Here is a 57,671-nt window from a genome sequence, read left to right on the forward strand (position 1 = left end):
CCACCAGCATTCATCCCCCACCAGTACCACCACCCGCCAACGCCCCATCGGCAACCCGCACCACCACCTAAAGCGCCTACACCAGGACACACAACAACCTCATCATTTTCTCTTGGCACAACCACATTCTCTTCTCCCAAAAGAGTGTTTTTCACATTCGAAAAAACTTCCCGATTAAGACAGCAAAAAACAAATGGGCCAAAATAAAAAATACAAGATCATATTTTTCTGTTGACAGTGTATGGAAAATAGTATTTAATGACAAATGCGGGGGATCTTTTTTTGCGTCTATATTTTCATCATTCTGTCTCTAGTGTGTAAATTCTCTAAAGATGAGAAACATAGTTTTTTAAAACAATGGGAACAGATGCGTGAAAAAGGTGATATCGTTTTTATTTGATTTCCTTTTTTGTACAAAAGAGTATGAAGAAACAAATCAGAATTAAAAAAACAAGTCATTGTCACATCAGCTTAACGCGTTTGTAAAATATGGTACATGTCTGAAATGTCAGACCATCAACAGAAATAACGACAAGCGCTCCATTGATCTACCCTACTCCCATAATAAAGCATAAACTTCAGAATATTCAGGGCAAAAACTGTCCAATGCGCTCTTGCAAGCACGCACAGAAGTAAACAATGGACCACCACGGATCACCTTTGAGAAAAACGCGCCCAAATTGGTAGAGATGAGGAATTTTGATCCTTTAAGACAGCAAGAAACACACTTGAAGAAAAGATGATATTTTCATTGACAGTGCATAAGAAGAGAACCCCTTAAACAGAGAAAATTTTCAGGAAAGCTTAGGAGGCGTGATTTTTCTTAAAAAGGAACCACTTTTGTCATAAAATTTGTATCACCAACGCAGGATAAGCAAAAAGCACGCATAAAGCTTTCATTTAAACGCCAAGATGCGGTTGCAAATGCACCCACATCTCTCTACTTTTATAGATTTTAAAGATGCAAAAAACACCAGGCTTATCGCTTTCAAAAGGTCTATCATTCTGGTTAAAAAGCCTTCTTTTAAAAATTGCTAAGGCCTTATGAATAACCCCATCGGTCTCACCTTAAAATATAAAAAATCAATGATAAACATTTTTAGGATATCATTTTGCCCTAATGAACAAAATAATATTGAGTGTTGATTATGAATACGGAGAATGAATACCATGAAACCACGCGGTTCAAAAAATACTTCCCATAGTTCATCACAAACGCAGGAAGGTGCATGTACAAGTGAATCATTAGAAAGTCTTGCTCAAGATTTAGAGAAATGCACCCTTGAAAAAGAAACAAAGATCCCATTCAGTCATGAACAATTAAAAGACATAATCGTAGATCCAGAAAAGGATATTGTGCATGATAACTGGTTCAAACACAATCACCATTATGCATCTACAGATGTTAAAATGATGCCAGCGCTGATAGAAAAGGCGAATCGTAAACATCCAGGATTAAATCTTAAACTTATTACAACATCTCAAGACCTTGTTTCTTCAATAAAAGAAGCCATTAATAACGGAGTTCAATCTTCTAGGTATATCATAAATACAACGGATATGGGAATCCATTTCGTAGCGCTTGATCAAAGAACCATGGCTGGCAAGACATCTCTAATCGTTTTCGAGCCAACAACATTCCAGAATGAAGTACCACTCTTGTTAGCGATAAGAATACAACAAACTGTTCAAAACCACTTGCCTGAATGTTCCTTCACCAAGGTGGAGATGGATATTCAACGAAGTTCCTCTGAATGTGGAATATTGAGTTTAGCGCTTGCCAAAAAGCTTCATACTCAATTTGACAAATTGACAAGAATGCACGAGGACAACATAAGCGGTATGCTAAATACAACAAGTTTTACTTTGCGTTTTGATAGGGCAGATCTTTATCTTCCACCGGCTTTTTACAAACACACACAAGGTGCAAGACGTCTTAAGGAATATATAAGATCAAATCCGGGTTCTGAAAATGAAAAAGTGAATAAAAAAGATGAAACGCTTTTAACGCGATTTGACAAAAACTCAGTTGCACCAAAGGGAAAAGCTGTCTCTGTTTCGCTCCATAAGAAAAGGGTCTCTGAATACAAAACTCTGATGCTATAATTCTCATATTTTTACCACTATGCACAATGAATCACTGCCTTCAGGTTTATGAATGGAAGGGGTGGGCTGTTTATGTTGGCCAATTCACCTCCTGTTTGGGTTTGTAGGATGCAAGTAATGCAGTGATCCGTTTGCCTGTGAGGGTGAAATTGAGTGGCCATCAATCTCTCCCTGAAAAGAGAAGGGGCAAAACATGCAATTCTTTTGCAAGAGCATAAGCGAGAGGCGGTAATATTTTTGAAAAGTTCTTTCCATTTCCATAAAGTCTCTCCAGGATGAGCACTTTTCATCCCGAGTTCCGATACAGCAATGACACTCTACAATTCCAATCCTATAGGGTGCTCTAAGAACATCGTCCACCAATAGAACTCCATGCCACCAAAACTTCATGGTTTCATCCAAGTTTTACCCCTTACTTGCCCTTGAAGGATTGAGAAAGCAATTATTTTTAAAAAACCAGTCTTCCTCACAGTCAGGAAGAATTTTTTCATAAAAAAATTCTTTTAAGGAATACAGCTTAAAAGCCTATCATTCTCATTTAGAAAGCCTTTTTACGAAAATTTCTAAGACTTTAGCAATGGTCTTATCTTTTCACTTTTCAAGAGAAAAAAATCAACATTCAACACCACTTAAACAGAATTTTGCCATAAAAAATACAGTAATTTTACCATAATTAATAAAAGGGTACTAAATGTTGATTATGAATACGAAGGATTAATATTATGAAACCACACGGCTCAAAAGATACCGCTCATAGTTCGCAACAAACGCAGAGCGGTAGTGAAGAAGGACATGTTGCACAAGGCGCCAGCGCTGCAGAAGGAGATTCTTTACAGCGTAAAGAAGAAATGGTAGCTATTATTGCAAGCTTAGAGGCAGATCTCGCCAGTGGTCATTGGATCGATAAACGCTATGCAGATCTAGATCTTAAGCTGATGCCAGATTTTGTAGAACAAGCAAATAAAAAATATCCGAGTATGAATCTTAAATTTTCTATGAAACCTGAAAATTTTGCCCAATTAGTAAAAGAAACCATTGAGGCTGGAGTTCACTCTTCCCAATTTATACTGGGCATCAATGATAAGAGCCCTCATTTTGGAGTGGTTGATCTTAGAAAAATCAATAATAAGACATCTTTGATATTTTTTTCACCTTCAACACTCAATGACACTGTGTCAGCAGTACTAGCAGTAAGAGCACAAATATCCGTTCACAAAGCAAATTTACCGGATTGTCATTATTCTACGGTGGACATGAATATTCAGCACACCCCCGGCGACAGTGGAATATTGAGTTTAGCGCTTGCCAAAAAACTTCATACCGATGCGCATTGTGTAGCAAAAATGCACGATGATAATGTACAGGGTCTGTTAGCTACACCGGAAAACCCTTTATCTCCTGAAAGAGTAGATAAGTATCTTTCACCGCGGTTTTACAAACACACGCAACTTGAATCGCGTCTTGAGAAATATATAAGGGCAAATCCGGGAGCTGAAAACGCAGAGGTTAACAAAAAAAAGGAAAGTCTTCCAGAGAGATTTGGCAAAAACTTAGTTGCAGCAGAAGGAAAAGCGGTCTCTACTTCACCACAGAGAAAAAGAATTACTGAATGCAAATCTCTGTCGTTATAATTTCCATATTTTTACCAATATGCACATGAATAAGCACTGCATTTAGGTTTATGGATGAAAGGGGTGGGTTTGTTTATGTTGGCAAATTCACCTCTTGTTTAGGTTTGTAGGATACGAGCAACGTAAGCAGTTTGCCTTTGCGCGTGGAATTACGCTGCTTTCTCAAAAGAGGTACATCAGTTCTCTCAAAAATTCCAGAGTCATTGAGAGATCATAAAGATCTCACTGAATACTGAAAAAGCAAAACATTGAATGCTTCTGCAAGAGCATAAGCGAGAGGTGATATATATTTTAAAAAGTTCTTTCTAGAAAATTTTTTCAGGATGAGCACTTTTCATCCCGAGTTTTTGTGCGCCAATAACACATTACAATTCCAATCTTATAGCGCTGTCCGAACGCCACCACCCACCAGCAACCCGCACCGCCCACCAGCAACCCGCACCGTCCACCAGTAACCCACACCGCCCACCAGCAACCCGCACCGTCTACCAGCAACCCGCACCGCCCACCAGTAACCCACACCGCCCACCAGCAACCCACACCGCCCACAAACCAACCACACCGTGGCCCCATTCACCACCCTCATGGTTTCGTCACAGTTTCATTTCTTTCTTATTTTTTAAGATCGAGAAAGAAATCAATTTTTAGAATGTCAGCCTCCCATCATGGGAGGCTTTTTTTATGGAGGAGCTTATGCGAAAAATATCAAAAGAAGGACTTGCCCTGATTAAGCAATGGGAAGGTTTGCGTTTGAGTGCCTATAAAGATGCCATTGGTGTGTGGACAATCGGCTATGGACATACAAACAATGCCGGAAAACCTTTTGTGCATAAAGGTATGGTAATCACTGAAGAGCAAGCCGAGGAATTTCTTTGTCAAGACTTGCAAAAATTTGAAAATGCCGTTGAGCAAATGGTTCAAGTTCCCTTAACGGATCAACAATTCGCGGCATTGGTATCCTTTTGCTATAATATAGGAACAGCAGCCTTTTGTAACTCGACTCTGTTAAAGAAACTCAATAACGGTGAATATGAAGCAGTGCCATCCGAATTACAGAAATGGACCAAAGCGGGCGGCAAACGTTTACAAGGCCTTGTACATCGGCGCGCAGCAGAAACAGGGTTATGGGCGAAAGGCGCTTATGTTTCCTCCAACTACCAAACCATGGAAACGCAAGCACCAACAGGACTTTTTAAAGCAGAAGCACTTGCCCCAATCATTGGCTCTTTTTCAGGGCTGGGAGGCTTGTTAGCAGGCAATGGTCCCATTCAATGGGCACTAGCCGCCATGATGATTTTAGCGGCATGTGCTGGCATTTTCTTTGTTGCTAAACGTTTTCAGGAGCATCGTCTATGATCTGGTGGATGAAAAAAAATCTTGTACCAACAGGAGCGGCTTTAGCCGCTTTTTTTATAGCTTTAGCAAAAGCTTTTACCCTTGGAAAAAAGGTTGAACAGCAAAAGCAAACAGAAAATTCTTTAAAGGAAGCAAAAACACGACTTGAGGTGGAAAATGAAGTTAATCAGAAAAGTGATGCTGATGTGCGTACTGCTCTCTCTGACTGGTTGCATGACCAATAAATATACTGCTTCTTGTGTTGGTTGGTTGCCCATTTATTTAAGTCGGCAAGATCTTTCTGTTATCAGTTTTGGCTTAGCAAGAGAGATCTTAAAACATAATAGGCTTGGTGAACGCTTATGTGGGTGGAAACATGGACAGAAAAAAAACTGAAAAACGCATCAAGCTTACAGAAGCAGAAAAAAGGATGCTTCAAGAAATCATCGTTACCTACCAAAGTATGAAAATGATGTCTCGCTTGATGAAATGGATTGCATTCATCATCTTTTTATTGATCCTTGATGTTGCCCGCCTTATGGATGCAATAGAGAATGTTTTTTCACATTTAAAACATTGGTTTTCAAAGAATTAGGCATTTAATTTATATGTGTTCAATATCATTTTCAAAGCGAGAAAAACGTAAGCAAAGCATCAAGACAATGCTTTGAAAAACAACAGGCGTTTGTTGTTTTCACTTATATTGTTTTTACTTACGCTCCAAATAAGTTAGAGAATATCTGTTATTGTTCGCAACAATAAAACTCTTATAGTGTTTTATTTTTTCTATAACTGTAGATTTTTTAATGAAGATGTGTATAATGTAATCTTTCATTTTAAAATAAATTGGGTGTTTAAATGAATACAAAATGTTTAGCTACAATTTTTGTTACGACTTTATTTATAAATTCTCCAGTGCAAGCGGCTGATACCAGTATTTATCCGGTAGGAACAAGAAATAGTTCCGTTTATCCAGTGCAAGCAGCAAACAATATTTCCTATCCAGCATCGCGATCAAATTATCCATCGACGGTTGTTTCTCCACCTTTTTCCTGGGCCGGGATCTACTTTGGAGGGCAGATTGGTGGTTTTTCGAGCACAAATGCCTTCACTTACTCTGAGGATATTCAGAGTGGAAAATGGGTTTGGATTAATAAAAATTTACACCCTAAATTTTCAGGATTCATCGGGGGTTTTTATGGAGGAACGAATATTGATATAGGCAGTGACTTTATTATCGGTATTGATGCAGATGTGGTCTTCTCTGGTAAAAAAAACACCAAGACGGATAACGGAAGAAAAATTAAAAATTCTGACGAATTAGCTTCTATTGAAGCAACGCTTCAACAAGCTGGCATTCCGATCATAAGGCCTGGTGCTCCGGATGAAACGATACCCAATATTGGTCATACTGTTGTAAACAGTATTACTTTAAAAGAAAAATGGGGGGGTGCTATACGCGTACGTCTTGGTTTGACTTCTCATTATGTTATGCCGTACATTTCTATTGGTGTTGCCTATGCACAGATGCAATATACCGCATCGCTTTTGGCGGAATCCCGGGAGGAATCATTTATATTCGCTTCTGGCAATGTGTTTGACAAAGCAACGATGATGGTTGGGTATACATTTGGTGGCGGAATTGATTTTGCAGTAACCGAGAATATTGTTTTGCGTGCAGAATACCGTTATTCGGATTTTGGTCAAAAGACATTTGAACAAGATAAACTTCAGGTTGACTACAAAACGAATGACTTCCGCTTTGGTTTTGCTTACAAGTTTTAATTTGCTGCATAATTGAACTGCCAAAAACCCTGTTTTTGGCAGGGTTTTTATTTTTTTCTTACGTTGACAATATAACCCCTTAAAGCGTAAAAAAATCAATCAACGAAATTCGTATAGTTGCATAAAAGAGATGAATGATATTTACATTATGTCATTCACAATTTTTATCATAGTGTTTTTATATAAATAAATATAACGCGTAAAAAAGATTGTATTGTTGTTTTAAAAAATTAATTTCCTAGAGATTTCTGTAACCAAATTTCCTCCTGCATATTGCAAGATTTTTGCATTTCATCCCTGTTCACAATGAATCAACCAAAACCATTTCTTTGTCTCTCCAAGTGGAGTTCAGCTGTGGCTAAAAACCGATTAAGAAAGGCCTAAAAAATACCTCTCACAAACCATCTCAAGAGAAGATCCGTCGCAATTTTGTAAACCAACAAAAGTTATGATGATACCAGCTTGCACCTTGTATAAGTAAAAATGGCAATATCCTATAGATGTTGCATCACACCATCCATCAAGCACCGTGAAAAGATAGGCTTCATGAACATTGAGAGAGAGATTCCTTCAAAACAAGTGCATCCATTCGTAACATAATATTGTTCTGTTTTGTATAAAGACCACAGCTCCTCTTAGGAGAAAATTCTTGTTGACCACCTATCTCACGCACCTTATAGGCTTAAACCAGCAAAATCTGCTCTCCATATCGCCTTTCAACTTAACGATGATCCAACATTTCAATCCATAAACATATTTTGTAAGCATATCGGATTAGTATTTCAAGGATTGTTGTTTTTCTTATCTATTTGCCTCATTCGAAAGAAGACCGAAATCAGACGCGAATGATATCGCATTTTATTTCTGGATATACCCTCTATCATCATCCCGAAGGATAGGTCTACAGCACACCAAACAATCTATCAGTGCCACGCATGAGACAAATTTTCTGGCAATAAGGGGGCATACCTATAAAGTGGTGCGGGTGGTCGGACTCGAACCGACACTCCTCTCGGAACCAGATTTTGAGTCTGGCGCGTCTACCAGTTCCACCACACCCGCATACTGCCATAAAGGACAGACTTGTTCATTATTTCTCTGCACTATATGAAGAAGGAGAGATTCGTCAACACCCGATTTTTTGTTTTTTTAAAATCCGTATTATTTTTGCCTCTTTCATTTTATTGAAGCTTCTGTTTCATAGGATTTATGAGGGACAATTTGTAAAATTTTTACTTCTTCAACTTATGAAAGTTCTCATGATCTTAAAAAGACTAAAGCTTTGGACGGTTTCTTTAGCAAATCGGCGTACGGCGCCCCATTGGCTTGGGTTTATTGCCTTTATTGAAAGTTCTGTTTTTCCAATTCCGGTAGATGTTTTATATATCCCGATGATACTTGTTCATCCCAAACGGGCTTATCGCTATGCTTTTATTGCGACTGTGTGTTCTGTTTTGGGAGGAATAGCAGGTTGGTTTATTGGACATTTTGCCTATGCTACACTTGCCAAACCGATTTTAGAATTTTACGGTAAAGTTGAAAGTTTTGAAGCACTGCACAACAGTGCAACACTGCAATTTCTTGTCCTTTTATTGATCACTTCAGGTTTTTTACACCTTCCCCCGATCAAGATTGTCACGATTTTAGCAGGTGTCACTGATATGCATCTTGAGCTTTTCATTCTTATCTGTATTTTTGCTCGGGGAGCTCGTTTTTATCTGCTTGCGTGGCTCATTCAACGATTTGGACAACAAATAATGAATTTTCTTTTCCACCATTTCAAATGGATTGTCCTCATTTGTTGTGTTACTCTCCTATTGGTTTATGGAGTTTTCGCAGTTTTTATAAACAACTCTTTTTTTTATTTTAAGGAATATGCTCAATGGCACGCATTTTGTCTTGTCAAAATCTCTTAAAGAAGCATTTTCATCTTAAACCGAGCAGTAAAGAGCTCAGTTTATGGGCTTTTTTTCTAGCATTTTGCCTATCAAGCACGATAGGCTTAGCCCTTGGTTTTGAATATATCGGAGGATATCTTCCCTGTAATTTATGCCTCATTGAGCGTCTTCCGTATTACGGTGCCCTGCCCTTTTTGCTTTTAGCGGGTTTTGGAACGTGGTTTTTCCGCATATCTTTTGTAGCGCAACTTTTATTTTTTTGCGTTTTTGTTTTAATGGCCATCAGCTTTGTGTTAGCAATATACCATGCAGGTACTGAATATGGCTTTTGGCCAGCTCCCACCAGTTGTAGTTTAAACATGATAAGAAAAACAACAGATGTTAACCAACTATTCGATCTCTTGAACAACATCCATCCTCCTTCTTGTTCTGAAGTGTCTGTGCGCTTTCTTTTTCTCTCATTTGCCAGCTGGAATGTTGTTGCCAGTCTATTTTACATGCTTATCAGCCTTTATATTGCTTCAAAAGGGTTGCTCTTAGGCTCTCAAAAAAGATATCTGTAAAATCAAGGTGGAACCACGTGCTCCGGTTGCTACCCAGCACCCTTCCTCCTAGCACCAGCCCGGTCCCAACATCTTTCCCTGTCCTAGACTGAAAAGAAAAAATAACAGACACAATACATTTTATTATTTTGCCTCTCTGTACGCGCCGGCCATATAAAGAATTTCATAAAGTTGTCACTCTTATGCTTTTAAGCATTTACCACATTGACATCATTGATTTTTTTAAAAATAAGCATATATGGCATCAGCAGTGGTGGCTGCTTGCCCAAAAGGGGAGAGAGGAACGAAGGCGTAGGCAAGCACTCTTTTCATCATTTAAAATACTCAACACCGTCATGGACATAATCACATAAGAGAGAAAACACCACATCATTAATATCTGGTTCTTGTGGAGGCGCTGGCTTATTTTGTTTTCTCCTTTAACCAATTTCACGTTCTGTCCATACCAATCTTACGCATTAAAGTTCTTTTCTTCTTATCACTCTCTTTTTCCAATTTTTTAATTTTAGATTGACTTTCATTTTTTTCTCTTATATTTTTAGAATAATTCTAAAGTAAAAAGGGCAAAAAAATGTTGAAATCGTTTTTTTCATTTGTAAAACGAAAAGCATTATCTTTTCGTTCGGCACAAAAAACGATTATTCAAGCGCTTAAAACAAAAAAACACCACGCGGCTCTCTATTTAAAATACGCAAAAGTTTTAGCACCTTATTCCTCTAAGCAAGCAGCCATTTTTAAAGCAATGGGCATCCAGGAGCTTGAAAATTATAGGCGTCTTCTGTGTCTTTCTTGCAACAATCGAGCAAGAACTATGGACTCGCTGTGTGCACAGCCTTCTCTTGTCACAAGTGCAACAACAAGCAACCCGCATCCTATAAGTTCTCAAACAAAAACGGCAAATAAAAACACAAAAAAGCCATCAAAAACACAAAAACAGATCCTTTTGACATGGATTCAACCTGGTCTTGCAGGTTTAATGGATGGATCTGTATCCACTCTAGCCCCGATTTTTGCTGCGGCCTTTGCCACAGGAGATACCCACCAAACTTTTTTGATAGGGCTCTCTGCTTCGGTTGGTGCAGGTCTTTCGATGGGTTTTACAGAAGCAGCCCATGACGATGGAAAATTATCAGGACGTGGTTCTCCCTTTAAAAGGGGTCTTGCCAGCGGCATCATGACAACGTTAGGAGGATTAGGGCACACGCTTCCTTATTTGATCCACTCTTTTTATGTCGCAACAGTGATTGCATTTATTATTGTTTTTTTCGAACTCTGGGCCATAGTTTGGATTCAAAATAAATTTATGTCGACTCCTTTTTGGCGCGCATCATTACAGGTTATCATTGGTGGTGCTCTTGTTTTTGCCACGGGCATTCTCATTGGCAGCGTTTGAAAGGTGTGCACAACCACACCCGCACTGGGGACAACCAGCCGTCTATGCACCTTACCGACTTGTTTTATGAGCGGCTTTTGCTAAAGTAGTGTTTATATTTTAGATCTGTTATTTTGGGAATGTCTCGACCATGCCTCACACGCAAGCCAATGCACACCTCGACAACCAAGAGAATGCTTTTTCCTCCCCTATCTCCCCTCAATCTTCACGGCCAGTAACTTTATCGATCGAGCGTCTTGAGCATGGAAAAGGCTTAGAACTTCCTCATTATGCCACAGCTGGCTCTGCTGGTCTTGATCTACGCGCAGCACTTGGTGAAGAAGAAACGGTTGTGCTTTCACCTGGACAACGTGCACTTATTCCAACGGGGCTCGTTTTTCATCTTCTCCCCGGGTTTGAAGCACAAATCCGTCCACGTTCAGGCTTAGCCTTAAAGCATGGCATCACCTGTTTAAACACGCCTGGAACAATTGATAGCGATTACCGTGGGGAAGTTAAAGTTCTTCTCATCAATTGTGGAGAAGAAGACTTTACCATTGAACGAGGCATGCGCATTGCACAAACCGTTATCGCACCGGTTATTCAAGTTAATGTTTGCGCATTTGAACCGGATGAAAAAGTGCAGATACAAAGCAATGCGGGAGGTCGAGGAACAGGGGGATTTGGTTCAACAGGACAGACTTAAACAATACTTGGGATAAGCAGCACATGGTGCGAAAAGCAACAGGTGTGTTGTCATCAAGATAAGGCGTATAGCTTACAATGGGTCTTGTTTTTTCATCTTCTCCCCGGGTTTAAAGCACAAATCCATCCACGTTCAGGTTTAGCTTTAAAGCATGGCATCACCTGTTTAAACACGCCTGAAACAATTGATAGCGCTTACTGTAGTAAAGTTAAAGTTCTTCTCATCAATTGTGGAGAAGAAAGCTTTACCATTGAACGAGGCATGCGCATTGCGCAAACGGTCATCGCGCCGGTTATTCAAGGGGATGTTTGTGCATTTGAACCGGACGAAAAGCGCATGTCCACGGCAATGCGAAAAATCGGAGAAGCAAAAGACCAAAAGAATTTTGCTGCAATGAGAAAGACTGCAAGAGTAAACGGGCAAGTCCCGTACATTACGGGAGAGGAGAAGGGTGTTCCATTGTAGGACTGGTGGAACTGTTGACCACATAGTCTGATGCACGCACTGCAGCCCCCCCTTGCACATCTCCCCCAGTATTCCCCGTTGTATTATCTGCTACGGTATTTGGCGTCCCCACCGCTCCATGACTTGCTGGATTTTTTGCCACAACATTGGAAGATTTTTGCAATCCCATAAGACCGACTTTCGTATAGCCGGCATTTCGTATTTGATTAAGCAAATCCACAACAGCCCCATACTCGATTTCGCTATCGGCTTTAATCAAAATTTTTGTCTCTTTGTTTTGGTTTGTTTCCTTCAACAAGGTTTCCCTAAACGCTGTTTGGCTGATAAGAGTCTCACCAACATAAAGCGAATGATCTTTTTGCAAAGTCACATAAAGAGGCTCATCAGGTTGGATCACCGAAGGAGCTTGGGTTATGGAGGGCAGTTGAACGGGAATAACAGATGTTGCCAACGGTGCAGCCACCATAAAAACAATAAGCAACACCAAAACAACATCAATAAAAGGGGTTACATTAATTTCGTTGTGCAACCCACTCTCATCGAAATCCCAATCATCATTAAATCCTGCCTTCATTTTTTATGACTTTTCTGTTTTCTATGTCTATCGAGTTCACGGCTCAAGAGCCTTTCCAGTGCAGCGGCAATATCGCCTAAATCATTGCGATAACTACTCAAAGCACGCATGAGACTGTTATACATCACAACGGCGGGAATAGCTACAAAAAGCCCCACAGCTGTTGCCAATAAGGCTTCGGCAATTCCAGGAGCAACCACATCGAGCCGAGTTGTTTGCGACTGTGCAATACCGATAAAAGAATTCATGATCCCCCAAACCGTTGCGAAAAGACCAACAAAGGGCGCAATAGCACCAATAGTTGCAAGAACAGTGCTTCCACATGCAACACGCCTTGTAGCAGCTAACAAGCAGCGTGACAAAAGCGAATGAACCCTCTCCTTTACACCCTCATTCATATCACGCGTAATTTCTTCATACCGATTGACCTCCTCATAAAACAGGGGATATTCATCAGCAACGGTTTGTGTCTCTTTTTTCACCCCTTGTTTTACACTGGCTCTTTCACCAGAGCCTTCACCGCCCCCTTCAGTTCCAGAAAAATGAAGCTGTTGTGTAGAAAGATAGACTTCTTTAAGGACTTCTTTTAGAAAAAACACACCGGCTCCTTTGCTCTCTTTCAAGCTAGCAGCTAAACGCGTGAGAGTTTGCGCATGAAGAGTCAATTGCAGTTCGTAACGCGCTCTTCGTTTTGCCAAAGTAATTTCAACGATTTTGACAAAAGCAATTGTCCAAGAAACAAGAGAAGCAAACAACAAAAGAAGAAGAACGGCTTTTACAACAAAATCAGCCGCCATAAACATAGAAAAAAGGGAAAGATCATGTGCTGCAAATACAGCAGATGTGCTCTCTAAGGGTACTGTCTTAGATTCCATTTCTGTCTCATACGGTTGTAGTTTTCTATTTTAATCTTACAGCTGTGCCATCATCCCCCGTAGCATCGACTTTTCTAAAATGCCATGTCCCTCTTAATATCACTCTGTATTCGTCTTAAGAAATAAAGCTTGATAAATCAAGTGTAGTTTTATTTCAGGAAACATCTCTTTCAAGAGGGATTTTTAAAGAAATTTTTCTCTCTACATCTCCAAGGAAATTGATCGCACCACAAGACTTCAAAAACAAGATGCATATTTTATTAATAGTTTTATTTATCAAGATAATTTATGGAATACCCTCTCAATCTGTACACCAAAATATAACACTATTTTTTCACTTCACAGCCTCTGTTTCAAAGGCATTAAAAAAAACCATTTTCTTACCCCTCGTAAAAATCCATACACCACACACGGGTAACATCTGTTAAAAGATAACACACCATATCTAAAAGATAACACACCATATCGCCCCCAGACAAAATAGAGAGCAACATTGAAATCTCACCAACATCACGATGGAATTGTTTTATTCTTTCACAAGTGTAAGAACAGGGATGCACAATAAATTTTTGGTCCCCCACTTCAAAGACAAAATAAATTTAACAAGCAAGCAAACTTTATTTTATGCAAAACGCTTCTCAATTGAACAAAGAGAGGGAACTAAAAAAGCCGTTTGACGTTACCAAAGCAGTGAATTTTTACTCCAAAGCAAATGATCACTATGAACACACAAACACTAAGTAAAATGATGCGTTTAGAGAGGAAAAGAGTATCATGGCAAACAATAAACTAACCGAGAAAAATAAACCAGCAGCCGAAAAAGATCTCCAAGGACAGCTAGAGAAGCTCCGCGGTGAAATTTCGAGCATCACCACAGCCTTAACAGATGTTGGTGCAAAAAAACTGAACACTGCCAAAAACAAGGCAGAAGAATTGTATAACTCAGCGAAGGAAAACGGTGAAGATATTCTCTCTCAAGCGAAAGAAAAAATCACTGAACTTGAGGAAACCATGAATCACCATGTTCGTAAAAATCCTGGCAAAAGTGTTTTATTTGCAGCAGGTGTTGGTTTTATTCTTGCTCAAATATTGCGTCGCTAATCAATGCATAAGTTTATCACTCCTCTTTTAAACCACCTTGTTGGTGGAGGTCTTAAAAGCACAGTCAAGCAAGTACGTCTTCAAGCAATTTTCTATGGGTTTATAGGCGTTGCATTATTGATGTCGCTACTGTTTTTATGCATCCTTGGCTTTATTGCGTTATGTTCGATTATGAATCCGCTTGCAGCAGCGAGTACGATGTTCTTCATTTGGCTTTTTCTTGCAGGCTTAGGAGTTTTCATAAGCCGCATTCTCAAAGCTTATCAACACTACGATCAGCAAAAGAAATCGGAAGAACAACGCCATAAACTTATGACAGATGCAACACTTTCCGGCATTACGTTTTTAAGCCAACATCTCCCTTTTGCCAAATTGGGCATTCCAGTGCTTGGAATTGCGAGCTATTTTCTGTGGAAAAAAGATAAAAAAGACCGCTTTTCAGACTAAGATATGCAATCCTAAACTTCTAACCCCCTGGTGTTTTCTTTCATTTGAGAGGAAACACCTTTTTCATTTCCTTTCCACCGATATTGTCGTGAGATTAACCTTAAAAGGTTAATCTTTAGTTCTCGAAAAGGAAATATAATGACACCACATCATTTTCACCATCCCATTCGCAAAAATATTTTTATCATTCTGTGCACGATAAAAGCATCATGAGAATATTCAGCACATTGAAGCGATCATATATTCCGCATTATCTGCGTTATTCTTCTATGGTGTTGACACCTTTCAACAACCAAACTGCTGAAAATCTCCCCCTTTTGAAAGGGCATCATAAGAGATGAACACATCCATCATCTCTCTCCCGACAGCATTTAGAACTTCTTCCTCACCACTCTCAACCCTCATGCAGATAACCGGCTCGGTTCCCAAACAAGCCCCACACCTCCACACCCTCTTGGCGCAAAAGACAACGAAATTTTTCTGCAAGCCTATCAAAAATATTCACGATTCCTAAAGGGAAGCGTCCCCTTTTGAACGGGCGTCATAATGGATGAGTACATCCATCATCTCCGTCACAACAGCATTGAGAGCTTCTCGTTCATCACCTTCGGCCATAATGCGGATAACCTGCTCGGTTCCAGAAGCACGGATAACCAAACGTGCTTTTTTCCCCAAACGCTGCGTTGCTTGATCTATTGCCGTTTTGACCGGATCTTTTTTCAGTACATTTTTGTTGTTAATCGTGACATTTTTTAAAATTTGTGGCACAGGTTCAAACCGTTTACACAAGTAGCTCATAGGGCTTTGACTTTCTTGCATACAAGCTAAAATTTGCAAAGCAGCCACCAGCCCATCACCCGTTGTACCAAAATCACTGAGCACAATATGCCCGGAAGCTTCACCACCAACATTATAGCCCTTTTGGCGCATTGCATCGACAACATAGCGATCCCCAACATTTGTTCGCACAAGTTCCAAGCCTTTGCTCCCCAAGAAGCGCTCAAGTCCAAGATTCGACATAACAGTTGCTACAACACCATTACACTGTAACCGTCCGGTTTTATGCCAGTTTTCAGCAATCACAGCGATCAACTGATCCCCATCAATTGTTTGGGCTTTTTCATCAACAAGGAGAACACGATCACCATCACCATCAAGAGCAATCCCCACATCGGCACGCACTTCATGAACTTTCTTTTTTAAAGAAGCCAAATCGGTTGATCCACATTGTTGATTAATATTGGTACCATTTGGCGTATCGTTAATTGCAAAGACCTCGGCTCCCAATTCCCATAAAGCACGTGGAGCAGCTTTATAAGCAGCGCCATTGGCGCAATCTACAACGATCCGCAAAGCATCCAAACGAACATCACGGGGCAGAGTTCTCTTAGCATATTCTATATAACGATAAATGTCGCCCTCGACCCGTTTTGCATAGCCAATCTCAGCACAACTTGCTAGGGATTTTGAAAGATCTGTATCGATCAATTGCTCAATTTTTGCTTCCATATCATCGGAAAGCTTAAAACCATCAGGACCAAAAAGTTTAATTCCATTATCATAGAAGGGATTATGAGAAGCAGAAATCATCACTCCAAGATCAGCACGCAAAGAGCGACAAAGCATAGCAACAGCAGGCGTTGGCACAGGTCCCAACAAAAAAGCCTCCATTCCTGCAGCCGTAAATCCCGATACCAAAGCATTTTCCAACATATAGCCAGATAATCGGGTATCCTTGCCAATCACCACACGACGCGATTGTCGTTGTGAGCGAAATAAGACCCCCACAGCCATCCCCACTTTCATGGCAAAATCTGGTGTCATAGGAAAGACATTTGCTTTCCCCCGAATTCCATCTGTACCAAAATATTTTTGTGCCATGCCTCTTTCCTTTATTCACACTTCTTCTTTTGCAGCTCTATTGGAAGAGAATCTCCAATACAGCGAAATCCCTCATGTGATAAGATCATTTGCACCCCTTCATTCTTTCATATTTTAAACAATCAAGACGCACACCATACCCGTCAACGAGAATAAATCTCTGCTTCCATCACCAATACCCCTCCTACAAATTATGCTTCTACTTCTCCTACATGAAGCAAGACCATCCTCCTACATGCTTAACGCATACGATGCCTGTAAATAAAATCAAAGGAGATCTCTACAGCCTTTACGCACACACATTGTAAACCGTCCAACACCAACGGCTTGATCATGCACATAAGGCAAGCATGCAAATCACGAACACTCCTGCTTATACACCTTCCCTTATATTGCTTAGAAGGCGCAAACCCACTGCTTGCGCCTCTCCAAGAAAATTTACTGCGTATTTTCTCCAAGATATGCTCATTCAAGTGTCATGAGAAGGTTTCTGTTTTCCTTTATCCTGTTTGGTAGCATTTTTTTCAGTACTGGCTTTACTTTTAGAACGATTGACTGCTTTTGTGATACTTTTTGTGTTTTGCGTTTTTTTTTCAGCTCCATGAGACTGTGTTTCTTCAAACTTGGCATCACTGGATTTGGCATCATTGGATTTTGATGTTTCCTTTCCAACTTTTACCGGTGCGTTTCCCGCTTCTGTTTTATCAGAATCGGTTTCATCCGCATCTTTTCTTTTAACATCCGTTTTACCAGTGTCTATTTTACCAGTGTCTATTTTCTCCGCGTTTGTTGTATCAGACTCTACCTTCATTGCTCCAGTCTTAGGCACAGAGGAAATACGTGGAGAAGCGATTTCATCTTTTTGTGTTCGTGAAGGAGGCTTTCCTGCAATGACCTCGTTAATTTCAGCGCCTGTTAAGGTTTCATATTCCAACAAACCTTGCGCCAAAGCGAACCATTCTTTTTTCTTTGCTTTCAAAATATTGGTTGCACTTTTATAGGCATCATCAATGAGTTTACGCACTTCCATATCGATCATACGTGCTGTTTCCTCAGAGACATTTTGTGTACGTGCAACGGAATGCCCTAAAAAGACTTCATCCTGATTATCACCATAGGCAACATTGCCAAGCAGGTCAGAAAACCCCCACCGTGTGATCATAGCACGTGCTAATTTTGTTGCTTGTTCAATATCGGAAGAAGCACCGGATGTGATATTTTCCTTACCAAATTTCAACTCTTCGGCCACGCGTCCTCCCATCATAATGGCCAACCGAGAAATCATCCATCGATAACTCATGGAATAACGATCACCTTCAGGCAATTGCATCACCATTCCCAAAGCTCTCCCTCTTGGCACGATGGTCGCTTTATGGACAGGATCAGCAACAGGTACATTGAGCGCCACGATAGCGTGTCCTGCTTCGTGATAAGCGGTGAGTTCTTTTTCTTCTTGTGTCATAGCGGTTGAGCGACGTTCAGCCCCCATCATCACCTTATCTTTTGCATCTTCAAATTCTTGCATAGTCACAACTCTTTTATTGCGGCTAGCAGCCATGAGAGCAGCTTCATTGACAAGGTTCATCAGATCAGCTCCAGAAAAACCTGGTGTTCCCCTTGCTAAAATTTTCAGATCAACATTAGGGGCCAAAGGCACGTTGCGCACATGTACCTTCAAGATCTGCTCACGTCCAGAAACATCAGGATTTGGCACAACCACCTGCCGATCAAAACGCCCTGGTCTTAACAAAGCAGGGTCGAGCACATCGGGACGATTCGTTGCGGCAATGAGAATAATGCTTTCATTGGGCTCAAAACCATCCATTTCAACAAGCAGCTGGTTTAAAGTTTGCTCACGTTCGTCGTTTCCACCCCCCAGTCCAGCACCACGATGGCGTCCCACAGCGTCGATTTCATCAATAAAGATGATACAGGGGGCATTTTTTTTAGCCTGTTCGAACATATCGCGCACGCGGCTTGCCCCAACACCCACAAACATTTCGACAAAATCGGACCCTGAAATGGTAAAGAATGGCACATTGGCTTCGCCTGCCACAGAGCGTGCTAGCAAGGTTTTACCAGTTCCTGGAGGACCAACGAGCAAAACGCCTCGTGGGATACGTCCCCCTAGGCGTTGAAATTTTTGTGGTTCACGTAAAAATTCGACAATTTCCTGGAGATCCTGCTTTGCTTCTTCAACACCTGCGACATCCTGAAAAGTCACGCGGCCCTGTGCTTCATTGAGCAGTTTTGCTTTTGATTTTCCAAATCCCATCGCCCCACGTGATCCATTTTGCATTTGGCGCATAAAGAAGACCCACGCCCCAACGATAATAATAACAGGGAGTAAAGAAAAGAGAAGATTGAGGAAGATACTATTGCCAGAGCTTTCAGGAATAGCTCTAACATTCACATTTTTGTTTTCTAATTTTTGTATCAAGCCTGGATCTCGTGGAGCATAGGTTGAAATAGCTCTATGTTCGATAGTTTGTCCTGTTAATTTTTGACCTTGAATGGTTACAGATTTCAGTTCATTATTCTCAACTTTTTGCAAAAATTCGGAATAAGAGATCTCTCTACCTCCAGAACGTTGGCTATCTCCATTAAAGAGAGAAAACGATACAATCAGAATCAAGGCAATAACCCCCCAAATGAGGAGAGAGCGGTAATTGGAATTCATATTCGGCCCACTTAATCAAGTATAGATTTCAAATAGTTCCTTTTAACATATAACCTTGTCTGTTCCTTGCCAAGGTATGAAAGGATGTTTATTGTATTTTAAGAGTAATTTTTCTTTATCTTTTCACCTCAATATTAAAAAAAGGTTCCACAACATTGACGAGATCGATATCTTCGCGTGACAAAAGCCAATCAAAAGGCGCCATAATCCGCTTTATAATGATATTTTGATGAAAAAGATCTTGATCACTCAATTCTGGAATATCGCATCCTTTATGATTTGAGATCATCAGCAACGATTTTAAAGAAGGAAAATGAGGATTTTTAAGATCAATAGAACTGTTTTGCAACAAAGATTTCAGCTGTTTCAAACCTGCTGCTCCAACCTTAACGGCCTCGGCTCCATGATTGGTAATCTGATAGCGCCCATCCCATAAAAAATTTTTCCCAGGTTCAATGATTGTCTCTTTCATGTTTCGAGATTCGCGCCAAAGAGTAATTCCGTTTTTGTTATATTCAATGACAGAGCGCGCATAAGTAAAGCGCTGCTTTTCTGGTGCGTGGAGACAGAGCCTTTGGTTAAGAGTAATCAATTTTTGCACAGGAAGCAAATAAAAACCTCCTCCCATCAACACAGCAAAGAGTCCAACAACAAAGGGAAAACCTGGATGGTGCTGTAAAAATGGTACAGGCTTTGCAATAAAACAACGTCCATATTCAACAGTGATATCCAGAGCCAAAATTAAATCGGCAATAATTTTTGCTTGTTGACGACGCCTCAGCGTAGCTTCATGAACCCTTTGCCCAATAACAGCAAGTTTTTTGTGCTGAAGGGATTGACGCACACGCACGCGTTCAAAATTGCGATCTTCATTGGTGGGATCATCGATCCATGTTTTGCCCTTTAAGCACAAATAAGCACGCAATGTGTTGCGTTTTACACCAAGAAGCGGACGAATCAAGCGTATTTCTCGACAGAGCAATGATTCACGTGGGATACAAGATAAACCACGCGTATACATTAACCCATCATTTTTTTCAGCAATAAGGTAGCTTTTTTGCGCAATATTTTTTTCTGCATAATTGCTATCACGCATGCTTACAAAGGCTCGTTGCTGCCTCTCTTCTGTATCCTTCTGAAGACGCTGATAGCGCATCTGGTAAGTTTCAACCTGATCGTTGAGCGTATGTCCTGTCATAATAAGCGTTGCACCTTGTTTTTGCGCTTCTTTAAACAAGAGATTATAGCGTGCACTACGAGCACTTGAAGCGATATGCGTCTTTGGTTTTTTGCCTTCCCACCGCACAATGCTGTGTTTAATGCGATGGGCACAACAAATTTCTGCAACGGTTAAAGCTTCACAAGCTGATTCTTCACGTAATTGATGATCAACAGTGACAGCAATTATTTCCGGAGGAACAGAGAGCGTTTTTAAATGGTCTTTGACTAAAAACAGCAAAGCCAAAGAATCACTCCCTCCTGAAACCGCAAGGATCACTTTTTGACACTGGATAAAATCCGATGTTTTAAAGAGATTTCCTGCTAGTCTAATGCACACCGTTAACGGCCTCATTTCTTTTTAGAGGTTTACAAAAAATAGATTCTAATGTTTTAGAGTATTTTGCTTTTTTCGCAACCAGGGCACAAGCCTCTTTATTCGGCTCAAGAGCAACCATACTTCTTGCCAATTTTAGCAAAATTTCAGAAGTATAGAGTTTCTTTTTGTCTGTATACCACGCGCTAAGATAAACTTGTGCTGCTTCATGATAACGCTTTTGTCCCAACAAAGCTTCTGCCAACCAAAACAAAGTATCATCACGTAAAGGATCTTTTTTATAACGTTGTTGAAAAGCACAAAAGGCTTTCTCGGCTTCAACATAGTTGGCAGAACGAATAAAGTCATAACCTTGCTTATACAATTCTTTAGAAGAAAGAAGAGAGGAATCCTTACCCTGCTGCGATTCCACATTATTTTTTCCTTTATGCACCTTCTCTAAACGGTTATAAACTTCCTGCAAATGATTTTCTATTTCCTTTGCATCTTTATGCACTTCCCTCAGATGTTGATCAGCTTTTTGCAAATGCTCATGCATTTTCTGCGCATGACTTTCATGATCATGGCTCTCCACTTTAGCATCATGGCTTTCTCCATTAGCAATATTGTTCTGATCATCTTTTGTACGATGCTCTTGCACGCCTTTTTCTTTTACAGTCTGCAAATTTTTATCCAAAGATGCGCGCTCAAAAGCACATGAATAAACAGAAGAGCTTTTTTTATCAAAAAGCCGGTGGAATTGCCTTTGCACAGTCTTCAAACTATTATGTTCAAGTACTGCTTGTATATTATGCAAAAGTTTATCTAAATCATAATCTTTAAACAGAACCTTCTGATTTTCTAAAATAAACTCTCCACTTTGAGTCATTCCCTGAAAAGAAGACATACCCGCAGCTTTTTCTCCAGCACTATCGGCCGCTTTATTCACCGCATCGGCGGCTTGTTCCGCGGCACTATCGGCCGCTTTATTCACCGCATCGGCTGCTTCTTTCGCAGCACTATCGGTCGCTTTATTCACCGCATCGGCTGCTTCTTTCGCAGCACTATCGGTCGCTTTATTCACCGCATCGGCGGCTTGTTCCGCGGCACTATCGGTCGCTTTATTCACCGCATCGGCGGCTTGTTCCGCGGCACTATCGGTCGCTTTATTTACCGCATCGGCTGCTTCTTTCGCGGCACTACCGGTCGCTTTATTCACCGCATCGGCGGCTTGTTCCGCGGCACTATCGGTCGCTTTATTTACCGCATCGGCTGCTTCTTTCGCGGCACTACCGGTCGCTTTATTTACCGCATCGGCTGCTTCTTTCGCAGCACTATCGGTCGCTTTATTCACCGCATCGGCGGCTTGTTCCGCGGCACTATCGGTCGCTTTATTTACCGCATCGGCTGCTTCTTTCGCGGCACTACCGGTCGCTTTATTCACCGCATCGGCTGCTTCTTTCGCAGCACTATCGGCCGCTTTATTCACCGCATCGGCGGCTTGTTCCGCGGCACTATCGGCCGCTTTATTCACCGCATCGGCGGCTTGTTCCGCGGCACTATCGGCCGCTTTATTCACCGCATCGGCGGCTTGTTCCGCGGCACTATCGGCCGCTTTATTCACCGCATCAGCTGTTTCTTCTCCAATACCATTAGCTTTACGCGCCGCATCAGTAGCCTTTTCCACTGCCTTATTCGCCGCATCAGAAGCCGAATCATCTTTAGAATACTGAGAAAACCACCGCGCTGCACTTTGAACAGATGAAGCAGAACACGCTATGAGGACAGCCATACAAAAGGCAGTTCTCCAATTTTTTTTATGACATATCGACATACTTTTCTCCCCTTACAGAGTCAATTTTTAATAACCGTTCATAGTATTAAGTGTTGTAACAGCGCGACGATTTTGGTTCCAACAGGAAATATCATCACACACCGCTACAGGTCTCTCTTTTCCATAAGAAATTGTTTGAATCCGTTGCGTAGACACACCAAGAGAAACCAAATAGTTACGCACAGCAACAGCACGACGCTGTCCCAGTGCCAAATTATATTCACGCGTACCCCGCTCATCAGCATGACCTTCGATCATGATAGAATAATGAGGATAACGAAGCAACCATTCTGCCTGGCGCATTAAAACACGTTCAGCATCAGAATCAATTGAAGAAGAATCGAGACTAAAAAAAACACGATCTCCAACATTAACGGTAAATTCTTGTCCCGAACCCAGCATTGCTTGATTAAAACCCGCCCCATTTGAATAAGCGCCGTTCATACCGTTGAGTGCACCGCTATGTCTTTTTCCACACCCCAGCAAAGACAATGAAAAAAAGAGGACCACAGCTAAGGGATGAAAAATAATATTTCTAGTAGAGTGCATAAACTGATTCTCCTTATTATAAACGTGAAAATTGAAAGGATATATTCTTTCAAAAGCACTTCAAGAATAGTTACTAATTCCTAATGAAGAAAAAATTTCTTATTTTTTCCCTTATTTTTTTAAATCTGCATCACTTTTTTCCCCAGCCTTTCAACACCAATGAGAAATTGCTCTTACGCTTAAACCGTGTACCCTCTGTTTATGCATTATCATCCTGACGGTTTTTCTGCAGCGCATTCAGTTTTGCAAAAACTTTATCAGCATCAAAACTCTTATTAGGATCATTTTTCATTTGATCTTCATGAAGAGCAACATTTTCTGTCACTGATGCGGGAAGCAAAGATCTATCTTCTTCTGCAGCAATAGGACGATTTTTTGCAGCACGTTGGAGTTCGAAATCCAAATCAATTTGTGAACACAACCCTAGCCCTACAGGATCGAGAGAAACCAAGTTAGCGCTATTCCAATGTGTTCTGAGGCGAATTTGTTCAATGGTTGCTTTTGTTGTTCCAATCAACCGCGCAATCTGCGCATCTTTCAACTCGGGATGATTGGTCACCAACCACAAGATACCATTTGGACGATCTCGGCGTCGAGAAAGAGGGATATAGCGTGCACCTTTACGTTTTTTTTCGGGGATACGTACCTTAGACTCGGAAATTCTCAAACGTGCGGTTTGGTCGGCCTCTACCCGGGCGATTTCACTACGTGTCAACTGCCCAGAGCTAATTGGATCCAGACCTTTAATACCATGAGCAGCTTCGCCATCAGCAATAGCTTTCACTTCCAACACATGCAATTTACAAAATTCTGCAATCTGATCAAAAGAAAGCGCGGTGTTATCAACCAGCCAAACAGCTGTAGCTTTGGGCATCAAAAGTTGCGTTGCCATTTTTATAATATCCTCTCACTTTGCCTCTTTATTTAAAGATTGAGGCAGGTTATTGCTCACTCTAGAGCACTGGAACCTTTAGTTTTGCACATCAGGCTTTTCTCTCCACTTTTAATAAAGTGAGTCATGGAATAAACCAATTTTGCCATGAAGTTATATTCTTTAATATAGCCTGATTTTTAATGAACGACAAGATATCTGCCTCATTATGATCCTCAACAGACTGTCTTTACCTTTAAAGTGAATTTTCTTATAAAGGGTTTATTTGATCATTTCACCTTATTATTGCGGCACATTTATTTTGGTGGGGTGCATGTTTTATCGCCTTGAATTGAGGAACACCCCAACGAAAAAGAAAGCCGCAAAACTGGAAGGAAAACTATGGCAGGCCATTCACAATTTAAAAATATTATGCATCGTAAAGGGCGTCAAGATGCGATGCGCTCGAAAATATTTTCTAAGCTTGCACGCGAAATTACTGTTGCAGCCAAACAAGGCGCCCCTGATCCAGCCATGAATCCACGCTTAAGGCTCGCCGTCCAAAATGCCAAAGCACAGTCGATGCCGAAAGACAACATTGAGCGTGCGATTAAGAAAGCTTCAGGTGGTGATGTCGAAAATTATGATGAAGTGCGCTATGAAGGATATGGTCCAGGTGGTATTGCCGTCATTGTTGAAGCTTTAACAGATAACCGCAACCGTACTGCTTCAAACGTGCGCGCTGCCTTTACCAAATCTGGTGGTGCGCTTGGAGAAACAGGATCGGTTAGCTTTATGTTTAATCGAATTGGTGAAATAATTTATAAACTGGAAGCAGGAACATCGGACCACATCATGGATGCTGCAATCGAAGCGGGTGCTGAAGATGTGCAATCAGAAGAGACCGGACATCATATCACATGTGCATTTGAAGATCTTGGTGAAGTTTCTAAAATTCTTGAAGCAAAACTTGGTGAAGCAGAATCAATCAAAACGATTTGGAAAGCCACAACCCTAGCGCCAATAGATGAAGAAAAAGCTTTATCCGTTTTACGCCTTATTTCAACCTTAGAAGAAGATGATGATGTGCAAAATGTTTATGCCAATTTTGACGTGAGTGATGAAATCTTGGCAAAACTGTCTGGTTAATCTCCATACAACCATGACCGTGTGTACTTTGTTTTCCATAAAAGCCCTGCTTATTGCCTACACAACAACATAATCACCTTTCATTTTCCCACAACAAATCCAAAGGCCTCGCTCTTGAAGCGGGGCATCTCATAAAGGTTCTCAAATATTTTCAACAAAAAGCATAAAAATTTTCTGGTAATTTTTTTCAAAGAACTCTTGTCTCAAAAACATGATCGCCCAAAAAAATTTCACCATTAAAGTTTTCCGGTACAGAGCACAGAAAATGTGGTGTAAAACTTCAAAACACATTCAGAGCAATCGAATGTGAAGAGAGTAAACCAATTTTCTCTTACCCCATAACAATCCCTGTAGTTGCACGGGTCTCACGGATTTTACGGTTTTTCATCCAGCGCCTTGTCTTACTGTAGAGTGAGCAAAGGCGACCATGCTGGATCAGAAGCATCATTGGGTGTGGGTAATTGGCGTTCATTGCGTCCAGTAATGTCAATCGTATAAATTTTTGGACCCATGCCGGGATTTTTGCGAAAGAACATCAATACACGACCATTAGGAGCCCACGTTGGCCCTTCATTGTGAAACCCTGTGGTTAAAATCCGCTCTCCTTGCCCATCAGGGTGCATAACACCGATAGAAAATTGTCCCTCTAATTGTTTTGTAAAGGCGATATAATCGCCCTTTGGAGACCAAATGGGTGTAGAATAGCTTCCTTCCCCTGAAGAAATACGTTGGATATTGCTCCCATCCGCATCCATTGTATAGATTTGCGGTTTTCCGCTGCGGTCTGATGAAAAGGCAATTTTTGTTCCATCGGGCGAATAAGAAGCTGATGTGTCAATGGCTGCAGTTGTTGTAATCCTAGTCATTGTGCGAGTCCGTAAATCCATGGTATAAAGGTTTGCGCTCCCGTCATTTTGCAACAAACTCATGATGACCTTTTGTCCATCAGAAGAAAAACGTGGAGCAATTGTCATATTGTTAAAAGCTCCTATCAACTCCCTTTGCCCCATTTCAATTTGTTGCAAGTAAACATGGGGCACTTGCTTATGCTCATAAGCCATATAGGTAATTTCTTGTCGTTTGGGGGAAAAACGGGGTGTAAGAATCAACTCATTGCCGTCAGACATATAGATCAAATTTGCTCCATCTTGATCCATAATTGCTAAGCGTTTAATACGCGCATTTTGCGGACCTGTTTCATCTATAAAAGCGACCCGTGTATCAAAATATCCACTTTCTCCTGTCATCTCACTATAGATCTCATCTGCGATCATATGTGCAACCCGGCGCCAATGTTCCGTTGCAGTATAAAAACGCCGTCCTTTGCGTTGCTGCTTTCCAAAGACGTCCCATAAACGAAAATCGACTCTCAATCGCCCATCGGATTCTCTGATAACTTGTCCGGTCACCAAACCTTGCGTTTTTATTGCTGCCCAATGAGAAAAATTCGGTTGTTTGTTAGGATTGGAGATTTTTTCAAAAAAACTTGTTTTATTAAGAGGTAAAAAAAGTCCTGACCGTTCAAGATCAGCTGTCACCACGGCAGTTATTTTAGATCCAATCGAATCATGAGAAATAAAATCTGTAATTGCAATGGGAATGGGGTTAAAATCAGCATTCGCAATAGTGCCTTTTAGTTGTGCATAAACCGGTGAAAAATTCGAAAGCCACAAACCGAAAGTGACAATAAACCAAGAAAAAAATTTATGTCTTGTTATAGTCATCATGGAATGCATCCTTTCTTTGGAAGAAAAATATTGTTGTATTTTACTGTATTATCCCTTGAAGGGGATCAACATCAAAATCGAAACCCTGCCCCCACAAATCATACTGATCACGTGGAAGATCGGCATAAGGCTGGCATGAAAAAACCGCTGCATATACCTGTCTTATCATAATGGCTTGCTGGCTCTGTGCACCACTTAAGGGGTCAATGATAGGATCTCCTATAACCATTCCTGCACGGTTTAGGTAAAATCGCAAACGCACAGCCGGACGATCTTTTAAATCACCACCAAGCGCCACAAGTTTAAGTTTTTGTTGAATACATCCCCCTACGATGCTAACCAATGTTTGTGCCATTTTTGTGGTATCACCAATATTTTTTCTTGCTCCTAAAGCTTCTGGTGAATCAGAGCGTTTTGCACCACCTCCTTGGGTGCGTGCACGATTAAGCAAATTATTTTCTTCCATTGCCAAAATATCCTCAATAGACTCATCAATTCTTTGGTAATTTTTCTTTTTCTCAGCTTGCACATTTTTTGGAGCAGATTTTTTGTCAGGTTTTGGCTTAAACTGTGGAAAAGGAGATTTATCTGGTAGTGTAATTTGAGGAGCTTCTTGACGTGCTGGTGTTTTTTCTACAGGCACTTTTTCCACCTCGACAGCTTCCACCATCTTCTCTAAAGGCGCCTTTGTCATAACCTCTGGAACAGCTTCCGCCATCTTCTCTAAAGGCGCCTTTGTCATAACCTCTGGAACAGCTTCCGCCATCTTCTCTAAAGGCGCCTTTGTCATAACCTCTGGAACAGCTTCCGTCATCTTCTCTAAAGGCGCCTTTGTCATAACCTCTGGAACAGCTTCCACCATCTGCTCTAAAGGCGCCTTTGTCATAACCTCTGGAACAGCTTCCGCCATCTTCTCTAAAGGCGCCTTTGTCATAACCTCTGGAACAGCTTCCACCATCTGCTCTAAAGGCGCCTTTGTCATAACCTCTGGAACAGCCTCCGCCATCTTCTCTAAAGGCGCCTTTGTCATAACCTCTGGAACAGCCTCCGCCATCTTCTCTAAAGGCGCCTTTGTCATAACCTCTGGAACAGCTTCCGTCATCTTCTCTAAAGGCGCCTTTGTCATAACCTCTGGAACAGCTTCCGTCATCTTCTCTAAAGGTAGCTCTATTTTTGTTTTTGACAATTCTTGTTCTGTAAGTTCTGGTAAAGATTCTTCGGGTGTTTTCTCGTCTCCTGATGGTGAAAGTATAGTCTCAACAGATCGGGGTTTTTCTTTTGGTCTAAAGGGTGCAAGACTATCTATCTGTCCCTCTCCCACATGGCGTCCATCTTCTTTTTCTTGTGGTCTAACCGTTGGCTTCATAGCGGGAATTGCACGTACAGGGGCATTCACTGCACCTTGTTGAGAGGAAAGTTCTTGGGTCAAAGGAGCAAGAGTGATTGGAATTGCTTCTAGTTGTTGCGGTAAAGAAACAGGATTGATGAAGTGAACAGCCCCCCAGCTCAGAAAAATCACGTGTGCTATAAGGGATAAAGCCAAGCCTCGTTTCATGCTATGATAAGAGTCTTTGTTCATCTCCATGCCTTACGTTTCCATGCTTTGCGTTTTTTATTTTTAATCACTCTATGTTGTCTTACATACAATACTTACATACAATATATGACAATTTACCATACTTTTATTGTGCCAAACTTGCCAAAGCAACTTGTGAAAAACCTGCTTTTTGAATATCGGCGAGCAGTTTTAACACCAATTGATATTCAACAGTTTTAGCAGCACGTACAAAAATACGTTGTTTTTTTTGTGTAGGATCATTTTCCAACTGGACTTTAAGCTGAGCGATCAGAGCTTCAGAGGTTTCATAATAATCTTGATTAATGGCTAAGCGCCCTTGTGCATCAAGTGAAACGGTGAGTGGCGTGTGCTGCGTTTGCACAGGCCCTGCTTGACTGTGTGGCAAATCAAGAGGAACCCCATTGATCAAAAGAGGAGCAGAGACCATAAAAATGATCAACAACACCAGCATGACATCAACGAATGGTGTCACATTGATCTCGCTCATCAATTGGCCGTGTGAATGATATCGCCTACGTGTCTTTTTCCGAGAAGAAGCAGCAACAGAAACGCCCATAAACAAATCCCCCTTATAATGATGAATGCGCTGTGCGTGTCTCATCGATACGTCGTGAGACAATTGTTGAAAATTCATCGGCGAAATTTTCTATTTGTGCAATGATCCGTGCACTTTCATGGATCAATTTATTATAGGCAATAACAGCTGGAATTGCTGCAAACAAACCAATAGCAGTTGCTAAAAGTGCTTCAGCAATGCCCGGTGCAACAATTGCCAACGAAGTGTTTTGAGATGCTGAAATAGAAAGAAATGACCCCATAATACCAACAACTGTACCAAAAAGACCGATAAAAGGTCCTGCTGATCCAAGGGTTGCAAGAAAAGCTAATTTCGATTCTATTTTTGCACTTTCACGCCCCAAAGTAAGGTCCATAGCCTTATCAATCCTACTTTGCAAACTTATTGATGTATGAATACCTTTTTCGAGGGATTTTTTCCACTCTGCCATTGCTGCCATAAAAACGGCCGATATACTATTGGTGCGCTGATTTTTACATTCTGCGTAAAGATCTTCTAGCGCTTTTCCTGACCAAAATGTGCGTTCAAATTTTTTGATTTCACGCCGTATTCTCCGATAGGTCAAGATTTTATCAAAAATAATTGCCCAACTCCACACGGAAGCCAGCAGTAAACCAATCATAACAGCTTTAACGACAAAACCCGCTTGCATAAACAAATGCAAGACTCCAATCATTTCTGGATTCGTGAGTTCTACATACGGCATAATTTTTGTCCCTCTAGATGAAAGATTCATTTATTAAATTTCATAAAACAGATTGTTTTACAGTTTCTAAATTTAAGAAAACAATCCCTCTCTCTTTAATCAAAGAGCTAATATAATAAATACAGTTTTAACAGAGCATAGTTTTAAACAACAATTGCTGAAAAAAGCTCTTTGGGTAAACGGCGTGGTTTTCCTGTTTCATTAATAAGAGCAATTTCAACTTTTGCTGTTACCAACAGAGCTTCCTCATGAAAAATATGTTGCTCCATAAAAAAGCGCGCCCTTTGAATACGATTAATCCGTGTTTTGAGTGTTAAAAGATTATCGATTTGTGCTGGTCGTGAAAAATTGATTTCCATATGGCGTACCACAAAAAACAGTTTTTCACCCTCAACACCTGATGCTAAGATCTTGTTATTAAAACCGGTATCCCTCAAGAATTCTGAACGTCCACGTTCAAAAAATTCTAGATAGCGTGCATGGTAGACCACACCAGAAAAATCTGTATCTGCAACATAGACGCGCACCTGCAAATGATGAAAAACATCTGTGGAATCGCTTTTTAAAGGGGATATTTCAGTCATTTTCTCCATCCCATAAAATCGTTTAATAGGTGAATTGTCTTGTGTATAAAACAGTTGAATGTATTTTTGTGTTAAAGTCATGAAAACCAAAGTACAAAATTCTAAATACCCCCAAGCTTTTTCTATAAAAATCTTCCTCTAAGCAGTTCATTTATGATAGAAAAGTATTTTATAGCTGCCCTCAAAAGAAGATGTTTAATCATCTTCTCCATCCCATAAAGTCGCCTGAAGTGATGAATTGTCTTGTGTATGAAGCAGCTGAGCCCGTCTTTGTGGTGCAATCTGCACAGCCGGAGGACAAAGCCCTAAATGGCTCCAAGCCTTTTCTGTAAGAACACGTCCCCGTGCAGTGCGTTGCATAAAACCTTGTTGGAGCAGATAAGGTTCAACAATATCCTCAATAGCATCACGCGGTTCTGAAAGGGCAGCAGCAATGGTTTCAATTCCCACCGGTCCCCCTAAAAAAGTTTCGGCAATCAATCGCAAATAGCGATGGTCAAGCGGATCAAGACCAAGTTGATCAACCTCAAGGCGCGAAAGCGCTTCATCGGCAACCTTATGATCAATTTTTTGTGCTCGCTTCACCAGTGCAAAATCACAAACTCGCCGTAAAAGCCGTCCAGCAATGCGTGGAGTACCACGCGCTCTGCGTGCAATTTCATGGGCGCCATCATCACTAATTTGTACTGAAAAAAGCCGAGCATTGCGTTGAACGATATATTCCAATTCTTCTATGGTATAAAAATTGAGACGAATTGGGATGCCAAAACGGTCCCGTAACGGTGTGGTTAAAAGCCCCAAACGGGTGGTTGCTGCAACCAAGGTAAATTTAGCAAGATCAATTTTAACCGAGCGTGCTGCAGGCCCTTCACCAATGATGAGGTCAAGCTGATAATCTTCCATAGCTGGATAAAGAATTTCTTCAATTGCTGGACTTAAACGGTGAATTTCATCAATAAAAAGGACATCGCGTTCTTCTAGATTGGTTAAGAGAGCTGCCAGATCTCCTGCTTTGGCGATAACCGGCCCTGAAGTGGAGCGAAAATTAACGCCCAATTCTTTAGCCATAATCTGTGAGAGCGTTGTTTTTCCCAAACCCGGTGGTCCAACGAACAAAACATGGTCGAGTGCTTCTTGGCGTGCTTTTGCTGCTTCAATAAATATTTTCAAATTTGCCCGTGCCGCTTCTTGACCAATAAAATCATCGAGCACTTGTGGTCTTAAGGAACGATCTGGATCGTTTTGAAGGGGAACGGCACCCAAAAGGCGTTGATCTTCATCTTTATGCATTGTTACCTTTTACTCAAGTAGGAGGAGAAAGCAATTTGAGGCTATGGCGAATAAGCAGAGCAGAGGAAATGGTTTCCCCTTCGAGAGCATTCATCGCTAAAGCAAGAGCGCGAGCTGCTTGATCACGTTCAAAACCAAGTTTGATCAAAGCAGAGAATGCTTCATTTGTTGGTTGATTGGTCTCCCCTATAGGAGGAAGCGGAGCGCTCTGAACCACATTCTCGTTAAAGGGAAGTGTTTTGCTTTTCAATTCACGGACAATTCTTTCACTGACTTTTTTACCAACCCCTGGAGCACGGCTCATCATTGCAACATCGTTTAATGCAATTGCTTGTGCGAGTTCATCTGGTGATAAAGTGCCCAAAATTGCCAAGGCAACCTTTGCTCCCACACCAGGAACATTTTGCAGCAAGCAAAACCACTCTTGTTCAGCTCTTATTGAAAAGCCAAAAAGGCGAATAGCTTCTTCACGAACATGTGTTTCAATAAAGAGGCTTATACTCTCACCAAGAGCTGGTAAAGAAGAACGCAACCGATTTGATATAAAAACCACATAGCTCACCCCGCAAACATCCACAAGGATATGATCATCAAAGATATGTTCAAGAATACCTTTTAATTTACCGATCATGCTGTAATCCTAATCATATTGCCATCCCTCATTATATCGCAATCTTTGCATGATAAGATGCGTCAGCCCGCCCATCATGCACATGGTGCGCTCTCAGACAAAGAACAAGTGCCAAAGCATCCGCTGCATCGCTCCTGTCGAATTCAGTACAAGCAAGCAAAACTTTTATCATCATAACATAAACATCAAAGATGTATTTTAAAAAACTCTTTAGTTTACCGATCATGCCATAATCCTCGAACGATATGAGATACCCGTGCGATGCATGCTATGACAAAGAGCAAGTGCCAAAGCATCCGCTGCATCACTACTGTCAAATTCAGCGCGAGGAAGCAAAACTTTTACCATCATATGAATTTGTTCTTTAGTGCCATGACCAACCCCAATAACTGATTTTTTGACTTTATTTGGCGCATATTCAAAAACGGGAAGCTTTGCTTGCGCTGGAACAAGCAAAGCAATAGCACGCGCTTGACCAAGTTTTAAAGTTGCCGTAGCGTCTTTGTTGACAAACACGTGCTCCACAGCAGCTTCATGGGGCATAAATTGATGCACAATCTCTGAAAGTCCTTTGTAAAGCTGGCATAACCTGGAAGGAAGGTCATAGCGTAGATCAGAAGAAACCGTCCCTGCTGCAACAAATTGAAAGCGATTACCGGAGAGATCGATAACACCCCACCCTGTACGCCGTAATCCTGGATCAATACCTATAATACGAATTGTCTCTGCCATAATCCTGAGTCTATATAGTTTTTCGCGCTCTAAAAGAGGTTAGAGGGCAAAGAAAACAAAAGCAACCGAGAAAATGCTAAAGCAAAGCAATTGATCAACAAGTCTTTTAAGAACGCAAGCCCATGGCAAAATAAAAATAAAGGAAACGCAAAATTTTTTAAGAACCCCTAAAGGCTGCTTTAAGCAATTCGATCTGTTTCCCCACCGGATTGTCTTTTTCCAATACCTTGGAAAATCCATCTTCTTTTCCAGAACGTATATAGTGCATTCGTGCTTCTAGCCGCAGTGAACAAGCAACGAAGTGGCGGAAAATTTCTGGCAACTTTTGCCAATGAGCAGTTTCGAATTTTAGCGTTGGTGTATGCAGCGATACTTTTGCGATTTCTTTTTGTATTTGTTCTGGTGTCATTTCCCCCTCACGCTCTGCGCGCAGAAGGAGGAGTTGAGAGGCAATTTGCATAAGCCTTGTACTTAAATACATCGCTTCTTTTGCATAAATTGCAGCAATTTCTGTTGAAAAGGAACATGCCGCTAATTTACCTTCTGTGTCAATATAAGTTGCTGTTTTTTCGATCAATGTCATCGTCTCTTCATAGAGGCGATTGAAAGCATTTTCAAAAGCACTATGCTCGATCATGATAATGGGCTCATCATAGGGACGTTTATGTGCGCTCACGCTTTTATACTCCAAATATCAGCATAAAAATTTTGCTACTCAACGAAATGAGAATGAAAAAGTTTCTTTTGTTGCCGTATAGAATGCTTTTTTTGATTGAGTACCTCTTTTAAAACTTTTACGCAACGTGCTTCTTATTCTAAGGTTAATGCGTCATAGGACAGCATTACAGACTGATTGGTTTTTCTGAAAGGGACCTTTGGAAAGATTGACGTTTTTCATAACAATAAGCCACCCCAAACTGCACGGCAATGCCGCTGATAATCAATAGACTATCCGAAAAAAACGTGCCCGTCACCACTGTTTTTAAAATTTGTCCAAACATAGCAAAAACAGTGCCGGTCACAAAGACGGGTAAACTGTGTTTTCCTAGAATTGCCAAGGGGTTTTTCCTGGAAACATGAAACCATTTATTCAAGCTGGGCCAGCAAAGGATAAGTGTTGACAAGGCAATGATATGGAGCAAACGCGGTAAACTTAAAAAAGTCTTATTAAAATTAAGCAGTGGGGAAGACCAACCAAGCCACCCCAAAACGCCCCACCAGTTTAAACGAACCCACGACAGCGAAAGCAAAAGATAAAGGGCTGCCAAAACAACCAAAAAGGGTTGAAAGGCGATGGTTTTTCCTTGTTTGAGAAACAAAGTGGTGATCAACCCTATGACAAACAAGAATTGCCAGGACAAAGGATTTAAAAACCACTGTCCTTTTAAGGGGTAAGAAGGAGGAGCGATTTCATAAAATCCGCAGAGGAGATAGAGCATAAAAGAGCCCAAAAGCAACAACCCTTTATGTTGACAACTCAAATAAAGGGCAAAAGGTGCAAACAGCATCAAAACAATATAAAGCGGCAGAATATTATTATAGCCCAATTGATGCCCCAAGCTTAAGGTGCTAAAAAATGCTAAGACAGGCTGTGTGAAAAAGAGCCCTACATTATTCATAGATAAAAGTTTTTCTGTATGCCACAATAAAAAGGCACCTAAAAAAAGGCCCAAAGTTACAAAAGTTGTAAAAAGATATGCACCATAAAGCTGAAACGCTCTGTACCAAAGTTTGCGTACGATAAAAGCAAAAGGCCTCTGTTGTAAACCTGCATGAAAGCTAAGCCCAAGCGAAATTCCTGACAGCAAAACAAAGACCTCTGCTGAATCAGAAAAGCCGAAATTTCTATGTGTAAGAAACTCATAGAGAGTTCCAGGAATATGGTTGATGAAAATTGTCAATAAGGCTAAAGAGCGAAAAACATCGATGCGTGTATCACGATGAAAAGCATGTGTATGATGATTTAAGCTACCTTGATATCCCATAAAGGACCCCCACAATCCATAAAAGCGGTTTTTAAATATAACAAAGAACATTTATAAGATAAAGTTTTAATTTTTAAGCGTTAAATTGCTTAATATTTAAAAAAACAAGGGTTTTGTATGACAAAACAAAAAGCTAAACTGATTGATCCCCCTTTTTTTCCTCAATTGATTTTAACCCTAGATATTCGGCGTTCTCTTACCTCGGATTTTTTGCAACAAATCTTACAAACGAAATCTTTTGCATGCGTTATTCTCTATGATTCTCAGGGGGATGAAGCTTTTTTGCAAAAACAAGCGAAAATTTATGTGGAAGCTATTCAACGACACGATGTCGCTCTTCTTATTGCTGGTGAGAGCCGAATTGCTGAACGGGTAAAGGCTGATGGTTTTCACATAGAGGATGATCTGGATGTTCTTGAAAGCCTCTACACACAGAAAAAGGAACAAAAAATCGTTGGTTTTGGAAATTTGCGCAATCGCCATAGTGCCATGGTTGCGGGAGAAGCAGGTGTTGATTATTTGTTTTTTGGTAAATTAGGGGCTGATAAAAAGCCGCACGCGCACCCGCGCAATCTCCAATTAGCAGGGTGGTGGTCAGAGATTATGGAAATCCCTGCGGTACTTCAAGCGGGAAGTGATTTTGCAAGTTTTGATGCGGTGCTAAAGACAGCATGTGAATTCATCGCCGTTGAAGAAGTTATTTTTGGGAACGAGAATCCTTTTCTTCTGCTTAAAATGATGAAAAAAAAATGTGAAAATTCACCCTTATGATGCCCACAAAACATCAAAAACCACTTATAAAAAAATGGAAAAGAAAGACTTTCATGAACAGTATTCTTTCTCCATGCATCTCAGAGTTTGAGACTCTTGAGCAGGAAATAAGCTCTCCTGTGTCGCTAGGTGACAAAGGAGTAAAGAGCCTTGCAAATCCCCACCCTCCTATTCCATATGATGAAGTTATAGCTGAAATGGAAATTCTAGTAGAACAACTTGAAACCGAACAGAAGAAATTTTGCTGCTCCCTGTTGTCTGATTGCCTTCGACCCGCAATGATCTACGTCCGATTTTAACTTACATTGCCCAAGACCAATAGAGAACGCACCCCCCCAAACCTGAACACGAAGATGAACCCATGATAAATCAACCCACTCTGTAGATGTCACGGGATTCCGGGAGGTTTTGCTCTGTCCAGGTGCTATAAGCACTAAAAGCAAAATGCTGACTCGGATTCAGTGTTTTCAAGCTCCCGGAATACCAATGCGAGGGCGCTCGCACCCGGCGGGGGGCTTTAGCTTTAGAGTGCAAACAAAAAATCCTCAGAACGACATTTTTTTGGGCAAAAAAATTCGCTTCAGAAGAAAAATGCTGAAAATGTCTCAAAAACAGTTAGGGCATGCTTTAGGTGTAAGCTCCTAACAAATTCGAAAATATGAAACAGGATTAAACCGTATCGCAGCAGGTTTGTTAAAGAAAATTGCCGATATCCTGAGTGTTCCACTTTCCTTTTTTATGCCGATATTTTAGCAAAACAAGCATCCCCATACCATCATGATGAAAGCATATTGAGCAGAGAGGAATACCTGCTTTTAAAAAGATTTAGAGTGCTCACCTCTTAAAACAAAGAGCCATTTTACAGCTAATCTCTGACCCAAATGAAAGCTTTTAAAGGTATGCGTATAGAGAGGATTAGGGGCTAAGCTCTTTGAGCATAAACAGAGATTCGTATTTTTAGAAGGGCAGCATTCTATTTGATGGAGATACTTTTGATTTTAAACGATGTGCACCGATGTGTCCGCTCCAAATGCTTGGCTATCTGTTTGAACTTCCTCACTTTCTTAAAGAATGAGAATTCCTCCTCGTGCCACCGTATAAACAGGGTCTCTAAACAGTCTGCCTTCTTGAGGGGAAATTTCATTAGGCTGACCATTCATATGGTGTACTTTATAGATAAAATATTGATTTATCATGAATAATTTATTGTTTTATCTCTTGAATAAGAACGCACAATACAATAAAATTCTTTTTTTTGAATCAATGAAAATTGCTTGCTTGTATGTTATAAGCGGGGTTGGTCTGTGGGTAAAAAATTTAAAGAAACGCGTCAAAAAACCTCTTATGAATGCTTTTAAATGCAAGGGTTATAAACATTGAGTTTGGTAAAAATACCTTAGTACACTTTATTCTGATTTCTTAGCAGATTTCTATAAATCATTTATTCGAGAGGTGAGCATATGATCTCTCCATTTGCCAGAAATCAGCAGATAATCTCTTGCATAGCCTTCTTTCTCAAAATTAAAGCGCTTTAAAAAAAGCCCACTGTTGATATTTTCAAGTCTCTAATTTGCCATCATTTTATGGAGATCATAAACATGAAAAACATGGCGTATCAGAGTCGATAAAATCTTGAACATGAGGTCTTTCCCTTGATGTTTTTCATCAAGAGAAAAACCAAGATGACACGCTTGAAAAACACCACGAATCACATTTGTAAAGTTAACAAGAGCGATGATTGTGCTACCATTTTTCAAGCGGGTGGCAGAGCGGTATGCTTGTCCTTAGTGTACCCTCACAAGCAAATGCATTTGCTTGTTTTTTCCCGCTGCTAAAGTATTAGAGTCATCAGAAATACTATAACCATTAGATTTTATCGGTTAAAAGGGGCGTAAATAGTTTGCCTTGCGCAGGTAATAGGAAGACAGTTCATCTGCGTCCTCTTTATTGATCAATGTGGAAATTTTATGTTTTTTTGATTGCCATGGCTTCCTCTTCCCCAAAATATATGAGCCCCCATATTTTTTGGCTCATTTTCCATGGCATGATGTTGAGCAGTTCTCTTACCATTTGATTTGTGCAAAAGCGCGCATGGTATGGTACAATATCTTTTAGTATTTCACCCACTTGTCTTCTTATCTTACGTCTTAACGGCCTGAATGAAGTATCAGAACCGTTCTAAGTGCAAGAGACATAATACTCTTTTAAGGATCCTTTTCTCTGGAGAACACTCTGTTGCTGATATTTTCTGTCATAAACCACACGCCCTCCTCATTTTTGGCCGAAATTTAAGGTGCATGATCCATTTTTGTATTTTCCATTCTCTCTTCATTTTGAGAAAATATTTCCCGTTCTCAAGGGTATCAATTCATACCAAGAGCATTTTTATAAAGCTGGATAACGGCTTCTTCTTCCATGCGTTTATGCTCTTCTTTCTTCCGTAGCCTTATAATGCTGCGAACAGCTTTGCTATCAAAACCAGAGCCTTTCAGTTCGGCATAAACCTCTTTAATGTCATCAGAAATGGTTTTTTTCTCTTCTTCTAGTCGTTCAATACGTTCGATAAAAGCACGTAATTGGTTTACGGATATCGCGTGTGTTTCATCGGTTATTGTGCTCATTGTATTCTTCTCCAGATCTATATGTTAAACTGTTTTTAATAATTCATGTATGCTGAGTAAGCCTGAAAAACAAAAAATCACTCAAGCTGTACAGTTTTTTTACAAATTGTCTTTAAATATTTTGTAAAATTTAAGATATATGTATTGATAAAAGGCTATGCGCTAAAAAAGAAAAATCATAAAGATCTGAAAGGTTTTTTAAAAAAAGAAGAGAAAGAGTGTATGCTGTACTCTTATAGCTTACGTTATAAAGGAAATTCTGTGGTTGCCAAAAAACAGGAATGGGCGTGTTATAAAAGAATGAGGCTTTCCCTCTTGAGCATTTTGCTGTGGTGCTCGTTTATTACTTTCGCAAAAGCTGATTTTAGAGTTTGTAATACCACCCAACAGTCTGTTGGTGTTGCCCTTGGGTATCGCACTTTTTCAGGCTGGGTGAGTGAAGGGTGGTGGACGGTCCCTGTGGCAGAGTGTAAAACCTTAATCGAAGGACCACTTTCTTCACAATTTTATTATTTTTATGCGGAAGGGGCACAAAAAAAAGGCGGCTGGTCAGGTTCTGTAACCATGTGTGTACAAGATAGCCAATTTACCATTCAAGGTGTTCATGATTGTTTTCCTCGCGGGTATCAAAAGGCGGAATTTAAGGAAATTGATACAGGGAATCAAACCAGTTGGATGGTGCAGTTAACTGATGAGTCTTTATTTGATGATTCGGTTGTCCATTCTCCTCCCCTTTCAGGAGATTCCTCACCGTGAAGCGTACACGTAAAGTAAAAATTATTGCCACTCTTGGCCCTTCTTCTTTTTCTAGCGCAATGATTGAAAAGCTTTTTAGGGTAGGAGCTGATGTTTTTCGTCTGAATATGAGCCATACTGATCGTGAAACAATGGCTGATTTGGTCAAGCGCATACGCGAGGTTGAAGAAATCGTTCAACGGCCTATCGGTATTTTAGTGGATCTACAGGGACCAAAATTGCGCGTTGGTTGTTTTGCTAAAGGGCAAGAAGAGTTGCGTGTTGGGCAAAAATTTACCCTAGATGATCGTGATGTGCCAGGTGATGCACGGCGTGTTTATTTTCCCCATGCAGATGTATTGGCCGCTGTGAAACCAGGGGACCGGCTGTTGATCGATGATGGAAAGCTTGAACTATGTGCGCAGTTATGTGATGGCCATTCTGTTGTGTGCCGTGTGGTTGCTGGAACCCGTATTTCTGACCGAAAAGGTGTGAGCCTGCCTGATACGGTTTTGCCTTTTGGTCCAATGACTCCAAAAGATAAGGCTGATCTTCAGGCTCTTTTGCAACAGCCTGTTGATTGGGTTGCCCTTTCTTTTATTCAGCGTCCAGAAGATATTTTAGAGCTGCGTCAGCTGACAAAAAACAAAGTGGCTTTGATGGCTAAAATCGAAAAACCTCAAGCATTAGGGCATATAGAGAAAATTATTGATGTTTCCGATGGTATTATGATTGCACGGGGAGATCTTGGTGTGGAAATGCCCTTGGAAAAAATTCCTGCATTGCAGATGGAGCTGATAAAAGCTTGTCGTTTGGCCGGAAAGCCTGTTGTGGTGGCTACACAAATGCTCGAGTCTATGATTTCATCCCCTGTTCCAACACGTGCAGAGGTCTCTGATGTCGCTACAGCAGTTTATGCCGGAAGCGATGCGGTGATGTTGTCTGCTGAATCCGCTTCTGGTCTTTATCCTGAAGAAGCTGTGCTTATGATGGATCGTATTGCGCGGCAAATCGAACAAGATCATACTTATGCTGCTCAGGTTAGGGCACAACATCCTACACCAGAGTCAACGGGAACAGATGCAATTTCTCTTGCAGCGAGACAGATTGCCGAAACACTCACATTAGCGGCTATTGTTGCTTACACCGCTTCAGGTACAACGGGTGTGCGTGCTTCACGTGAGCGTCCGAGTAGACCAATTATTGCTTTATCCCCTATGGTGAAAACAGCACGACGTTTGGCCTTGGTTTGGGGGCTACATTGTGTGGTTACTGAAGATGCCCGAGATTTGGAGGATATGGTTGATCGTGCAGCGGCGCTCGCTTTTCAAGAAGGCTTTTGCCAAGCTGGGGACCGATTCCTTGTGACAGCGGGCGTTCCATTTGGCACGCCTGGTGCTACGAATCTCTTGCGGATTGCTTGTGTTTCTCAAGATGGAACAAAGGGTATTTAAATCTTTGTACGCGATATTCTCTCTGTTTTTTCCAATGGAGCATAGAGGGAGCAAGATATTTTATGCGCTTTATCTCCTATGGTGAAAACAGCACAGCGCTTGGTCTTGGTTTGGGGGCTGCATTGTATGGTTACAGAAGATGCCCGAGATTTGGAGGATATGGTTTAGTTCGTTTATGCGGGGGGCTGCTGTGATATTTTCTGCTGAATTTGCTTTTAAGTCTTTATCCTGGAAAAGCTGTGCTTATGATCGACCTGTGCATTTAGTCGGGATGGTTATTCCATCGTCTTTTTAGACATTTTTTGTCCAAACTTCATTTTTGTTATACGATCAATATATTGAAGCTTGATTGTTCATGATCATTTATAATTTTTGATCTGAAATGTGTGCTCCAAGCAGAGGACTGTTTTTTCATTTCAAACCCTTCATTCAGAGGTAAAAAAACATTTGCTTAGCTACCATAAAAGGCATTGGTATGGGAATAAAGATGTTTGAAAAAAGTTATCATTCTTCTTATCAATCGCCGTCATGCAAAGGAAGCTGCAACATTGAAAAATATATTGGCAGCAGCTCAAGAGAAAGATGGTGCTGGTTTATGCATTATACTGGGTTTAAAGATAGTGGTATTTAATGGATTTTGTATGAAAAGTATTCACGGGGAAATCTTTTTGATATGTGGTAAAAGCACGAGAGGTGGAATATGCGCATTTGAAAATGATAATTGTTGGGGAGTTTAAAATTTGATGTGCGTTTATGAATTTTCTTGCTCTTGAAGTCCAACATTGTTTTGGGCATCTTTGAGCAATTGATTAGTAAGTTTTTCAATACGTTCTGTTGTGTTTCGTACAATTTTTCCCATAGTGCGGTCTCTTTCATTGTGGAGCCGTAAAAGAGTGTCATAATCTTCTTGTAGTTTTTTATTCTCTCGTTTTATTTCTTCCATTTCATCGATAATCATAATACCTGCCATAACCGATAAACGATGGTCGCCAATTTCACCAAAATTTTTCTTCAAATGTGCGATATATTGGTCCAATCGAGCAGCAAGCTCAACAAGATGATCTTCTTGCCCTTTATTGCAAGCCATGCGATAATTTTTACCATCAATGGTGACGGAAACAGTTTCCATATATTCAAACCTTTATCTATCAATGATAACGCGAATCGCTTCCATCGCTTTAATTAAACGTTTGGAAACTTCTTTGTTGGCTGTCTCTAGTCGCTCGACTTGGGCTTCCGCTTTGTCAAGCGCTTGGGCAAGATGGCTACGATCAGCATTCATTCGTTGAATTTCTTCTTCCCATTCGTTGTTTTTATCAATAATGGCATTACGGTTTATAATGGTAATTTCTAAGGTTCTTAGTGCTTTTTCCAATTGCTCTAAAGCGTGTGGCAGAACTGTCATCTCTTGGTTCATGATACCTCTATCCTTCAGGTGATTGTATCCTTTATCAGTTCTTTATGCAAAACCGAATCACTTTTTTTATTTTTTTACGTGAATTTTATTTTTAAGTATCTCAGAAATTTTAGCAAGCAAAGCAGGGGATAGATGTTAATTAATAGCTGGATTTTTTGAGCGTATTGGCATAAATGATATGTATATAAAGAAGCGTGAGGGGAAGTTATCTGTATCACTGAAGTGATAAAAAAGCCTCACACTGATGATAAAAGAAACAGTATTTCTCAAACTATTTTAAGAGAATACGGAAGAAGCAACACTATAACCTGTTTAATGAAATGGTCTATCGTCTATGACAAATACAGAACAACAAAATCAGATGGCCAATGCTATCCGTTTTCTTGCTATTGATGCGATTGAAAAAGCAAATTCTGGTCATCCTGGCTTGCCTATGGGCGCAGCCGATATTGCTACCGTTCTCTATACAAAATTCCTTGCCCATGATCCCAAAAATCCACATTGGCCCAACCGTGATCGCTTTGTTTTATCGGCCGGTCATGGCTCTATGTTGCTTTATGCTTTGCTATACCTTTCTGGTTATGAAGATATTTCCCTTGAGGATCTCAAAAAATTCCGCCAACTAGGGTCAAAGCTTGCTGGGCATCCAGAATATGGGCATATTGCCGGTATTGAAACAACAACGGGCCCCCTTGGGCAAGGGTTGGCAAATGCCGTGGGAATGGCAATTGCTGAGCGTCTTCAAAATGCCCGTTTTGGTGATCTCATTAACCATTATACTTATGTCTTGGTTGGCGATGGGTGCCTCATGGAAGGGATTTCTCAGGAAGCACTCTCTCTTGCTGGCCATTTGAAACTCAATAAGCTTATTGTGTTGTGGGACGATAATAATATTTCTATCGATGGGGAAATTGCTCTTGCTGATAGTACAGATCAGATAGCACGTTTTAAGGCATCTGGTTGGAATACACATAAAGTTGATGGACATAGCCAAACAGCAATTGCACGTGCCATTGAAGAGGCGCAAAATTCTGATAAACCGACTTTAATCGCTTGTAAAACAATCATTGGTTTTGGAGCTCCCAATAAAGCTGGAACCAGTAAAATTCATGGGTCTCCTTTGGGTGCACGGGAAATCGCTGAAACCCGTATTGCTTTGGGGTGGAATGCTGAGCCTTTTGTTATTCCAGCTGATATTCTCGATAATTGGCGCTTGGCTGGTCTTACTGCTGCCAAAAAGCGCCAGAAATGGGAAGCAAAATTTGCTGATCTTCCTGTCTCAGAACGGGTGGAATTTGAGAGGCTGATGCGGGGCGATCTGCTGGGCGGATTTGATGGCGCTATTGATGCTTATAAACAGAAACTCGTTGAAGAGCGCCCTTTTGTTGCTACGCGTAAGGCTTCGGAAATGGCTCTTGAGGTTATCAATGAAGTCGTTACTGAAACCATCGGTGGTTCAGCTGACTTAACCGGATCTAATAATACAAAAAGCAGTCAGATGAAAAGCATTTCTGCTAAAGATTTTTCAGGACGCTATATCCATTATGGAATTCGTGAACATGCTATGGGAGCCGTGATGAATGGCCTTGCTCTTCATGGTGGCTTTATTCCTTATGGAGGAACTTTTTTATGCTTTTCTGATTATATGCGCTCCGCTATGCGGCTCTCATCTTTAATGGGATTGCGTGTAATTTATGTTATGACCCACGATTCTATTGGTCTTGGTGAGGATGGTCCAACGCATCAACCCGTAGAGCATTTGGCTTGCTTGCGTGCGATGCCTAATCATTTTGTTTTCCGTCCTGCGGATGCTATGGAAACAGTGGAGTGTTGGCAGTTGGCTTTGAATGCACGCAAAACCCCTTCCACTTTGGCTTTGAGCCGGCAAAATTTACCGCTTTTGCGTCGCGAATATGAAGAAGAAAATCTTTGTATGCTCGGTGCTTATGAATTGTTAACAGCCAGTGATGATGCAAAAGTCACGCTGTTTTCTTCCGGTTCAGAACTACAAATTGCCGTAGGTGCTCATGCAATATTAGAAGAAAAGGGTATCCCAACGCGTGTCGTTTCTGTGCCTTGTTTTGAACTCTTTGCACAGCAATCTCTCTCCTACCAGCGTGCTCTTATTGGGGATGCACCCATTAAAATTGCTATTGAAGCTGCTGTTGCCCAAGGATGGGAGAGCTTTATTGGCTGTGATGGAGTGTTTATCGGCATGAATGGGTTTGGTGCCAGTGGAACGATTGAATCGCTTTATGATCATTTTGGTATTACCTGTGAAAATGTGGTTGCTACCGTTGAAAAAGAGCTTGAAAAGATCGGTAAAAAAAAGGTGAAATGAGTGTTTATATTGCAATGAATGGGGTTGGTTGTATTAAGCACAAAATATTGCGCTCGTTTATGAATGAAGTAATTGATTAAGATTTAAAGTTGTGGCTGTTCATCATTTTGGATTATTGGAAATAAATGCCCATTTGTTGGGCTATAAACGCTATAAGAATAAATAAGGAAGTGTGAAATGACGGTTCGCGTTGCAATTAATGGGTTTGGTCGTATTGGACGCAATATTTTACGTGCCATTGTGGAGAGTGGACGAAAAGATATTAAAGTGGTGGCTGTGAATGATTTGGGATCGGTGGAAACCAATGCCCATTTGTTGCGCTATGATTCGGTGCATGGGCGTTTTCCAAGGGATGTTAAGGTTGTTGGTGATGCTCTTGACGTCGGGGGTAGTTTGATAAAGGTATTGGCAGAGCGTGACCCCGCACAATTGCCGTGGAAAGCTTTAGAGGTCGATATTGCTTTAGAATGTACAGGCATTTTTACTGCACGTGACAAAGCAAGTGCGCATTTGGATGCAGGGGCAAAGCGTGTTCTTGTTTCTGCACCTTCTGAAGGGGCAGATCTCACGGTGGTTTACGGGGTTAATCATCACGCATTAAGCAAAGAGCACCGGGTTGTTTCTAATGCTTCTTGTACAACCAACTGCTTGGCACCTGTTGCACAGGTTTTGCACAACACGGTGGGTATTGAACAGGGCTTTATGACTACAATCCATTCTTATACGGGTGATCAACCTGTCTTGGATACAATGCATCGTGATCTTTATCGTGCACGTGCGGCGGCTCTTTCTATGATCCCTACCTCAACAGGAGCAGCGAAGGCTGTTGGGTTGGTTTTGCCAGAATTAAAAGGGTTGCTTGATGGGGTATCAATTCGTGTTCCAACACCAAATGTTTCCGTAGTTGATTTGACATTTAATGCTAAGCGTTCCACAACGGTCGAAGAAATTAATACGGCTATTTGTACTGCTGCACAAAGTTCGCTCAAGGGAGTTTTGGACACTACAGAAGAAAAGCTTGTGAGTTGCGATTTTAATCATAATCCGCATTCAGCTATTTTCCACAATGATCAAACAAAGGTGATCGATGGGCATCTCTGTCGTGTACTGGTTTGGTACGATAATGAATGGGGTTTTTCAAACCGCATGGCTGATACGGCAGTAGCTTTTGCCAAAACACTATAATAGAGGACCTTCGGGTCCCTTTTTCTATTCAAAAGACAAAATTTTAGAATAAAATAGCAAGATGTATTTTTTTTGGAAAAACGCGTTGAGACTGCTCTTTGTGCACCAAAGAAAAGATGTTGCTTCAGTGATTGGGAGAGGGTCTATACGGTATGTGTGGTGTTTCAAACCGTATGCAAGAGCAAAATTTAGAAAAATGAACCTTAAACGAGATAAAGCTTGAGATAATACAGATGTGTATCTCTGTGCTTTTACATAAAGAGAAAGTTGAGTGGGTGTGTTTTTGTTTGAAACAACGGAAAGTAAAGGGAGAACAGTGATAGGTTTCCAGGTCTTTGATGATGTTGATGTCAGCTTAGAGGCGTGTTTTTGTCTGAGTTATCAGTACGAGTGATTTTCTTGATTGAAGATGAAAAGAAGGTTGAAGAGAGAGAAAGTTGAGTTGGTGCGTTTTTGTTTGAAACGACGGAAAGTAAAGGGGGAACAGTGATGGGTTTTCAGACACTTGATGATGTTGATGTTGCTGGAAAGCGTGTTCTTGTACGGGTGGATTTTAATGTTCCAATGGCGCAAGGCAAGGTATGCGATGAGACGCGTCTTAAACAACATAAAGAGACACTTATTGAACTGCAAAAGCGTGGTGCTAAGCTCATTCTTCTTTCTCATTGTGGTCGCCCCAAGGGGAAGATAGAGCCAGAATTTTCACTCTGTCCCGTTGTGGAAGTTTTGGAAAAAATCATCCATCAGCCGGTGGCTTTTGCATCAGATTGTATTGGGACAGCCGCACAGATAGCGGTTGAAGCTTTGCAAAATGGTGATGTTTTACTGCTTGAAAATATTCGTTTTCATCCAGGTGAAGAAAAAAATGATTGCTCTTTTGCGGAGGCTCTGGCCCATAATGGCGATCTTTATGTGAATGATGCTTTTTCCGTTTCTCATCGTGCCCATGCTTCGGTGGAGGGAATAACACATTTATTGCCTTCCTATGTGGGGCGCTCTTTGCAGTATGAATTGCAGGCTTTAGAAAAAGGGCTTGGTAATCCAACACATCCGGTGATTGCAATTGTTGGAGGCGCAAAGATTTCTAGTAAGCTTTTTGTGCTCAATCAGTTGGTTGAAAAGGTCGATTCCTTGGTGATTGGGGGAGGCATGGCCAACAGTTTTTTAGCAGCGCAAGGTGTGTCTGTTGGAAAGTCGCTGTGTGAATATGCACTCATGGAAACGGTAAAAAAGGTTCTTGCAAAAGCACGGGAGTGTCAATGTAGGCTTTTGCTCCCGGTGGATGTGATTGCTGGATTTCGCTTTGAAAAAAATGCACCGCATCGGCTCTATGATATTGGAGATATTCCAGAAGAGGGCATGGTTATGGATATTGGGACACGCTCCATTGCCCGTATCAATGCTGCGATTGATGAAGCTGCTACCCTTGTGTGGAATGGACCCCTCGGTGTTTTTGAAATGCCTCCCTTTGATCAAGGAACCATTGCGGTGGCACACCATGCAGCAGAAAGAAGCGTGGCAGGAAAATTGGTTTCAATTGCCGGAGGGGGAGATACAGTTTTTGCCCTTAACCATGCTGGTGTTGCCAATGATGTTACTTATCTTTCCACTGCGGGTGGTGCTTTTTTAGAATGGATGGAAGGGAAGGTGCTTCCTGGCATTCTTGCTCTCATGAAGGCTTAAAGGCTTTATGTAAGAAGGTGTTGAAAGAAGTTTAAGATTATCGAAGGTGTGCTGGTTATGTTGCGCACTTTTGGAAATGAAGACGAACGAATGAGGAATGTGTTATGAATGAATGTCTTGAAGATAGAGCACTTACTCTAGTGCATACAGGTAAGGGTATTTTGGCGGCAGATGAAAGTACTGCGACGATTGGAAAGCGCTTTGAAAGCATTGGTGTTGAGTCCAATGAGGATAATCGCCGCGCTTATCGTGAAATGCTTTTTAGCGCAAAAGAAGCTATGGAAAGTGCTATTTCTGGTGTCATCTTATTTGATGAAACTATTCGTCAAAAAGCATCGTCTGGAAAAATGTTGACCGATCTTATTCGTGAGGCAGGAGCTTTGCCGGGAATTAAGGTCGATACGGGTGCAAAACCCTTGGCGGCTTTTCCTCACGAGACGATTACAGAAGGATTGGATGGACTTCGGGAGCGTTTGAAAGATTACTACGCTTTGGGAGCGCGTTTTGCTAAGTGGCGGGCTGTGATCGCCATTGATGCACACACCCTGCCAACAAGAGGGGCAATTCGCCAAAATGCACAAGCTCTTGCACGCTATGCTGCTTTGTGTCAGGAGCTTAAGATTGTGCCCATTGTTGAACCAGAAGTGCTGATGGATGGGACTTCGCGCGTGCATTCAATTGCGCGTTGTTTTGAGGTGACATGGGCTGTCTTAACCGCGGTCTTTAAAGAATTGTTTGAAGCCCGTGTTGTTTTAGAGGGGATGATTTTAAAGCCCAATATGGTGATTGATGGAAAAGATGCGCGCAATGCTTCCATTGAAGAGGTGGCGGAAAAAACAGTTCAGGTACTTAAACGGACTGTGCCTGCTGCTGTTCCAGGAATTGCTTTCCTTTCTGGAGGGCAATCTGATGAAGAAGCAACAGCGCATTTGTCTGCTATGAATGCTTTGGGAACATTGCCTTGGAAATTGACCTTTTCTTACGGGCGGGCATTGCAAGCAGCTGCTTTGAAGGCATGGGCTGGTCGCCACGAAAATATTGCTGTTGCACAAAAGGCTTTTTGTCATCGCGCACGCATGAACCATTTGGCCGCGTTGGGAAAGTGGACAAAAGACCAGGAAAAATCTTGCGCTTAAAAGCAACAAATTTTACAAACGATTTTTTCTCGCTTCGGGAGAAGTCTTTTTCTTGCATGCCTTCTCCTGTTTTCTGTATCATGAAGATGAATACAAACCGCATCGGTTCACATATTTTCAATATGTAAAACAACACCTCAAAGCGACGGGGTATTTTATTGGAATTTTCACGTGCTCTCTCTAAAAACCACACCGTAAGAACTGTAAAATGATGTGGTTCCTACAAGCCCAAAGCAATTTGTTTTTTCAATGAGAAATAGCTCTCTTGGTTGCCTTTTTGTTCTACACAATCAGAATGGGGTTTTTACATGCCAAGATTGCCAAAACGATTTTTGAATTTAGAAACACGACCACCACGGTCTACGAGGGTTTGAGATCCACCTATCCATGCTGGATGCGTTCTTGGGTCGATATCCAGATGAAGAATGTCCCCTTCTTTTCCCCAAGTGGAGCGTGTGTTGTATTGGCTACCATCCGTCAGAATGACGGTAATTCTGTGATAGTCGGGATGAATATGCGCTTTCATGGGTTAAACCTTTTGTGTCTATAAAATGAAATGTCACTTTTTCACTTTTTTAAGTGCACTTCCTTTGTCTTTTTGATAAATTGATTAAAGTACCATTCCTATAACTGAGCACGCATAAAAAAACAAGTGTTCAAGATACATCATTGCATCAGTGTTATAGACAGCCTAATATAGGGAGTGAAATCTTATGAATTTTTTCAATCATTCAGAAAAATCTGCCGATCCTTTTATCAAAAAGCCTTCATTCTCTTCGCTAAAAACTTTTGGTCCTTACCTTGTACGCTATCGCTGGTTGTTTATCCTTGCTTTTGTTGCTTTAACGGTTGCTGCCCTTGTTACATTGGCTTTGCCTGTTGCTATCGGTAAAATGTTTGATCATGGTTTTTCCACTTCAAGCCACGGTCATATCAATTTTTATTTTTTTATTTTGTTTGTCTTAGCTTTGTTTCTCGCACTTGCTTCGGCTTGCCGCTATTATTGTGTCATCACCTTGGGAGAGCGAATTGTTGCTGATTTGCGGCGTGATATTTTTGTCCATATTATGAAGCTCTCTCCTGCTTTTTTTGACAAATCTCATTCTGGTGAGCTTGTCTCGAGGCTTCTAACAGATACAACACAAATAAAATTAGCCGTTGGTTCAACCGCCTCTACCGCTTTGCGTCATCTGATTGTGGTGATTGGTGCAATTGTGATGATGGTGATTACCAATGCTAAATTATCTGCACTGGTGCTGCTTGCGATCCCCTTTGTGGCGATTCCGTTAGTTGTCTTTGGGCGTAGGGTGCGTACACGCACACGTGCAGCACAAGACTGTGTCGCAGATGCCAATGCTTTGGCAACGGAACAAGTAAGTGCTATCCGCACGGTGCAAGCTTTTACCGCTGAAAAACTCGTTGCAACGAGTTTTTCACAGTTGATAGAACGTGCTTTTCAAACAGCACGTGCTTCTGTGATCTTACGTTCTTTTTTTACTGGCTTTGCAATTTTCCTGGTTTTTAGCAGTGTGGTTGCTGTTTTATGGATTGGCTCACAGGATGTGTTGAATGGTACTATGACGGCGGGAACATTAGGCCAATTTGTCCTCTATGCTGTTTTTGGAGCTTCCACCTTTGCCCAATTATCGGAACTTGGTGCAGAACTCATTCAAGCAGTAGGAGCTGCTGAACGGCTTGCCGAATTATTGCAAAAACAGCCTACGGTTTTATCACCTCCCGTTCCTTCACCATTGGCGAAACCTGTCCAAGGTGCAATTGTTTTTGATCAGGTTGATTTTACTTATCCTTCTAGACCAGAAGACAAGATTTTGCATTCTCTTTCTTTTGCTGTCAAAGCGGGTGAAACGGTTGCTTTTGTTGGTGCATCGGGCGCAGGTAAAAGCACACTTTTTTCTTTGATCCTTCGTTTTTATGATCCAACAAGTGGTCACATTCGCTTTGATGGCGTGGAAACCAATCGCCTCTCTCTCCAAGATTTACGTGGTGCAATTTCTTATGTCCCACAAGATGTCGCTATTTTTGATGGTACACTGCGTGATAATATTGTTTTCGGAACAGAAAATACCCATGAAGAGGCAATCGTCGCTGCGGCTAAAGCAGCCAATGCACTGGAATTTATTGAAGCCTTACCAAAAGGTTTTGATACAGAAGTGGGAGAACGTGGTATCATGCTTTCTGGTGGACAAAAACAACGTGTTGGTATTGCACGTGCGATTTTGAGAAATGCACCCTTGTTGCTGCTCGATGAAGCAACCTCAGCCTTAGATGCAAACAGTGAAAAATTAGTGCAAGAAGCCTTAGAAGGGCTGATGAAAAATAGAACAACCTTGGTGATTGCCCATCGTTTGGCAACGATTTTAAAAGCTGATCGGATTCTCGTGATGGATAAAGGCACTCTTGTTGAAGAGGGAACGCATGCAGAACTCGTCGCACAAAACGGGGTTTATGCTTACTTAGCCAAATTGCAATTTTCACCCCAATAAGTACCCCTCACAAAGATTCAATCTTTTTTTTGTTGTTGGTCTTTATGAAACTACAATACCGCTGTTTCCCCATTGCTCTTTAAAGACTGTTTTTTGTGCGTTTCGTGCCTTTTTTTGAGGGCTTTTCGCATTTAAAGCGCGTGGTGTTAAAAGGCAATGGTAAAGTGCTTGTGCAACGTAAAAATAACGACCTCATCATGGATTGATGGGGGTTTATGGAAAGATAGACCGATAACAATTCTCTACTATCGCGCTAGCAACTCTTCTCTTGAGGTCTAAATGCCTTTTTTGAGGGTTCTTTCTAACTTGATGCGAATGTATTCATTACCTGCAATGATATTTTTTTTGTGAAATATAGCATCGCCTCCATCTTTATCAGTGACAAAACCCCCGGCTTCGCGAACCATCAAGATTCCAGCAGCTATATCCCAAATTTGCAGATTATCTTCCCAAAATCCATCGGTTCTTCCAGCGGCAACATAAGCCAAATCAAGAGCAGCAGCTCCAAAACGGCGAAGTCCAGCAACTTCTGCCATCACATTACGCAGTTCAATAAGATATGCTCCGTGACCCGGGCGACCAAAATGAGGCATGCCCGTAGCAATGACACAATCTTCTAACCTTCGCCGTGCAGAAACACGACAACGTCGGTCATTAAAAAAAGCACCACCACCACGTTCAGCGGTAAACAGCTCATCACTCACCGGATTATAAATGACGCTTGCAACAATTTTCCCTTGGCTTTCTAAGGCAATAGAAACAGCAAAAAAAGGAATACCATGGAGAAAATTTGTCGTGCCGTCTAAAGGATCGACAATGAAACGATGTTGTGAATCTTCTCCAATGATTTCCTCTGATTCTTCCATCAGAAAACCAAATTTTGGTCGTGCTTTGCTCAATTCATTGAAAATAATTTTTTCCGCTTTACGATCTGCTTGGCTTACATAATCTGCTGGCCCTTTCAAAGACACTTGTAAATTTTGTACCTCACCGTAATCACGCACGAGCGAGCGTCCAGCTTTCATTGCGGCTTGCACCATGACATTCATGATTGCAGAATGAGCCATCTTTTATTCCTTTATTTATCCTTTTCATTTGCACGGCGCAAATAAACCAATTCGTTGGTGTCGACAATGATACGTTCACCAGCATTCATAAAAGGTGGCACAAGAATGCGAATACCATTTTCAAGAATGGCAGGTTTATAAGAGGAGGTGACCGTTTGCCCTTTAATGGCAGGATCAGCCTCAGCAATCGTTACAACTACCTGATCAGGAAGCGATATGCCAATGGGCTTTTCTTGATAAAGTTCAACCGTCACGGTCATCCCATCTTGAAGGAAAGCAGCGCGTTCACCAACAAAATCCTTTTGCAATTCAAGTTGTTCATAGGACTGTGAGTCCATAAAAACTAGAGCCTCATCTTGTTGATAAAGAAAGGTAAAATCTTTTTGTTCAAGGCGTACGCGTTCTACCGTCTCAGCAGCACGAAAGCGCTCATTGAGTTTTGTACCATCAAGCAAATTTTTCATCTCGACTTGGTTAAATGCACCACCTTTTCCCGGTTTTACAGCGTTGCATTTAACAGCAACCCATAAGCTTCCTTGATGCTCGATTACATTACCAGGGCGAATTTCATTGCCATTAATTTTCATCGTTTCTATCCAATTCCATTCTTGCAAAAAGAGCTCTTTTTTTATCCTTACGGCTATCTTTTTTATTGTTTTTTTGGCGCGCTCTTTTGTTGTTTTTATGGTGAGCCATCCTTTGTTGTTTTTGCGGTAGGCCCTCTTGTGGTCTTTTCACGCTTTTGTGAGAGAAAAAAGCTTAGAAAATACCTCAAAATAAAGAATTTTTATTTATTCTTGCTTTTCAACTTTTTGCAAGACCATAAAAATAACCAAGACGCAAGCCTTTTAGTAATTTGCACAAAGTTTTTTAAGGAGATTTTTGGAAGCGTTGTTTCTTTAATTTATCTCTTTAAAATAAAGCCTTTCCTTTTTTCAAGCATTGCTTAAAAAACAGTAAGAAATTGTATTGCTTCTTTGCCTGCTTGGCAAGCATACACCATCTTGTTGCTATTTCCGTACCGCCTTTTGTGCCTCTGTCATCTTGATAAAGCTTTGCAAGATGGGTTTGTTCCAGTTTATGCAGTGTTTTTTAAAAAATAGGAAGGAGCTTTATTGCTTCTTTGCGTGCTGTTTCCAATTGTGTTTTGTCCATTCTTTGAAGCATCATTTCAAGATCAGGCGCTTGTAGTTTTGCGTGCTTGGCAAGCATATACCAAGCCGCGGCCATTATCATATCACTTTTTGTACCTATACCATCTCGATAAAGTCTTGCAAGAGAAACTTGTGCCGGCGGGACCATGTTGGTGGCGTTGCTTCGAAGCAAATGAAAAGCACGTTGCAAGTCAGTTTCTCCCCCGCGACCTTGTACGAGCCATTTTGCCAAAAGAAGTTGCGCTGGGGCATGATTGTTTTGCGCTGCAACTTCCATAAGTTTGCGTGCATTATGGTCGTCCTTTGGCCGTGTTAAAGTTCCTAAGGAAAGAATTCTTGCGGCAGCAAAAGCAGCTTCAGAATCTCCAAGTGCTGCACCCTTTAAAAACCATTTGAGTGCCTGTTCTACAGATTCATTTTCGCGACTTTCTGAAGTGACACCAGGAAGATTTTGCTTTTCACGCGAGGCTTTATAAAGTATCAATTCCCCATAATAAAAATAGGCTTCTTTGACTCCAGCTTCTACAGCTTTTCGAATAAATTCTTCACCAAGTTCTTGATTTTGTGTAATAAAATTACCATCAAATAACATAAGCCCATAGCGTAGTTGTGCTTGTGGTTCACCCTGTTTTGCTGCACGTTCAAACCACAAAGCAGCACGCGCACCATCACGAGGAACGGCACACCCTTCCATATAAATGCGGGCAAGAAGAGTTTGTGCGAAAGGATCATTTTGTTCTGCACGTCTGAGTGCTTCACGGAAGGCATTTAAATAATAGCCTTGGATATAGTAGTCATAGGCTTGATCATATTGTCCAGCTTGTAAGGGCTGGAAAGGTTTTTGCATATTTGAAGCATCTTGAATAGTATTCAAAGAATTTTCAAGATTTGAGGATTCTTCAGCGGTTGCAATAGAATTTGCAACAGTGGTAATATTTGCAAGCCAAACCACACCTCCCACGGTAAGTAGTTTGATGCTTCTTTTAATCATGGACGTTTCCTCCTCATAACGGCTTAAGCGTTTTCACATTTTTCTTTCGCCATTTCAAGCAGGATCAAAGGATTATCATGTGAAAAAATGCTTTCTCCAGCGGTCATAAATACACATATGGTTTTTACCATCTCATCAAAATTTGCAAAACCGCTTCTTACTTGAACCAATATCTGGGGAGCACAATCTCTATCGGTTGTTATACCAATTGGATAACGCAGCAGGTACGTATTGTTTTTTTTATCAATTCCTTATCATGGATGTTTATCCTGTTATTGGACAATACTATTATTTATGGTGGGGTTGGAAGGCCAAAACTTTATGCATGGGGTGTTTTTATGCGAAAGCGGTGAATATTCAAAGTGGGCCTGCCCATAGATTTTGTGAAAGAAACCATCTGAAGTGGAAAACCAACAGGGAGCTGCTCCTTAAGAAGCCAGTTTGTTTACCAACAGCTCGGGGAGGGGATTGTTCTTTTGAAAAATACGAATCTGTGTTTATGCTCAAAGAGCTTAGCCCCTAATCCTCTCTATACGCATACCTTTAAAAGCTTTCATTTGGGACAAAGATTAGCTGTAAAATGGCTCTTTGTTTTAAGAGGTGAGCACTCTAAATCTTTTTAAAAGCAGGTATTCCTCTCTGCTCAATATGCTTTCATCATGATGATATGGGGATGCTTGTTTTGCTAAAATATCGGCATAAAAAAGGAAAGTGGAACACTCAGGATATCGGCAATTTTCTTTAACAAACCTGCTGCGATACGGTTTAATCCTGTTTCATATTTTCGAATTTGTTAGGAGCTTACACCTAAAGCATGCCCTAACTGTTTTTGAGGCATTTTCAGCATTTTTCTTCTGAAGCGAATTTTTTTGCCCAAAAAAATGTCGTTCTGAGGATTTTTTGTTTGCACTCTAAAGCCCCCCGCCGGGTGCGAGCGCCCTCGCGTTGGTATTCCGGGAGCTTGAAAACACTGAATCCGAGTCAGCATTTTGCTTTTAGTGCTTATAGCACCTGGACAGAGCAAAACCTCCCGGAATCCCGTGACATCTACAGAGTGGGTTGATTTTTACGCTGGGATCTCGGGTTTTCAAGACCCTCTTGGTCGTTGCGTATGCGACCAAAACATTTTTTGAATCATAAAGTAATTTCAGGGGTTTTACAATAAAAATGAAAACAGTGTTTCTGAACTTATAATTTTTTCATGAGAAATACTTCTCTTCTCAAACTTTTATCTACACTCTCTAAAATCATGTATTAAAAGGAGAACTGCTCATAGCACCAAAACCAGCACTATCTTTTAAAATAGTCTCAATATTAATGCTAAAGCGTTTTTATGACTTCACACATTCTATGTCTTCGCGCAACAATTCAAGTTCCAACCATTCCTCTTCCTTTTGCACGCAAGTATTTTTCTTCTCTTCCAGTCTTTTTGATAAACACTCAAAACGCTCCCTATTGCTACAATAGAGCGCTGGATCAGAGAGTTCTTGTTCAATTTTTTTGATTTCATCCTGCAAAGCAGCGATCTGCACAGGCAATTTTTCCAGTGCATAAACCTGCTTATAAGAGAGTTTGCGTGGCTTTATTTTCTCGTATTCCATAGAGCCACGATTTGGTGATGAAAACTGTTTTGCATTGCCCTGTGCACGAGGATTTGTTAGCGCTTTACGTTGTGATAATTCTTTCTCTTTGCGCCCTAACATTGCGGCCTGCTTGTTTTGTGCGACCATATCACTATAGCCTCCAGCATAAACAAGCCAATGGCCATCGCCTTGGGGTGCCAACATATGGGTTACAGTACGATCTAAAAAATCTCTGTCATGGCTCACCAACAACACTGTTCCAGCAAAGTCGGCAATAAATTCTTGCAAGAGATCCAATGTTTCCATATCCAAATCATTGGTTGGTTCATCAAGAATCAAAAAATTTGCCGGACGCGAAAGTAACTTAGCAAGCATGAGACGGGCTCTTTCTCCACCTGAAAATTCTTTGAGTGGTGTCCGTGCTTGTTCGGGTAAAAACAAAAAGTCTTTCATATAAGAGACTACGTGGCGTTCTTGCCCATTGATCACCAGAGTATCGCCTCTTCCCCCCGTGAGGTAATGCGCTAAGGTTTCTTCTTCATTGAGAAGACGCTGTTGATCAAGCATTGCCATGGAAAGATTATAGCCATGCTTCACCATTCCACTATCAACGGCTTCCTTGCCGATGAGAGTGGAAAGCAAGGTAGTCTTTCCAATGCCATTAGGACCAACCAAGCCGATCCGATCACCACGCTGGATGCGCAAAGAAAAATCTTTCACAATAACGCGATCACCATAGGATTTTGAAATACGCTTGGCTTCAAGCACCAATTGACCAGAATGATAACTTTTCGTAGCCGTCAAAACTGCACTACCTGGTTGCCCCCGATAGGTTTGCCGACTCTGTCTTAGCTCTTTTAAAGCGTTCAAACGCCGGACATTCCGTTTACGCCGTGCGCTCACCCCGTAGCGCAACCATTGTTCTTCACGCACAATCTGTCGCCCCAATTTATGCTGCTCGAGGGCTTCTTCTTGCAACGCCTTATCACGCCAACTTTCAAACTCTGAAAAACGTTTTTCCAGCCTTTTGGTCGCACCCCGATCAAGCCATACAGTGGAATGCGTAACATTTTCTAAAAATCGCCGATCATGAGAAATTACCACAATCGCTGAACGCAAAGAGCGTAAAACACCTTCAAGCCATTCAATGGTTGGCAAATCAAGATGATTTGTCGGTTCATCTAAGAGAAAAACATCTGGTTTTGCAGCAAGAGCACGCAACAAAGAAACGCGCCGTTTTTCACCACCAGAAAGTGTCGCTAACTTTTCGGTTCCTGAAAAACCTAAACTTGTACGTAGTGTGTTTATCCACTGCACATCAGGAGCATCGTCCAGGCCCCCTTCTACAAAGGTATGAATATCTTCAAAGCCTGAACAATCAGGATTTTGCGAAACATAACGAATAATTAGCCGAGGATGGCGAAAAATTTCCCCACCACTCGGCTCAATTATTCCTGCGGCAATTTTTAACAGCGTTGATTTTCCACACCCATTCCGGCCCACCAGGGCGATGCGGGCCCCTTCCTCAACCGATAAGCAGGCTTGGTCGAGCAAAGGGGCTGTTCCAAAGGTTAGGAAAATGCGGTCAAGCCGCAGCAGCGGTGGCGTCATTAACGAACGCGTTGCGGACAAGGTGCTTGATACATTACACCTCTTCCATCACGGTAAGTACATAATTGTTGTGTCTGCACTCTTTGTGCGCAAGGTGCTTGGTAAATGTGACCTCTACGGCTACGATAGCTGCACAATGGTGACTTCTGAACAACAATTTGTTGTTTTTGTTGTCTTTTTTGGTTTGCTGCAGCACCTGTTACTGTCCCTGCAAGAGCCCCAAATGCAGCCCCTGTCAGTGCTGCTCCAGC

55 protein-coding genes, 1 tRNA gene and 3 pseudogenes (1 of these 59 running past the window's edge) are annotated in these 57,671 nt (G+C 41.2%); 26 read left to right on the forward strand and 33 right to left on the reverse strand.

Going from position 1 to position 57,671, the window contains the following annotated elements:
- Positions 1-1,170: 1,170 nt before the first annotated feature.
- From J7R07_RS02200 to J7R07_RS02225, 6 genes are all read left to right on the forward strand, one after another.
- A complete protein-coding gene (locus J7R07_RS02200; RefSeq protein WP_208435318.1) occupies positions 1,171-2,106 on the forward strand; it encodes a YopJ/AvrA family T3SS effector serine/threonine acetyltransferase in 936 nt (311 codons plus the stop codon).
- 722 nt (positions 2,107-2,828) lie between these two features.
- On the forward strand, positions 2,829-3,737 hold the full coding sequence (locus J7R07_RS02205) for a YopJ/AvrA family T3SS effector serine/threonine acetyltransferase (RefSeq protein WP_208435319.1): 909 nt from the start codon (positions 2,829-2,831) through the stop codon (positions 3,735-3,737).
- 693 nt (positions 3,738-4,430) lie between these two features.
- A complete protein-coding gene (locus J7R07_RS02210) occupies positions 4,431-5,093 on the forward strand; it encodes a lysozyme (RefSeq protein WP_208435320.1) in 663 nt (220 codons plus the stop codon).
- Positions 5,090-5,317 (forward strand): hypothetical protein, encoded by a 228-nt coding sequence (locus J7R07_RS02215; protein WP_208435321.1) that lies wholly within the window; start codon positions 5,090-5,092, stop codon positions 5,315-5,317. The genes J7R07_RS02210 and J7R07_RS02215 overlap by 4 nt, the downstream gene beginning before the upstream one ends.
- Positions 5,318-5,448: 131 nt before the next feature.
- Positions 5,449-5,667 (forward strand): hypothetical protein, encoded by a 219-nt coding sequence (locus J7R07_RS02220; RefSeq protein WP_208435322.1) that lies wholly within the window; start codon positions 5,449-5,451, stop codon positions 5,665-5,667.
- 263 nt (positions 5,668-5,930) lie between these two features.
- Positions 5,931-6,857, forward strand: coding sequence for an outer membrane protein (locus J7R07_RS02225; RefSeq protein ID WP_208435323.1), 927 nt, complete (start codon positions 5,931-5,933; stop codon positions 6,855-6,857).
- A gap of 544 nt (positions 6,858-7,401) precedes the next feature.
- On the opposite strand, the gene J7R07_RS08485 is transcribed toward J7R07_RS02225, so the two are convergent.
- Both J7R07_RS08485 and J7R07_RS02230 read right to left on the reverse strand, forming a co-directional pair.
- Entirely contained in the window at positions 7,402-7,530 is a 129-nt protein-coding gene (locus tag J7R07_RS08485; RefSeq protein WP_281384536.1) for a hypothetical protein, read from the reverse strand.
- 304 nt (positions 7,531-7,834) lie between these two features.
- Positions 7,835-7,919: transfer RNA gene (locus J7R07_RS02230), tRNA-Leu, on the reverse strand.
- Positions 7,920-8,116: 197 nt separating this feature from the next.
- Between J7R07_RS02230 and J7R07_RS02235 the strand changes: the two genes are divergently transcribed.
- The 5 genes from J7R07_RS02235 (at position 8,117) to J7R07_RS02255 (ending at position 11,861) form a co-directional block, all read left to right on the forward strand.
- Positions 8,117-8,773, forward strand: coding sequence for a YqaA family protein (locus J7R07_RS02235; RefSeq protein ID WP_246464850.1), 657 nt, complete (start codon positions 8,117-8,119; stop codon positions 8,771-8,773).
- Positions 8,740-9,318 (forward strand): disulfide bond formation protein B, encoded by a 579-nt coding sequence (locus J7R07_RS02240; RefSeq protein ID WP_208435324.1) that lies wholly within the window; start codon positions 8,740-8,742, stop codon positions 9,316-9,318. The genes J7R07_RS02235 and J7R07_RS02240 overlap by 34 nt, the downstream gene beginning before the upstream one ends.
- Before the next feature lie 571 nt (positions 9,319-9,889).
- Positions 9,890-10,711: a VIT1/CCC1 transporter family protein gene (locus J7R07_RS02245; protein WP_208435325.1), complete on the forward strand. Its 822-nt coding sequence runs from the start codon at positions 9,890-9,892 to the stop codon at positions 10,709-10,711.
- Between the two features lie 130 nt (positions 10,712-10,841).
- Positions 10,842-11,396, forward strand: coding sequence for a dUTP diphosphatase (gene dut / locus J7R07_RS02250; protein WP_208435326.1), 555 nt, complete (start codon positions 10,842-10,844; stop codon positions 11,394-11,396).
- A 42-nt stretch (positions 11,397-11,438) separates the two neighbouring features.
- Positions 11,439-11,861, forward strand: a complete 423-nt coding sequence (locus J7R07_RS02255; RefSeq protein ID WP_281384537.1) for a dCTP deaminase/dUTPase family protein — start codon at positions 11,439-11,441, stop codon at positions 11,859-11,861.
- On the opposite strand, the gene J7R07_RS02260 is transcribed toward J7R07_RS02255, so the two are convergent.
- Together J7R07_RS02260 and J7R07_RS02265 are read right to left on the reverse strand one after the other, a co-directional pair.
- The gene (locus tag J7R07_RS02260) at positions 11,830-12,435 is read right to left on the reverse strand and encodes a biopolymer transporter ExbD (RefSeq protein ID WP_208435327.1); all 606 of its coding nucleotides are present in this window, start codon (positions 12,433-12,435) and stop codon (positions 11,830-11,832) included. The genes J7R07_RS02255 and J7R07_RS02260 overlap by 32 nt on opposite strands.
- A complete protein-coding gene (locus J7R07_RS02265; RefSeq protein ID WP_208435328.1) occupies positions 12,432-13,310 on the reverse strand; it encodes a MotA/TolQ/ExbB proton channel family protein in 879 nt (292 codons plus the stop codon). The genes J7R07_RS02260 and J7R07_RS02265 overlap by 4 nt, the downstream gene beginning before the upstream one ends.
- 774 nt (positions 13,311-14,084) lie before the next feature.
- On the opposite strand from J7R07_RS02265, the gene J7R07_RS02270 reads away from it, so the two are divergent.
- Together J7R07_RS02270 and J7R07_RS02275 are read left to right on the forward strand one after the other, a co-directional pair.
- Positions 14,085-14,411, forward strand: a complete 327-nt coding sequence (locus J7R07_RS02270) for an ElaB/YgaM/YqjD family protein (RefSeq protein WP_208435329.1) — start codon at positions 14,085-14,087, stop codon at positions 14,409-14,411.
- A 3-nt stretch (positions 14,412-14,414) separates the two neighbouring features.
- Positions 14,415-14,858, forward strand: a complete 444-nt coding sequence (locus J7R07_RS02275; protein ID WP_208435330.1) for a phage holin family protein — start codon at positions 14,415-14,417, stop codon at positions 14,856-14,858.
- 510 nt (positions 14,859-15,368) lie between these two features.
- On the opposite strand, the gene glmM is transcribed toward J7R07_RS02275, so the two are convergent.
- The 6 genes from glmM to J7R07_RS02305 form a co-directional block, all read right to left on the reverse strand.
- Entirely contained in the window at positions 15,369-16,739 is a 1,371-nt protein-coding gene (gene glmM / locus J7R07_RS02280) for a phosphoglucosamine mutase (RefSeq protein ID WP_208435331.1), read from the reverse strand.
- Between the two features lie 469 nt (positions 16,740-17,208).
- Complete coding sequence (gene ftsH / locus J7R07_RS02285; protein WP_208435332.1) at positions 17,209-19,419, reverse strand: ATP-dependent zinc metalloprotease FtsH; 2,211 nt, start codon at positions 19,417-19,419, stop codon at positions 17,209-17,211.
- A gap of 115 nt (positions 19,420-19,534) precedes the next feature.
- Entirely contained in the window at positions 19,535-20,977 is a 1,443-nt protein-coding gene (tilS, locus tag J7R07_RS02290) for a tRNA lysidine(34) synthetase TilS (protein WP_208435333.1), read from the reverse strand.
- Positions 20,967-22,787 carry a tol-pal system protein gene (locus J7R07_RS02295; protein ID WP_246464828.1) on the reverse strand — a complete coding sequence of 607 codons (1,821 nt, stop codon included), beginning with the start codon at positions 22,785-22,787 and terminating at the stop codon, positions 20,967-20,969. Before J7R07_RS02295 ends, tilS begins: the two co-directional genes overlap by 11 nt.
- Before the next feature lie 27 nt (positions 22,788-22,814).
- Positions 22,815-23,336 carry a peptidoglycan-associated lipoprotein Pal gene (gene pal / locus J7R07_RS02300; RefSeq protein WP_208435334.1) on the reverse strand — a complete coding sequence of 174 codons (522 nt, stop codon included), beginning with the start codon at positions 23,334-23,336 and terminating at the stop codon, positions 22,815-22,817.
- A 199-nt stretch (positions 23,337-23,535) separates the two neighbouring features.
- Entirely contained in the window at positions 23,536-24,228 is a 693-nt protein-coding gene (locus J7R07_RS02305; RefSeq protein ID WP_208435335.1) for a DUF1013 domain-containing protein, read from the reverse strand.
- A 381-nt stretch (positions 24,229-24,609) separates the two neighbouring features.
- Between J7R07_RS02305 and J7R07_RS02310 the strand changes: the two genes are divergently transcribed.
- Positions 24,610-25,356: a YebC/PmpR family DNA-binding transcriptional regulator gene (locus tag J7R07_RS02310; RefSeq protein WP_208435336.1), complete on the forward strand. Its 747-nt coding sequence runs from the start codon at positions 24,610-24,612 to the stop codon at positions 25,354-25,356.
- Positions 25,357-25,757: 401 nt separating this feature from the next.
- Here the strand turns inward: J7R07_RS02310 and tolB are convergent, their stop codons facing one another.
- From tolB to J7R07_RS02365, 11 genes are all read right to left on the reverse strand, one after another.
- Entirely contained in the window at positions 25,758-27,080 is a 1,323-nt protein-coding gene (tolB, locus tag J7R07_RS02315) for a Tol-Pal system beta propeller repeat protein TolB (protein WP_208435631.1), read from the reverse strand.
- Between the two features lie 43 nt (positions 27,081-27,123).
- Positions 27,124-28,662, reverse strand: a complete 1,539-nt coding sequence (locus tag J7R07_RS02320; protein WP_208435337.1) for a hypothetical protein — start codon at positions 28,660-28,662, stop codon at positions 27,124-27,126.
- A gap of 103 nt (positions 28,663-28,765) precedes the next feature.
- A complete protein-coding gene (gene tolR, locus J7R07_RS02325; protein WP_208435338.1) occupies positions 28,766-29,218 on the reverse strand; it encodes a protein TolR in 453 nt (150 codons plus the stop codon).
- Positions 29,219-29,231: 13 nt separating this feature from the next.
- Entirely contained in the window at positions 29,232-29,945 is a 714-nt protein-coding gene (gene tolQ / locus J7R07_RS02330; protein WP_208435339.1) for a protein TolQ, read from the reverse strand.
- A gap of 143 nt (positions 29,946-30,088) precedes the next feature.
- Entirely contained in the window at positions 30,089-30,529 is a 441-nt protein-coding gene (gene ybgC / locus J7R07_RS02335) for a tol-pal system-associated acyl-CoA thioesterase (RefSeq protein ID WP_208435340.1), read from the reverse strand.
- Positions 30,530-30,724: 195 nt separating this feature from the next.
- Complete coding sequence (ruvB, locus tag J7R07_RS02340; protein WP_208435341.1) at positions 30,725-31,819, reverse strand: Holliday junction branch migration DNA helicase RuvB; 1,095 nt, start codon at positions 31,817-31,819, stop codon at positions 30,725-30,727.
- A gap of 13 nt (positions 31,820-31,832) precedes the next feature.
- Complete coding sequence (ruvA, locus tag J7R07_RS02345) at positions 31,833-32,450, reverse strand: Holliday junction branch migration protein RuvA (RefSeq protein ID WP_208435342.1); 618 nt, start codon at positions 32,448-32,450, stop codon at positions 31,833-31,835.
- Between the two features lie 31 nt (positions 32,451-32,481).
- On the reverse strand, positions 32,482-32,676 hold the full coding sequence (locus J7R07_RS02350; protein WP_208435343.1) for a hypothetical protein: 195 nt from the start codon (positions 32,674-32,676) through the stop codon (positions 32,482-32,484).
- On the reverse strand, positions 32,673-33,182 hold the full coding sequence (gene ruvC / locus J7R07_RS02355) for a crossover junction endodeoxyribonuclease RuvC (RefSeq protein WP_208435344.1): 510 nt from the start codon (positions 33,180-33,182) through the stop codon (positions 32,673-32,675). Before ruvC ends, J7R07_RS02350 begins: the two co-directional genes overlap by 4 nt.
- A 157-nt stretch (positions 33,183-33,339) precedes the next feature.
- Positions 33,340-33,858 (reverse strand): DUF1465 family protein, encoded by a 519-nt coding sequence (locus tag J7R07_RS02360; RefSeq protein WP_208435345.1) that lies wholly within the window; start codon positions 33,856-33,858, stop codon positions 33,340-33,342.
- Positions 33,859-34,024: 166 nt separating this feature from the next.
- On the reverse strand, positions 34,025-35,167 hold the full coding sequence (locus J7R07_RS02365; RefSeq protein WP_208435346.1) for an OpgC family protein: 1,143 nt from the start codon (positions 35,165-35,167) through the stop codon (positions 34,025-34,027).
- Positions 35,168-35,284: 117 nt separating this feature from the next.
- On the opposite strand from J7R07_RS02365, the gene J7R07_RS02370 reads away from it, so the two are divergent.
- Complete coding sequence (locus J7R07_RS02370; RefSeq protein ID WP_208435347.1) at positions 35,285-35,938, forward strand: thiamine phosphate synthase; 654 nt, start codon at positions 35,285-35,287, stop codon at positions 35,936-35,938.
- A 486-nt stretch (positions 35,939-36,424) separates the two neighbouring features.
- Positions 36,425-36,833 (forward strand): annotated as a pseudogene (locus tag J7R07_RS08330) (helix-turn-helix domain-containing protein).
- Positions 36,834-37,002: 169 nt separating this feature from the next.
- Here the strand turns inward: J7R07_RS08330 and J7R07_RS08490 are convergent.
- The 3 genes and pseudogenes from J7R07_RS08490 to J7R07_RS02380 form a co-directional block, all read right to left on the reverse strand.
- The gene (locus J7R07_RS08490; protein ID WP_281384538.1) at positions 37,003-37,134 is read right to left on the reverse strand and encodes a hypothetical protein; all 132 of its coding nucleotides are present in this window, start codon (positions 37,132-37,134) and stop codon (positions 37,003-37,005) included.
- 234 nt (positions 37,135-37,368) lie between these two features.
- Positions 37,369-37,941 (reverse strand): annotated as a pseudogene (locus J7R07_RS02375) (GNAT family N-acetyltransferase).
- A gap of 360 nt (positions 37,942-38,301) precedes the next feature.
- Positions 38,302-38,559 (reverse strand): DUF2312 domain-containing protein, encoded by a 258-nt coding sequence (locus tag J7R07_RS02380; protein WP_208435348.1) that lies wholly within the window; start codon positions 38,557-38,559, stop codon positions 38,302-38,304.
- Positions 38,560-38,781: 222 nt separating this feature from the next.
- Here J7R07_RS02380 and J7R07_RS02385 point away from each other — a divergent pair, with 222 nt between their 5' ends.
- The 4 genes from J7R07_RS02385 to J7R07_RS02395 all read left to right on the forward strand — a co-directional run bounded on the left by J7R07_RS02385 (position 38,782) and on the right by J7R07_RS02395 (position 41,485).
- The gene (locus J7R07_RS02385; protein ID WP_208435349.1) at positions 38,782-39,315 is read left to right on the forward strand and encodes a DUF1036 domain-containing protein; all 534 of its coding nucleotides are present in this window, start codon (positions 38,782-38,784) and stop codon (positions 39,313-39,315) included.
- A complete protein-coding gene (gene pyk / locus J7R07_RS02390) occupies positions 39,312-40,748 on the forward strand; it encodes a pyruvate kinase (RefSeq protein WP_208435350.1) in 1,437 nt (478 codons plus the stop codon). Before J7R07_RS02385 ends, pyk begins: the two co-directional genes overlap by 4 nt.
- 62 nt (positions 40,749-40,810) lie before the next feature.
- Positions 40,811-40,942, forward strand: a complete 132-nt coding sequence (locus J7R07_RS08495; protein ID WP_281384539.1) for a hypothetical protein — start codon at positions 40,811-40,813, stop codon at positions 40,940-40,942.
- A 297-nt stretch (positions 40,943-41,239) separates the two neighbouring features.
- Complete coding sequence (locus J7R07_RS02395; protein ID WP_208435351.1) at positions 41,240-41,485, forward strand: hypothetical protein; 246 nt, start codon at positions 41,240-41,242, stop codon at positions 41,483-41,485.
- Positions 41,486-41,499: 14 nt separating this feature from the next.
- Here the strand turns inward: J7R07_RS02395 and J7R07_RS02400 are convergent, their stop codons facing one another.
- Positions 41,500-41,877 (reverse strand): cell division protein ZapA, encoded by a 378-nt coding sequence (locus tag J7R07_RS02400; protein WP_208435352.1) that lies wholly within the window; start codon positions 41,875-41,877, stop codon positions 41,500-41,502.
- A gap of 12 nt (positions 41,878-41,889) precedes the next feature.
- Entirely contained in the window at positions 41,890-42,165 is a 276-nt protein-coding gene (locus J7R07_RS02405) for a DUF4164 family protein (RefSeq protein ID WP_208435353.1), read from the reverse strand.
- Between the two features lie 334 nt (positions 42,166-42,499).
- Between J7R07_RS02405 and tkt the strand changes: the two genes are divergently transcribed.
- The 4 genes from tkt (at position 42,500) to J7R07_RS02425 (ending at position 48,510) form a co-directional block, all read left to right on the forward strand.
- Positions 42,500-44,506, forward strand: coding sequence for a transketolase (tkt, locus tag J7R07_RS02410; protein ID WP_208435354.1), 2,007 nt, complete (start codon positions 42,500-42,502; stop codon positions 44,504-44,506).
- Positions 44,507-44,683: 177 nt separating this feature from the next.
- Complete coding sequence (gene gap / locus J7R07_RS02415; protein ID WP_208435355.1) at positions 44,684-45,691, forward strand: type I glyceraldehyde-3-phosphate dehydrogenase; 1,008 nt, start codon at positions 44,684-44,686, stop codon at positions 45,689-45,691.
- Positions 45,692-46,180: 489 nt separating this feature from the next.
- A complete protein-coding gene (locus J7R07_RS02420) occupies positions 46,181-47,374 on the forward strand; it encodes a phosphoglycerate kinase (RefSeq protein ID WP_208435632.1) in 1,194 nt (397 codons plus the stop codon).
- A 104-nt stretch (positions 47,375-47,478) separates the two neighbouring features.
- Entirely contained in the window at positions 47,479-48,510 is a 1,032-nt protein-coding gene (locus J7R07_RS02425; protein ID WP_208435356.1) for a class I fructose-bisphosphate aldolase, read from the forward strand.
- A gap of 304 nt (positions 48,511-48,814) precedes the next feature.
- Here the strand turns inward: J7R07_RS02425 and rpmE are convergent, their stop codons facing one another.
- Complete coding sequence (gene rpmE, locus J7R07_RS02430; protein ID WP_208435357.1) at positions 48,815-49,036, reverse strand: 50S ribosomal protein L31; 222 nt, start codon at positions 49,034-49,036, stop codon at positions 48,815-48,817.
- 187 nt (positions 49,037-49,223) lie between these two features.
- Here rpmE and J7R07_RS02435 point away from each other — a divergent pair, with 187 nt between their 5' ends.
- Entirely contained in the window at positions 49,224-51,014 is a 1,791-nt protein-coding gene (locus J7R07_RS02435; RefSeq protein ID WP_208435358.1) for an ABC transporter transmembrane domain-containing protein, read from the forward strand.
- 275 nt (positions 51,015-51,289) lie between these two features.
- On the opposite strand, the gene J7R07_RS02440 is transcribed toward J7R07_RS02435, so the two are convergent.
- The 3 genes from J7R07_RS02440 to J7R07_RS02455 form a co-directional block, all read right to left on the reverse strand.
- A complete protein-coding gene (locus J7R07_RS02440; protein ID WP_208435359.1) occupies positions 51,290-52,081 on the reverse strand; it encodes an inositol monophosphatase family protein in 792 nt (263 codons plus the stop codon).
- 11 nt (positions 52,082-52,092) lie between these two features.
- Positions 52,093-52,668 (reverse strand): elongation factor P, encoded by a 576-nt coding sequence (gene efp, locus J7R07_RS02445; RefSeq protein WP_208435633.1) that lies wholly within the window; start codon positions 52,666-52,668, stop codon positions 52,093-52,095.
- Between the two features lie 505 nt (positions 52,669-53,173).
- A complete protein-coding gene (locus J7R07_RS02455; RefSeq protein WP_208435361.1) occupies positions 53,174-54,226 on the reverse strand; it encodes a tetratricopeptide repeat protein in 1,053 nt (350 codons plus the stop codon).
- A 208-nt stretch (positions 54,227-54,434) separates the two neighbouring features.
- Here J7R07_RS02455 and J7R07_RS02460 point away from each other — a divergent pair, with 208 nt between their 5' ends.
- Positions 54,435-54,749 (forward strand): hypothetical protein, encoded by a 315-nt coding sequence (locus J7R07_RS02460; protein WP_208435362.1) that lies wholly within the window; start codon positions 54,435-54,437, stop codon positions 54,747-54,749.
- A 20-nt stretch (positions 54,750-54,769) separates the two neighbouring features.
- Here J7R07_RS02460 and J7R07_RS08335 read toward each other — a convergent pair.
- The 3 genes and pseudogenes from J7R07_RS08335 to J7R07_RS02470 all read right to left on the reverse strand — a co-directional run.
- Positions 54,770-55,136, reverse strand: a pseudogene (locus J7R07_RS08335) (helix-turn-helix domain-containing protein).
- 421 nt (positions 55,137-55,557) lie between these two features.
- On the reverse strand, positions 55,558-57,420 hold the full coding sequence (locus J7R07_RS02465; protein WP_208435634.1) for an ABC-F family ATP-binding cassette domain-containing protein: 1,863 nt from the start codon (positions 57,418-57,420) through the stop codon (positions 55,558-55,560).
- Positions 57,420-57,671 carry the 3' portion of a glycine zipper domain-containing protein gene (locus J7R07_RS02470; RefSeq protein ID WP_208435363.1) on the reverse strand. It continues 150 nt past the right edge of the window, so the window shows 252 of its 402 coding nt (coding positions 151-402); its start codon lies beyond the right edge, outside the window; its stop codon occupies positions 57,420-57,422. Before J7R07_RS02470 ends, J7R07_RS02465 begins: the two co-directional genes overlap by 1 nt.

It is taken from the genome of Bartonella phoceensis (genome assembly GCF_902825145.1).
Lineage (GTDB): Bacteria > Pseudomonadota > Alphaproteobacteria > Rhizobiales > Rhizobiaceae > Bartonella > Bartonella phoceensis.

What these genes read in the sequence shown, in the direction of transcription:
- J7R07_RS02200 (WP_208435318.1), top strand. Translation starts at nt 1,171, where the DNA reads ATGAAACCACGCGGTTCAAAAAATACTTCCCATAGTTCATCACAAACG.
- J7R07_RS02205 (WP_208435319.1), top strand. Translation starts at nt 2,829, where the DNA reads ATGAAACCACACGGCTCAAAAGATACCGCTCATAGTTCGCAACAAACG.
- J7R07_RS02210 (WP_208435320.1), top strand. Translation starts at nt 4,431, where the DNA reads ATGCGAAAAATATCAAAAGAAGGACTTGCCCTGATTAAGCAATGGGAA.
- J7R07_RS02215 (WP_208435321.1), top strand. Translation starts at nt 5,090, where the DNA reads ATGATCTGGTGGATGAAAAAAAATCTTGTACCAACAGGAGCGGCTTTA.
- J7R07_RS02220 (WP_208435322.1), top strand. Translation starts at nt 5,449, where the DNA reads ATGGACAGAAAAAAAACTGAAAAACGCATCAAGCTTACAGAAGCAGAA.
- J7R07_RS02225 (WP_208435323.1), top strand. Translation starts at nt 5,931, where the DNA reads ATGAATACAAAATGTTTAGCTACAATTTTTGTTACGACTTTATTTATA.
- J7R07_RS02235 (WP_246464850.1), top strand. Translation starts at nt 8,117, where the DNA reads ATGATCTTAAAAAGACTAAAGCTTTGGACGGTTTCTTTAGCAAATCGG.
- J7R07_RS02240 (WP_208435324.1), top strand. Translation starts at nt 8,740, where the DNA reads ATGGCACGCATTTTGTCTTGTCAAAATCTCTTAAAGAAGCATTTTCAT.
- J7R07_RS02245 (WP_208435325.1), top strand. Translation starts at nt 9,890, where the DNA reads ATGTTGAAATCGTTTTTTTCATTTGTAAAACGAAAAGCATTATCTTTT.
- dut (WP_208435326.1), top strand. Translation starts at nt 10,842, where the DNA reads ATGCCTCACACGCAAGCCAATGCACACCTCGACAACCAAGAGAATGCT.
- J7R07_RS02260 (WP_208435327.1), bottom strand. Translation starts at nt 12,435, where the DNA reads ATGAAGGCAGGATTTAATGATGATTGGGATTTCGATGAGAGTGGGTTG.
- J7R07_RS02265 (WP_208435328.1), bottom strand. Translation starts at nt 13,310, where the DNA reads ATGGAATCTAAGACAGTACCCTTAGAGAGCACATCTGCTGTATTTGCA.
- J7R07_RS02270 (WP_208435329.1), top strand. Translation starts at nt 14,085, where the DNA reads ATGGCAAACAATAAACTAACCGAGAAAAATAAACCAGCAGCCGAAAAA.
- J7R07_RS02275 (WP_208435330.1), top strand. Translation starts at nt 14,415, where the DNA reads ATGCATAAGTTTATCACTCCTCTTTTAAACCACCTTGTTGGTGGAGGT.
- glmM (WP_208435331.1), bottom strand. Translation starts at nt 16,739, where the DNA reads ATGGCACAAAAATATTTTGGTACAGATGGAATTCGGGGGAAAGCAAAT.
- ftsH (WP_208435332.1), bottom strand. Translation starts at nt 19,419, where the DNA reads ATGAATTCCAATTACCGCTCTCTCCTCATTTGGGGGGTTATTGCCTTG.
- J7R07_RS02295 (WP_246464828.1), bottom strand. Translation starts at nt 22,787, where the DNA reads ATGTCGATATGTCATAAAAAAAATTGGAGAACTGCCTTTTGTATGGCT.
- pal (WP_208435334.1), bottom strand. Translation starts at nt 23,336, where the DNA reads ATGCACTCTACTAGAAATATTATTTTTCATCCCTTAGCTGTGGTCCTC.
- J7R07_RS02305 (WP_208435335.1), bottom strand. Translation starts at nt 24,228, where the DNA reads ATGGCAACGCAACTTTTGATGCCCAAAGCTACAGCTGTTTGGCTGGTT.
- J7R07_RS02310 (WP_208435336.1), top strand. Translation starts at nt 24,610, where the DNA reads ATGGCAGGCCATTCACAATTTAAAAATATTATGCATCGTAAAGGGCGT.
- tolB (WP_208435631.1), bottom strand. Translation starts at nt 27,080, where the DNA reads ATGACTATAACAAGACATAAATTTTTTTCTTGGTTTATTGTCACTTTC.
- J7R07_RS02320 (WP_208435337.1), bottom strand. Translation starts at nt 28,662, where the DNA reads ATGAACAAAGACTCTTATCATAGCATGAAACGAGGCTTGGCTTTATCC.
- tolR (WP_208435338.1), bottom strand. Translation starts at nt 29,218, where the DNA reads ATGGGCGTTTCTGTTGCTGCTTCTTCTCGGAAAAAGACACGTAGGCGA.
- tolQ (WP_208435339.1), bottom strand. Translation starts at nt 29,945, where the DNA reads ATGCCGTATGTAGAACTCACGAATCCAGAAATGATTGGAGTCTTGCAT.
- ybgC (WP_208435340.1), bottom strand. Translation starts at nt 30,529, where the DNA reads ATGACTGAAATATCCCCTTTAAAAAGCGATTCCACAGATGTTTTTCAT.
- ruvB (WP_208435341.1), bottom strand. Translation starts at nt 31,819, where the DNA reads ATGCATAAAGATGAAGATCAACGCCTTTTGGGTGCCGTTCCCCTTCAA.
- ruvA (WP_208435342.1), bottom strand. Translation starts at nt 32,450, where the DNA reads ATGATCGGTAAATTAAAAGGTATTCTTGAACATATCTTTGATGATCAT.
- J7R07_RS02350 (WP_208435343.1), bottom strand. Translation starts at nt 32,676, where the DNA reads ATGATCGGTAAACTAAAGAGTTTTTTAAAATACATCTTTGATGTTTAT.
- ruvC (WP_208435344.1), bottom strand. Translation starts at nt 33,182, where the DNA reads ATGGCAGAGACAATTCGTATTATAGGTATTGATCCAGGATTACGGCGT.
- J7R07_RS02365 (WP_208435346.1), bottom strand. Translation starts at nt 35,167, where the DNA reads ATGGGATATCAAGGTAGCTTAAATCATCATACACATGCTTTTCATCGT.
- J7R07_RS02370 (WP_208435347.1), top strand. Translation starts at nt 35,285, where the DNA reads ATGACAAAACAAAAAGCTAAACTGATTGATCCCCCTTTTTTTCCTCAA.
- J7R07_RS08490 (WP_281384538.1), bottom strand. Translation starts at nt 37,134, where the DNA reads ATGATAAATCAATATTTTATCTATAAAGTACACCATATGAATGGTCAG.
- J7R07_RS02380 (WP_208435348.1), bottom strand. Translation starts at nt 38,559, where the DNA reads ATGAGCACAATAACCGATGAAACACACGCGATATCCGTAAACCAATTA.
- J7R07_RS02385 (WP_208435349.1), top strand. Translation starts at nt 38,782, where the DNA reads ATGCTGTACTCTTATAGCTTACGTTATAAAGGAAATTCTGTGGTTGCC.
- J7R07_RS08495 (WP_281384539.1), top strand. Translation starts at nt 40,811, where the DNA reads ATGCGCTTTATCTCCTATGGTGAAAACAGCACAGCGCTTGGTCTTGGT.
- J7R07_RS02400 (WP_208435352.1), bottom strand. Translation starts at nt 41,877, where the DNA reads ATGGAAACTGTTTCCGTCACCATTGATGGTAAAAATTATCGCATGGCT.
- J7R07_RS02405 (WP_208435353.1), bottom strand. Translation starts at nt 42,165, where the DNA reads ATGAACCAAGAGATGACAGTTCTGCCACACGCTTTAGAGCAATTGGAA.
- tkt (WP_208435354.1), top strand. Translation starts at nt 42,500, where the DNA reads ATGACAAATACAGAACAACAAAATCAGATGGCCAATGCTATCCGTTTT.
- gap (WP_208435355.1), top strand. Translation starts at nt 44,684, where the DNA reads ATGACGGTTCGCGTTGCAATTAATGGGTTTGGTCGTATTGGACGCAAT.
- J7R07_RS02420 (WP_208435632.1), top strand. Translation starts at nt 46,181, where the DNA reads ATGGGTTTTCAGACACTTGATGATGTTGATGTTGCTGGAAAGCGTGTT.
- J7R07_RS02425 (WP_208435356.1), top strand. Translation starts at nt 47,479, where the DNA reads ATGAATGAATGTCTTGAAGATAGAGCACTTACTCTAGTGCATACAGGT.
- rpmE (WP_208435357.1), bottom strand. Translation starts at nt 49,036, where the DNA reads ATGAAAGCGCATATTCATCCCGACTATCACAGAATTACCGTCATTCTG.
- J7R07_RS02435 (WP_208435358.1), top strand. Translation starts at nt 49,224, where the DNA reads ATGAATTTTTTCAATCATTCAGAAAAATCTGCCGATCCTTTTATCAAA.
- J7R07_RS02440 (WP_208435359.1), bottom strand. Translation starts at nt 52,081, where the DNA reads ATGGCTCATTCTGCAATCATGAATGTCATGGTGCAAGCCGCAATGAAA.
- efp (WP_208435633.1), bottom strand. Translation starts at nt 52,668, where the DNA reads ATGAAAATTAATGGCAATGAAATTCGCCCTGGTAATGTAATCGAGCAT.
- J7R07_RS02455 (WP_208435361.1), bottom strand. Translation starts at nt 54,226, where the DNA reads ATGATTAAAAGAAGCATCAAACTACTTACCGTGGGAGGTGTGGTTTGG.
- J7R07_RS02465 (WP_208435634.1), bottom strand. Translation starts at nt 57,420, where the DNA reads ATGACGCCACCGCTGCTGCGGCTTGACCGCATTTTCCTAACCTTTGGA.